The organism is Agrobacterium albertimagni AOL15 (assembly GCF_000300855.1).
Taxonomy (GTDB): domain Bacteria; phylum Pseudomonadota; class Alphaproteobacteria; order Rhizobiales; family Rhizobiaceae; genus Allorhizobium; species Allorhizobium albertimagni.
In genome coordinates this window covers 332,755-389,871 of sequence record NZ_ALJF01000013.1, presented here as the reverse complement: position 1 = coordinate 389,871, position 57,117 = coordinate 332,755, and the positions used below count along the sequence as shown (strand labels likewise).

The 57,117-nt window shown below is 61.3% G+C and carries 51 protein-coding genes (2 of these 51 cut by a window edge); 34 read left to right on the top strand and 17 right to left on the bottom strand.

All coding sequences use genetic code 11. The features are described from left to right. Nucleotides 1-1,295: the 5' portion of a L,D-transpeptidase family protein gene (locus QWE_RS17530; RefSeq protein ID WP_006727507.1), read on the bottom strand. Its footprint begins 34 nt before the window's first position; only the first 1,295 of its 1,329 coding nucleotides appear in the window; it begins with the start codon at nt 1,293-1,295; its stop codon lies beyond the left edge, outside the window. Between the two features lie 326 nt (nt 1,296-1,621). On the opposite strand from QWE_RS17530, the gene QWE_RS17525 reads away from it, so the two are divergent. Beyond that, on the top strand, nt 1,622-2,008 hold the full coding sequence (locus QWE_RS17525; protein ID WP_157790729.1) for a hypothetical protein: 387 nt from the start codon (nt 1,622-1,624) through the stop codon (nt 2,006-2,008). Between the two features lie 76 nt (nt 2,009-2,084). Here the strand turns inward: QWE_RS17525 and ldtR are convergent, their stop codons facing one another. Both ldtR and QWE_RS17515 read right to left on the bottom strand, forming a co-directional pair. Next, a complete protein-coding gene (ldtR, locus tag QWE_RS17520) occupies nt 2,085-2,594 on the bottom strand; it encodes a transcriptional regulator LdtR (RefSeq protein ID WP_006727505.1) in 510 nt (169 codons plus the stop codon). A 132-nt stretch (nt 2,595-2,726) separates the two neighbouring features. Beyond that, the gene (locus QWE_RS17515) at nt 2,727-3,164 is read right to left on the bottom strand and encodes a DUF6163 family protein (RefSeq protein WP_006727504.1); all 438 of its coding nucleotides are present in this window, start codon (nt 3,162-3,164) and stop codon (nt 2,727-2,729) included. A gap of 185 nt (nt 3,165-3,349) precedes the next feature. Here QWE_RS17515 and hemB point away from each other — a divergent pair, with 185 nt between their 5' ends. The 3 genes from hemB to QWE_RS17500 all read left to right on the top strand — a co-directional run bounded on the left by hemB (nt 3,350) and on the right by QWE_RS17500 (nt 5,797). Then, nucleotides 3,350-4,366, top strand: a complete 1,017-nt coding sequence (hemB, locus tag QWE_RS17510; protein WP_006727503.1) for a porphobilinogen synthase — start codon at nt 3,350-3,352, stop codon at nt 4,364-4,366. Nucleotides 4,367-4,454: 88 nt separating this feature from the next. After that, complete coding sequence (locus tag QWE_RS17505) at nt 4,455-4,913, top strand: RDD family protein (RefSeq protein WP_006727502.1); 459 nt, start codon at nt 4,455-4,457, stop codon at nt 4,911-4,913. A gap of 122 nt (nt 4,914-5,035) precedes the next feature. After that, nucleotides 5,036-5,797, top strand: coding sequence for an arginyltransferase (locus QWE_RS17500; RefSeq protein WP_006727501.1), 762 nt, complete (start codon nt 5,036-5,038; stop codon nt 5,795-5,797). 85 nt (nt 5,798-5,882) lie between these two features. Here the strand turns inward: QWE_RS17500 and QWE_RS17495 are convergent, their stop codons facing one another. Next, nucleotides 5,883-6,926, bottom strand: a complete 1,044-nt coding sequence (locus QWE_RS17495) for a class I SAM-dependent methyltransferase (RefSeq protein ID WP_006727500.1) — start codon at nt 6,924-6,926, stop codon at nt 5,883-5,885. Between the two features lie 164 nt (nt 6,927-7,090). Here QWE_RS17495 and QWE_RS17490 point away from each other — a divergent pair, with 164 nt between their 5' ends. Continuing rightward, on the top strand, nt 7,091-9,154 hold the full coding sequence (locus tag QWE_RS17490) for a putative bifunctional diguanylate cyclase/phosphodiesterase (RefSeq protein ID WP_006727499.1): 2,064 nt from the start codon (nt 7,091-7,093) through the stop codon (nt 9,152-9,154). A 102-nt stretch (nt 9,155-9,256) separates the two neighbouring features. Continuing rightward, nucleotides 9,257-10,399 (top strand): CPBP family glutamic-type intramembrane protease, encoded by a 1,143-nt coding sequence (locus QWE_RS17485; RefSeq protein ID WP_006727498.1) that lies wholly within the window; start codon nt 9,257-9,259, stop codon nt 10,397-10,399. A gap of 52 nt (nt 10,400-10,451) precedes the next feature. Here the strand turns inward: QWE_RS17485 and parC are convergent, their stop codons facing one another. Further along, the gene (gene parC, locus QWE_RS17480; protein ID WP_006727497.1) at nt 10,452-12,728 is read right to left on the bottom strand and encodes a DNA topoisomerase IV subunit A; all 2,277 of its coding nucleotides are present in this window, start codon (nt 12,726-12,728) and stop codon (nt 10,452-10,454) included. A 206-nt stretch (nt 12,729-12,934) separates the two neighbouring features. Here parC and QWE_RS17475 point away from each other — a divergent pair, with 206 nt between their 5' ends. Next, nucleotides 12,935-14,131: a hypothetical protein gene (locus QWE_RS17475; protein WP_006727496.1), complete on the top strand. Its 1,197-nt coding sequence runs from the start codon at nt 12,935-12,937 to the stop codon at nt 14,129-14,131. 123 nt (nt 14,132-14,254) lie between these two features. Here QWE_RS17475 and aspS read toward each other — a convergent pair whose 3' ends face one another. From aspS to QWE_RS17460, 3 genes are all read right to left on the bottom strand, one after another. After that, nucleotides 14,255-16,045, bottom strand: a complete 1,791-nt coding sequence (gene aspS, locus QWE_RS17470; protein ID WP_006727495.1) for an aspartate--tRNA ligase — start codon at nt 16,043-16,045, stop codon at nt 14,255-14,257. A 335-nt stretch (nt 16,046-16,380) separates the two neighbouring features. Then, nucleotides 16,381-17,811, bottom strand: coding sequence for a DNA-directed RNA polymerase subunit alpha C-terminal domain-containing protein (locus tag QWE_RS25995; protein WP_157790728.1), 1,431 nt, complete (start codon nt 17,809-17,811; stop codon nt 16,381-16,383). Nucleotides 17,812-18,145: 334 nt separating this feature from the next. Next, nucleotides 18,146-18,754 (bottom strand): TetR/AcrR family transcriptional regulator, encoded by a 609-nt coding sequence (locus tag QWE_RS17460; protein ID WP_006727493.1) that lies wholly within the window; start codon nt 18,752-18,754, stop codon nt 18,146-18,148. A gap of 99 nt (nt 18,755-18,853) precedes the next feature. Here QWE_RS17460 and QWE_RS17455 point away from each other — a divergent pair, with 99 nt between their 5' ends. From QWE_RS17455 to QWE_RS17405, 11 genes are all read left to right on the top strand, one after another. Further along, nucleotides 18,854-19,285 carry an ABA4-like family protein gene (locus tag QWE_RS17455; protein ID WP_006727492.1) on the top strand — a complete coding sequence of 144 codons (432 nt, stop codon included), beginning with the start codon at nt 18,854-18,856 and terminating at the stop codon, nt 19,283-19,285. Nucleotides 19,286-19,288: 3 nt separating this feature from the next. Then, nucleotides 19,289-20,134, top strand: a complete 846-nt coding sequence (locus tag QWE_RS17450; RefSeq protein WP_006727491.1) for a hypothetical protein — start codon at nt 19,289-19,291, stop codon at nt 20,132-20,134. Nucleotides 20,135-20,262: 128 nt separating this feature from the next. Next, nucleotides 20,263-21,501 carry an MFS transporter gene (locus tag QWE_RS17445; RefSeq protein ID WP_006727490.1) on the top strand — a complete coding sequence of 413 codons (1,239 nt, stop codon included), beginning with the start codon at nt 20,263-20,265 and terminating at the stop codon, nt 21,499-21,501. A gap of 140 nt (nt 21,502-21,641) precedes the next feature. Beyond that, a complete protein-coding gene (locus tag QWE_RS17440; RefSeq protein WP_006727489.1) occupies nt 21,642-23,009 on the top strand; it encodes a multicopper oxidase family protein in 1,368 nt (455 codons plus the stop codon). 1 nt (nt 23,010) lies between these two features. Then, a complete protein-coding gene (locus QWE_RS17435) occupies nt 23,011-23,898 on the top strand; it encodes an MBL fold metallo-hydrolase (RefSeq protein ID WP_006727488.1) in 888 nt (295 codons plus the stop codon). A 116-nt stretch (nt 23,899-24,014) separates the two neighbouring features. Further along, a complete protein-coding gene (gene rnd / locus QWE_RS17430; RefSeq protein ID WP_006727487.1) occupies nt 24,015-25,160 on the top strand; it encodes a ribonuclease D in 1,146 nt (381 codons plus the stop codon). A gap of 3 nt (nt 25,161-25,163) precedes the next feature. Continuing rightward, on the top strand, nt 25,164-25,661 hold the full coding sequence (locus QWE_RS17425) for a GNAT family N-acetyltransferase (protein WP_006727486.1): 498 nt from the start codon (nt 25,164-25,166) through the stop codon (nt 25,659-25,661). Nucleotides 25,662-25,670: 9 nt separating this feature from the next. Beyond that, nucleotides 25,671-26,648, top strand: a complete 978-nt coding sequence (locus tag QWE_RS17420) for a small ribosomal subunit Rsm22 family protein (RefSeq protein ID WP_006727485.1) — start codon at nt 25,671-25,673, stop codon at nt 26,646-26,648. After that, on the top strand, nt 26,645-27,652 hold the full coding sequence (locus tag QWE_RS17415; protein WP_006727484.1) for a DUF2891 domain-containing protein: 1,008 nt from the start codon (nt 26,645-26,647) through the stop codon (nt 27,650-27,652). The genes QWE_RS17420 and QWE_RS17415 overlap by 4 nt, the downstream gene beginning before the upstream one ends. Then, nucleotides 27,652-29,337, top strand: a complete 1,686-nt coding sequence (gene lhpI / locus QWE_RS17410; protein WP_006727483.1) for a cis-3-hydroxy-L-proline dehydratase — start codon at nt 27,652-27,654, stop codon at nt 29,335-29,337. The genes QWE_RS17415 and lhpI overlap by 1 nt, the downstream gene beginning before the upstream one ends. A 108-nt stretch (nt 29,338-29,445) precedes the next feature. Next, nucleotides 29,446-30,804, top strand: coding sequence for an esterase-like activity of phytase family protein (locus QWE_RS17405; RefSeq protein WP_006727482.1), 1,359 nt, complete (start codon nt 29,446-29,448; stop codon nt 30,802-30,804). Between the two features lie 68 nt (nt 30,805-30,872). On the opposite strand, the gene ppx is transcribed toward QWE_RS17405, so the two are convergent. From ppx to QWE_RS17385, 4 genes are read right to left on the bottom strand one after another with little or no spacing between them, the layout of a single operon-like run. Then, complete coding sequence (gene ppx, locus QWE_RS17400; protein WP_006727481.1) at nt 30,873-32,393, bottom strand: exopolyphosphatase; 1,521 nt, start codon at nt 32,391-32,393, stop codon at nt 30,873-30,875. A gap of 12 nt (nt 32,394-32,405) precedes the next feature. After that, a complete protein-coding gene (locus tag QWE_RS17395) occupies nt 32,406-34,598 on the bottom strand; it encodes an RNA degradosome polyphosphate kinase (protein WP_006727480.1) in 2,193 nt (730 codons plus the stop codon). 40 nt (nt 34,599-34,638) lie between these two features. Continuing rightward, nucleotides 34,639-35,373: a DnaA regulatory inactivator HdaA gene (hdaA, locus tag QWE_RS17390; RefSeq protein WP_006727479.1), complete on the bottom strand. Its 735-nt coding sequence runs from the start codon at nt 35,371-35,373 to the stop codon at nt 34,639-34,641. After that, nucleotides 35,374-36,528, bottom strand: coding sequence for an AI-2E family transporter (locus tag QWE_RS17385; RefSeq protein ID WP_006727478.1), 1,155 nt, complete (start codon nt 36,526-36,528; stop codon nt 35,374-35,376). Between the two features lie 238 nt (nt 36,529-36,766). Between QWE_RS17385 and purM the strand changes: the two genes are divergently transcribed. The 4 genes from purM (at nt 36,767) to QWE_RS17365 (ending at nt 41,529) form a co-directional block, all read left to right on the top strand. Next, on the top strand, nt 36,767-37,840 hold the full coding sequence (purM, locus tag QWE_RS17380; protein ID WP_006727477.1) for a phosphoribosylformylglycinamidine cyclo-ligase: 1,074 nt from the start codon (nt 36,767-36,769) through the stop codon (nt 37,838-37,840). Continuing rightward, a complete protein-coding gene (purN, locus tag QWE_RS17375) occupies nt 37,837-38,493 on the top strand; it encodes a phosphoribosylglycinamide formyltransferase (protein ID WP_006727476.1) in 657 nt (218 codons plus the stop codon). Before purM ends, purN begins: the two co-directional genes overlap by 4 nt. Before the next feature lie 93 nt (nt 38,494-38,586). Beyond that, nucleotides 38,587-39,528 carry an omptin family outer membrane protease gene (locus tag QWE_RS17370; protein WP_006727475.1) on the top strand — a complete coding sequence of 314 codons (942 nt, stop codon included), beginning with the start codon at nt 38,587-38,589 and terminating at the stop codon, nt 39,526-39,528. A 147-nt stretch (nt 39,529-39,675) separates the two neighbouring features. Further along, the gene (locus QWE_RS17365; protein ID WP_006727474.1) at nt 39,676-41,529 is read left to right on the top strand and encodes an ABC transporter ATP-binding protein; all 1,854 of its coding nucleotides are present in this window, start codon (nt 39,676-39,678) and stop codon (nt 41,527-41,529) included. Here the strand turns inward: QWE_RS17365 and QWE_RS17360 are convergent, their stop codons facing one another. Next, nucleotides 41,530-42,123, bottom strand: coding sequence for an NUDIX domain-containing protein (locus tag QWE_RS17360; protein WP_006727473.1), 594 nt, complete (start codon nt 42,121-42,123; stop codon nt 41,530-41,532). Between the two features lies 1 nt (nt 42,124). After that, nucleotides 42,125-44,281, bottom strand: coding sequence for a molybdopterin-containing oxidoreductase family protein (locus tag QWE_RS17355; RefSeq protein ID WP_100220934.1), 2,157 nt, complete (start codon nt 44,279-44,281; stop codon nt 42,125-42,127). Between the two features lie 33 nt (nt 44,282-44,314). On the opposite strand from QWE_RS17355, the gene QWE_RS17350 reads away from it, so the two are divergent. Genes QWE_RS17350 through QWE_RS17340 form a run of 3 tightly spaced genes read left to right on the top strand, consistent with a single transcriptional unit; the run spans nt 44,315 to nt 46,583 of the window. Further along, nucleotides 44,315-45,178 (top strand): 23S rRNA (adenine(2030)-N(6))-methyltransferase RlmJ, encoded by an 864-nt coding sequence (locus QWE_RS17350; protein WP_006727471.1) that lies wholly within the window; start codon nt 44,315-44,317, stop codon nt 45,176-45,178. 18 nt (nt 45,179-45,196) lie between these two features. After that, complete coding sequence (locus QWE_RS17345; protein WP_006727470.1) at nt 45,197-45,958, top strand: ribonuclease T2 family protein; 762 nt, start codon at nt 45,197-45,199, stop codon at nt 45,956-45,958. A gap of 28 nt (nt 45,959-45,986) precedes the next feature. Next, nucleotides 45,987-46,583 carry a glutathione S-transferase family protein gene (locus QWE_RS17340; RefSeq protein WP_006727469.1) on the top strand — a complete coding sequence of 199 codons (597 nt, stop codon included), beginning with the start codon at nt 45,987-45,989 and terminating at the stop codon, nt 46,581-46,583. A gap of 76 nt (nt 46,584-46,659) precedes the next feature. On the opposite strand, the gene QWE_RS17335 is transcribed toward QWE_RS17340, so the two are convergent. Continuing rightward, nucleotides 46,660-47,322, bottom strand: a complete 663-nt coding sequence (locus QWE_RS17335; protein WP_006727468.1) for an outer membrane protein — start codon at nt 47,320-47,322, stop codon at nt 46,660-46,662. A 364-nt stretch (nt 47,323-47,686) separates the two neighbouring features. Between QWE_RS17335 and QWE_RS17330 the strand changes: the two genes are divergently transcribed. From QWE_RS17330 to QWE_RS17310, 5 genes are all read left to right on the top strand, one after another. After that, nucleotides 47,687-48,445: an SDR family oxidoreductase gene (locus QWE_RS17330; RefSeq protein ID WP_006727467.1), complete on the top strand. Its 759-nt coding sequence runs from the start codon at nt 47,687-47,689 to the stop codon at nt 48,443-48,445. After that, nucleotides 48,442-50,469 (top strand): excinuclease ABC subunit UvrC, encoded by a 2,028-nt coding sequence (gene uvrC / locus QWE_RS17325; protein WP_006727466.1) that lies wholly within the window; start codon nt 48,442-48,444, stop codon nt 50,467-50,469. The genes QWE_RS17330 and uvrC overlap by 4 nt, the downstream gene beginning before the upstream one ends. Before the next feature lie 121 nt (nt 50,470-50,590). Then, nucleotides 50,591-51,172 carry a CDP-diacylglycerol--glycerol-3-phosphate 3-phosphatidyltransferase gene (pgsA, locus tag QWE_RS17320; protein ID WP_006727465.1) on the top strand — a complete coding sequence of 194 codons (582 nt, stop codon included), beginning with the start codon at nt 50,591-50,593 and terminating at the stop codon, nt 51,170-51,172. Nucleotide 51,173: 1 nt separating this feature from the next. Further along, nucleotides 51,174-51,428, top strand: coding sequence for a molybdopterin converting factor subunit 1 (moaD, locus tag QWE_RS17315; RefSeq protein ID WP_006727464.1), 255 nt, complete (start codon nt 51,174-51,176; stop codon nt 51,426-51,428). Between the two features lie 28 nt (nt 51,429-51,456). Beyond that, the gene (locus QWE_RS17310; protein ID WP_006727463.1) at nt 51,457-51,924 is read left to right on the top strand and encodes a molybdenum cofactor biosynthesis protein MoaE; all 468 of its coding nucleotides are present in this window, start codon (nt 51,457-51,459) and stop codon (nt 51,922-51,924) included. 85 nt (nt 51,925-52,009) lie between these two features. On the opposite strand, the gene ndk is transcribed toward QWE_RS17310, so the two are convergent. Then, nucleotides 52,010-52,432, bottom strand: coding sequence for a nucleoside-diphosphate kinase (gene ndk, locus QWE_RS17305; protein WP_006727462.1), 423 nt, complete (start codon nt 52,430-52,432; stop codon nt 52,010-52,012). Nucleotides 52,433-52,550: 118 nt separating this feature from the next. Beyond that, nucleotides 52,551-53,234, bottom strand: a complete 684-nt coding sequence (locus QWE_RS17300; RefSeq protein ID WP_006727461.1) for a glutathione S-transferase family protein — start codon at nt 53,232-53,234, stop codon at nt 52,551-52,553. 135 nt (nt 53,235-53,369) lie between these two features. On the opposite strand from QWE_RS17300, the gene QWE_RS17295 reads away from it, so the two are divergent. From QWE_RS17295 to QWE_RS17280, 4 genes are all read left to right on the top strand, one after another. Further along, nucleotides 53,370-53,876 carry a DinB family protein gene (locus QWE_RS17295; RefSeq protein ID WP_006727460.1) on the top strand — a complete coding sequence of 169 codons (507 nt, stop codon included), beginning with the start codon at nt 53,370-53,372 and terminating at the stop codon, nt 53,874-53,876. 124 nt (nt 53,877-54,000) lie between these two features. Continuing rightward, nucleotides 54,001-55,050, top strand: coding sequence for a GGDEF domain-containing protein (locus tag QWE_RS17290; protein ID WP_040300573.1), 1,050 nt, complete (start codon nt 54,001-54,003; stop codon nt 55,048-55,050). 60 nt (nt 55,051-55,110) lie between these two features. Beyond that, on the top strand, nt 55,111-57,000 hold the full coding sequence (locus tag QWE_RS17285) for an ABC-F family ATP-binding cassette domain-containing protein (RefSeq protein ID WP_006727458.1): 1,890 nt from the start codon (nt 55,111-55,113) through the stop codon (nt 56,998-57,000). A gap of 69 nt (nt 57,001-57,069) precedes the next feature. Next, nucleotides 57,070-57,117, top strand: partial view of a type II toxin-antitoxin system VapB family antitoxin gene (locus QWE_RS17280; protein ID WP_006727457.1) — the beginning only. 198 nt of this gene lie beyond the right edge of the window; the window shows 48 of its 246 coding nt (coding positions 1-48); it begins with the start codon at nt 57,070-57,072; its stop codon lies off the right edge, out of view.

The following is a 57,117-nucleotide window of genomic DNA, read 5'->3' as shown; positions in this document are numbered from 1 at the left end:
CCCGCAAACTGTTCAACGCCGATATTGGCCTGCAGCGCCAGCTGCGCATCGCCGTCCTTCTGATAGATGTCGTCACGGAACTGGACGATGTTGTCACGGGTCGACCAGGCGCTGATATAGACGATGTAAACAGGCACTTCTTCTGCCAGTTTGATCGGGTTGTTCTGGCGGGTCGTGATGACGCGCTCGATCTCCTGGCGTGACCAGCCGGGCGTGTCGCGCAGCAGCCATGTGACGAGGTCACGCACGTTCTGCACGCGGATGCAGCCCGAGGATTCAAACCGCATGAGCTTGTTGAACAGGCCCTGCTGGGGCGTGTCGTGCATGTATTCGTTGTGCGGATTGTGGAAGTCGATCTTGGTCGATGCCATGGCGTTGATCTTGCCGGGATCCTGACGGAACATCAGGTTCGGCGCCTTGGCGGCATTCCAATCGACCGTTTCCGGCGCAACTTCCCGGCCGCTGTTATCGAACAGGCGGATGGCGTTGCGCGTCAGATAGGTCGGATCCTTGCGCATCAACGGCACGATGTCCTTCTCGATGATCGAGCGAGGCGCCGTCCAGTAAGGGTTCAAAATGACCTGATAGATCTTCGAGTTGATCATGTGGGTCGGGCGGTCGATACGGCCGACGACGGCTGTGTTGCGCAGCGCGACGCGATCATTCTCGACGGCTTCGACGGAGGCGCCGGGAACATTGACCGTCACGTAACGACGGCCGAGATCGCCAGACATCGACTGCAGGCGAACGAGATTGGTATTGAGCTGGTTCAGGCGGACATCGGCGCCGACATTCAGCGCCTTGACGGTGAACTCGCCGAGGACACCGTCCTCCGGCAGACCGTGACGAGCCTGGAAGCGCTTGACCGCGCCCTCGACGTAGGAATCGTAGGAGTTGGACATACCGGCTTCACGCGACAGGTCGCCCGAGATCATCAGGCGTTGGCGCAGGCTCTGCACGGCGGGGTCCGTAGCGCCGATGCGCAGCGCCGCCGGTGCGTTAATCGTAGGCCAGCCGCCATTCGAGACGATCATCTGGTGCTGGCCAATCGCCTGCTGCATGTTGACGAGATTGCTCGCGCTCAGCATCGGCGTGTTCGACGTGACGGCAGCAACAGAACGCGATGCCTGGGCGTCAAACTGGTCATCCCAGTTGCCGCGACGCGGTGCATTGATCAAGTCATTGACCGTGTCCTGCGCCATGGCCTGTCCGGTGAATGCCGCAGCACCGGCAGCGGCGGCACCACGCAGCAGGGAGCGGCGCGAGAGAGCAACAATTCCAGACGTCTTGGACATATTTCCTACCGTTTCATCCTGAACCTGTCCCAAACGCATACCGCGCCATGGTTAACAAAGCGCAGCCAGAGAGGCAGGGACATCCATTTCGGGGTCGATCGGAGGCTATCGACGCACCTCCGTTCCTAGTCTCGGCGGTCCCATATCAATATGGCCAATTCGTGTCACCAAGGGTTGCGTCACGGGAGTGTGTAGACCGAATCCGGGGCTATCGGGCTCAGGTAGTCCCGCCCAAAGATCGTCGTCCAGACATGGTTCAGGCTGCTTGCTCGCGCCCGGGTTCGCTGATTCCCTCAGCTGTGAGCGGTGATTTGCGGGGGGCTTTGATGGAAGAGGTCGATGACAGTGTGGTGGTATTCAGCTTTGAGGATGGGTGGCGCATCGTCGAGCTACTGACCAAATTCGACTATCAGCGCGAGGGCGGTTTGATGGGGAATTGCGTCGGAATGTTTTATGACGGGCCTCACACCATCTATTCCCTCCGCAACTCGCTCAATGAACCGAGAGCCAACATTTTGCTTGTCGGCCGTGAGGTGACTGAGGTCGCCGGTCGATACAACACGGCTCCAAAACCCAAATACACAAAACGGGTAAAACGGTTTCTTGCCGAGCGCGGCTACACGGTGGCGCCGACAGCGTTTCTCATTACAGAACTGCGGTCGAGAAACCTGGAACGAAGGCAAAACGAGACAAGGCGCTACGGTGCAGGCTGAACCCGCGACCTAGCGCCTTCTCAATGCGACCGCATGACTGGAGGAAATGCGTGGGTGTCGCGTAGCCTCCGGTGGATCAGAGGCGGTACATGATCGAGTCGTTCCAGAAGCGGTCGAGGCGCTGCAGAAGCTTGTTCATCTGGGTGAACTCGTCGGTGCCGATACCGCCGACCTTCTGGATCGAGCCGATGTGGCGCTCATAGAGCTTGGCAACGGTCTCGGCGATTTCCTGGCCGGCTTCGGTCAGGCTGATGCGGACCGAGCGACGGTCGACGCGCGAGCGCTGATGGTTGATGAAGCCGAGATCGACGAGCTTCTTGACGTTGTAGGAGACGTTCGAGCCCAGGTAGTAACCACGCGAGCGCAGTTCACCGGCGGTCAGTTCCGAATTGCCGATGTTGAAGAGCAGGAGTGCCTGGACGGCGTTGATATCGGAGCGACCCTTGCGGTCGAACTCGTCCTTGATGACGTCGAGAAGGCGGCGGTGAAGACGCTCGACGAGGTGGAGAGATTCGAGGTAGAGCGAACGGATCGCTTCTTCCTGCGGGTCGAGAGTGGACGGCTGCGGCTTGAGCTTGGTGTTCATATCGGTCTGCCTCACTGTTTTGTTTGGCGGTGTTGGTTTTTTCTCCCGCCTTGGTGAGGACCGTATCCAATGCGCATAAAATTCTATTTAAAACGCAGGCTTAACAGAGGCTTACTAAAGCCCAGCCTGCGATCAGGGTAAATCAACCGTTATACGCTCCTGCTTGTGTCTCCCTTCGAGCCACAACGCCAGGCGGAAAAGAACGAAGACGACGAAGACCGCGGAATGCATGGTGACGGCCAGCGTGTTGCGGCCGAAGATCTCCGGCCAGACTGTAAACATCAGCATCTGGCCGCCTGCCGCGAGCAGCCACATGACCGGGCCCCAGGAGCCCGCGACCCAAAGCCCGAGGGCGGCGACCGGAAACACAACCGCAAGCCCTGTGGCCGCCACACGCCAGGGTGTGGACAAGAGGTCGAAGCGGCCAAGCCCGTTCTGGCTGTAGCCGACGAGGAGCGCCCAGTACTGCAGGCCGAACCACAGGCAGGACAGCGCCACCACGCGCAGGAAGAGCACGAAGATGGTCTCGGTGAGACTGCGGATGGGTGTCTGCGACGAATCAGCTTCCATGGATAGGAAGATAGGCTGGGGACAACCCCTCCGCCAGCACGGCCGCCGCCCCCTCCCCTGCTGATCTCATCATCCCTGCCTATCCCTTCTCGATAAGACACAGATCACCCGCCGTCAGGCTTCCGTTTTGCAAGCCTCCATCGGCGTGCTAATCAGCAGCCGAAGACAGACCAAGGATCGCGATCATGACGGACAAGACACATCAGGTAGACGACGTCACCGGCCACCGGCGCATGCGCCGCCTGCGCAAGGCCGACTGGCAGCGCCGCATGGTTCTGGAAAACCGGTTGACCGTCGATGATCTGATCTGGCCGATCTTCGTCGTGCCGGGCTCCGGCATCATGGAGCCGATTGCGGCGATGCCCGGTGTTTTCCGGATGAGCGTCGACAAGGCGGTCGAGGCTGCCAGGGAAGCGGCCGACCTCGGCATCCCGGCACTGGCGACCTTCCCAAATGTGGAAATGGAGCTGCGCGACCAAACTGGCTCGGAAGTGTTGAAGAGCAACAATCTCCTCAATCAGGTGACCGCTGCGATCAAGAAGGCCGTTCCCAATATCGGCGTGATCACCGATGTGGCGCTCGATCCCTTCACCAGCCACGGCCATGACGGCATTCTGCGGGATGGCGAGATCGTCAATGATGAGACGGTCGACCAGCTGGTGCGCGCCGCTATCGCCCAGGCCGATGCCGGGTCCGACATCATCGCGCCCTCCGACATGATGGACGGACGTATCGGCGCGATCCGCCGGGGGCTGGATGCTGCCGGTCATCAGAGCGTCGGCATCATGTCCTACGCCACCAAGTTCGCCTCCTGCTACTACGGCCCTTACCGCGAGGCGATCTCGACCAGCGGCCTCCTGAAGGGTGACAAGAAGACCTATTACATTGATCCGGCCAACGGCACCGAGGCCGTGCGCGATGCAGCGCTCGACGTCGAGGAAGGCGCCGACATGCTGATGGTCAAGCCTGGCCTTCCCTATCTCGACATCTGCTGGCGCCTGAAGGAGAGCTTCGGCCTTCCGGTCTTCGCCTATCAGGTCTCCGGCGAATACAGCCAGATCAAGGCCGCAGCGGCAAATGGCTGGATCGACGGCGAGCGCGCCATGCTCGAAACCTTGCTCTGCTTCAAGCGCGCGGGTTGCGACGGTATCCTCACCTATTTCGCGCCCGAGGTTGCACGCCTTCTGGCGAAACGGGGCTGAGGTTCATCCTGCGCCGATGACCTTCACGGATTATTGTATTCGGGATCGGGCTCCCCATATCTGAGACACAACCTTAAAGGAGCCCGATATGAGCCTCGATAGCAACTCGTCCTATGCGGCCCCCGAAGACTGGCGCGCCTATAGCGGCGTGCTCTCGCGGCGCGTCTTTGCATTCCTCGTCGACTATCTCTTCATCGGCCTCCTCTGGATCCCGGCGGCCGTGGTGGTCTTCTTCCTGGGCATCCTGACGCTTGGCCTCGGCTGGCTTCTCTATCCGATCCTGTTCTTCGTGGTGGCCGGTCTCTATTTCGGCATGTCGCTGGCGGGTCCGTCCCAGTCCACGCCGGGCATGCGGATGATGGGCATTGCCATGGTCCGCCTCGATGGCCGCAAGATCGACTTCGTCACAGCGATCGCGCATCTGGCGCTGTTCTGGATCCTCAACTCCGTCCTGACGCCGCTCGTCCTTCTCGCCGGCCTTTTCATCGAACGCTCGCGTCTGGTGCATGACCTGTTGCTCGGCACGGCTGCAGTCAGGACTTACTGATCTCGCTTGGCACGTCTCTCCAGAACAATGAACTCCGGCGTCTCGCCGGAGTGTTGACCTTTTTCATTCTTGCGCCATCCTACCTGTGACAGGTCACGCCAAAGGATTCTCTTCATCCGCATATGAACACGCAGACCAGCCCCTCCCCGCAATTCTATCTGACGGCGCCTGCGCCGTGCCCGTATCTTTCGGGAGAGATGGAGCGGAAGGTCTTCACCCACCTTGTCGGGCAGCGGGCGACCGAGATGAACGATCTTCTGACGCAAGGGGGCTTTCGTCGCTCGCAGAACATCGCCTATCGGCCGGCCTGCGAATCCTGCCGCGCCTGCGTGTCCGTCCGTGTCCTGGTCAACGAGTTCGAACTGAGCCGCGGCTTCAGACGCGTTGAGGCCACCAATGCGGACCTCGTCTCCACCGTTTTTCCGGCCCAGCCTTCAACAGAGCAGTTCTCTCTCTTCCGCCACTATCTCGATCATCGGCATCAGAACGGTGGCATGTCCGACATGTCGGCGCTCGACTATGCGATCATGGTCGAGGACAGCCATGTGCAGACGCGGGTCATCGAATACCGCCTGCGCGTCCCCGGCGACGGAATTTCGGCCCAGCCGCGCGGCGAACTGATCGCCGTTGCGCTGTCTGACCTGATGAGCGACGGGCTGTCGATGGTCTATTCGTTCTACAATCCGGAGATGGAAAAGCGCTCACTCGGCACGATGATGGTGCTCGACCACATTCGCCGCGCGAAGGCGCTCGGCCTGCCGCATGTCTATCTCGGCTACTGGGTGCAGGGCTCGAAGAAGATGGGCTACAAGACACGCTTCCAGCCGCAGGAACACCTGATGCATCAGGGCTGGACGCGTTTCCCCCTCGAATCCGAGGGCTGAAGCCAGAAAAAGTCGCGGAAGAAAAGTCCCATTTTAGGACAGGCCAGCCCTTCGCAGATCAAACGCTGCGAAGGGCTGTTTCATTTCAGGACAGTTTACGGATGATGCCGTAGACGATGTTCTTGTTCTGGCCGAAGCGGAGCGAGCATTCGACGTCGAGACCTTCTGTCGTCGCGCGCATGATCCGCCACATGTCTTCTTCCGAACGCAGCAACAATGCCCAGTTCATGAAGGTTTCCATGTAGCCGTCATCGGGAACTTCCTGCGAGAAGTTCGCAAACAGGAAAGTGCCGTTCGGCTTCAGCATCTGCAGGCAGCGCTGCGAGAGCTTGATCGCCACTTCGTCGGCGAGATAGTCGTAGAGACCGGCCGCATAGACGAAGTCGAAGGTACCGAGCGTCTGCGCGCGGGTCAGCACGGTGCGTACCGAGCCGTTGACGGCTTCGACCGCGGTTCCCGCAAATTCGCTGGCGACGGCGCCGACGCTCATCGGATCCTGATCGAGCGCAATCCACCGCTTGATTGCCTTGTCCTTCAGGGCCTGCGACATGCTGCCTTCACGCAGATGGCCAGCTGCGATGGTCAGGATTTCAGCCTCGCCACCGCGAGAAGATGCAACGTCGTCGACGAATTGGGCAAGCAGATCACGTCGTTCCCGGACAGCGACGCATGCCGGCGACTGGCTGGTGAAGGCATGGACTTCCTTGCCCATCGGGCTTGCCGCATCCAGCATCGGCTGGACCGACGGATGGCCATAGATGAAATCGAGCAGGCCAGCATCACCCGAATAGCCGCGCGGCTTTTCGAAAGACCAGCGGGTGAATGGATCCTCATGGAAATGGCGGGCGATGGCATGGTTCTGGGCCACCGGGATGAGTTGCTCCCAGACCTTCGGAGAAAATCGGTTGCGGATCTCATGGAGGCCGGTCAGCAGGCGAAGCATGATCTGGCCGACGGCAGTTTTCTGCTCGAACTGCTGCTCCGCAACACGGAGGTGAAGTGCCATTTCGGCACGTGCCAGAGCAAGATCCTTATCTGTGGCATCGACCGAAGTCGAAAAGACCGTCGCCGCAATAGAGTCCGGCGTGATGAGGCTCTGGCCGTCGAATGCAATCTTTACATCACTCACACTTCACTCCTTATTTAGTCAAAACTCACATTAATTCTTTGTAAACCATAATCGCGGACGGCAATAAGTGCACTCCGATTTTAGTCAGACTTTAAAACATAGTTAACACGTGGGCGAGCTAGTGTAGACGAGCGCGTGACGTGCGCGGTGACGATGGAGTCGTGATGGATCGGGTCATCAAGAACCCAGTGCGCGGAAATCGCGACACAAACTCGCACATGCATAGCGGGTCTGCAGCGGACTCCGCATGGAGCGACGGTTCGAATTACAGCCCTCCTGCAATCGATGCTAAGACCATCACCCTCCCTGCCCTGAATGCGCTATACCAGACGCATCGCAGCTTCACGCAGTTGCGCCAGACCCGCCAGGGTCTGTGGCTTGCCGCGCTCGTCTACCTTCTGTTTGGCGTAGCGGATGCCTTCCTGTTGCCGGATGTGGCAGTCCAGACTGTCACGGCACGACTGATCGCGGCGATCCTCGCCATCTCGGTCATGGAGGTCTGCGTGGCGCGGCGGGTCGGCCTCCATTGGGTCGATCTCAGTTGCGCTGCAACTGTCGTCGTCGGATATGTCGCTTGGCTTATTCCTGCCACCTACACCACGGCTGAGGACGCGTTCCGGTATTACATGCTGTTCGGCACCATCTTCATGATGAGTGCGAACCTGTTCTTCAATCTCGTCTTCCGCCTGTCGGTCATGACGTCGGCAACGATCCTCGTTATTTTCCTCTACAGCATGCTGCATGCGCCTGCGCTGTCGCTGGAGCAGACCGTAGTCGTCATCCTGTTCTACGCATCCTGCTTCCTGTTCACGTCCTACGTGAACTGGAAGCTCAACGAGGAGCGCTACAACGTCTTTCTCAATGCGGTGGAAGCGGCCCATCAGCACAGTGAGGCTGAAAAACGTGGGGAAGCTCTCGAGCGTCTCTCCAACACCGACTACCTCACCGGCATGGAGAACCGCCGCGCTGTCGACAAGCGCCTTCGCGACTACTGGAACGACTGGCAGAGCGAAGGAAAGGCCTTTGCGGCGATCCTGGTCGATGTCGACTTCTTTAAGAAATACAACGATTTCTACGGCCATCAGGCCGGTGACCGCTGCCTGATCCTGGTCGCGAGCGTGCTCAACGACACGCTGAAGCCGCTCAACGCTTCGGTCGGCCGCTATGGTGGCGAAGAATTCATCGTGCTGTCGCGCGTCACAGGCCGCGATCAGGTCATGGCGCTCTGCGAGATCATTCGCAGCGCCGTCGAGGGTCTGCATCTCGTCCATGACCAGCGGCGCGATGGCCAGGCGGTGGTGACCGTGAGTGTCGGCGCCTCCTATACACGTCCGCAGAGCGGTCCCAAGCTTGAGCGCATCATCAACGAGGCGGACCGGGCGCTCTATTCGGCCAAGGCGAATGGCAGGAACTGCATCCGACTGTTTAACCCGAACGATCCGCTGACCAGCGACGACAATGAAAATATTGCGGCGACGCTCCGGATGGCGGTCAAGAACGACCTCGTGCATCTGGTCTACCAGCCGATCCAGAACCTGCGCACCGGCCGCGTCGAAGCGGTCGAGTCGCTGATGCGCATGAAGATGGTCGACGGCACGCCGCTGTCGCCGGCCCAGTTCATCCCCGTCGCCGAGCGCACCGGCGCCATTCTCGATCTCGGCCTCTGGGCGATCCGTCGGGCCTGCACGGAGGTGCTCGCGACCGGCATTGCGCCGATGGCGAGCGTCAACGTCTCGGCCATTCAGCTCAAGTCCCGCGGTTTTGCTCTGGCCGTCTCGACGATTCTCGAAGAGACCGGTGTCTCCGGTTCGCAGCTCGCCTTCGAGATCACCGAAGGCATCGACATGGAAGGGCAGTCGGATGTCATCCGCTGCATCACCGATCTGCAGGCGCTCGGGATCCGCATCTGGCTCGACGACTTCGGCACGGGCTTTGCCGGCCTTTCCTGGCTGCGCCTGTTCCCCTTCGACACCGTCAAGATCGACCGCTCCTTCCTGCAGGACGCCCGCCGTCCGGCTGGGCGCGCCATGCTCGAGGACATCATTCGCCTCATCCGCAATCGCGGCCTGAAGATCCTGATCGAAGGTCTGGAGACGGCCGATCATGTGGAACTGATGCATGAACTCGGCATCGAGCTCGGCCAGGGCTATTATCTCGGCCGCCCCGTGCCGATCGACGAAGTCAAGATCAAGTCCTTCCCGCGTCTGGCGAGCGTTTCCGGTCTTTGAGGCGATCGCCGATTGATCCCAGAATTGGACGATCGGCACCTCTGCGTTTCCTGAGCGAAATCAGTAGTATCCGGCCGAATTCCAATCTGGACGGATACATGCATGAGCACGGTCGACGCGACGCAACTGGCCGGACAGCCTGATTTTGCCGAGAAGCTTCTGAAAGACACCTCCATCAGGGTGAGCGACGGCTACCTCGACGCCTTCCACAGCCATGTCGACCCGGTGCATCATGACACCGGCACAATCCTGTTCCGAAAAGGCGACGATAGCCACTTTGCCATCCTGATCGCCGAGGGCGAGATCGAGGTCTATGACGAGGAGAGCGGCAATGTTCTCGCGATCGCCGGCGAAGGGTCCCTGATCGGCGAACTGGGGCTGATCAGCGGAGATCCGCGCAGTGCTTCGGCCAGAACGCTGACACCGCTGCGTGGCTGGACAATCGACCGCGCGCAGTACCGCGAGTTTCTCAGCGATCGGCCTGAACTTGCCACCCTCTTCTTCCGCAAGATCTATGCTCAGCTGTCGGCGAGTTACGGCAAGCTCAGGCTACAGTTCGTGGCGCTCGAGGAAGCCGACCGGCGCTATCACGCGCTCGCCTTCCTCTTCGTCACCATGGTTCTGATGATCAACATCTATGCCCTGGTGAACAGCCTCATCCTGACCAATCTCAAGGTGACCCATCAGTCGCAGGTGATGTTCTGGACCTCACGCGTGATGGAAGTCTGGGGCGCGTTCGTCATCTGGGGACTGACCGTGCGCTGCGGTCTGACGCGGCACGATATGGGCATCCGGATGGGGAATCTCTGGAAATCGGTCGGCATGGGACTTGCCATCAGCGCCGTCGCCCTGGCCGCCATGGCCTATTTCCGCACCATGCTCTATCCGGAGCTTCAGGGAACGCCGGTCATCGACCCGAAGCTGGTCACGATCACCGTCTATACCTACATCATCGTCGCACCACTCCAGGAGTGGATCTGCCGCGGGGTGCTGCTGACGGCGATCGCCGATCTGATGCCGGGCAAGACCCGCCCGATGTCGGCGATCGTGATCACCTCGCTGATCTTCTCCACCCTGCACCTGCATTATTCCCAGTCGCTCGCCGTCGTCGCCCTCGTCTCCGGCATCGTCTGGGGCTGGCTGCACCTGAAGTACCGCAACCTCGCCGGCCCGATCGTCTCGCACTTCATCCTGGGCAATGCCGCGACGCTGATGGGTGTCTGGTCGATCTGGGAGCGCGGCTGACAGAGAAAAGCCGGCCGCAAGGCGACCGGCTTTGACTAACGGGACCTCGAGATCAGCCCGAGAATTTACCGCTGCGCGGGAAGCCCTTCGGGACAAGGCGGCCGGCAGAGGCGCGATCGCCCTGCCATTCGACCAGTTCATCCTTCGTCTTGGTGAAGGTGCGGCCGGCACTGTCGGCCCAGGTCAGACCGTCTGACATCGCGAAGAACTTGACGTCGGAGATGCCGCCATCCTTGTAGCGCTGCAGGCGCACGCCCTTGCCGCGGGTCATTTCCGGGATCTGGGTCAGCGGGAAGACCAGCAGCTTGCGGTTTTCGCCGACGACCGCCAGATGATCGCCGCTGACGGGGACCACCAGCTTTGCCTCGTCGGGCATGCCGACATTCATGATCTGCTTGCCCTTGCGGGTGTTGGCGACGACCTCGCCTTGCGGCACGATGAAGCCGTTGCCGGCCGTCGAGACGAAGATCAGCTTGCGGCTTGCGTCATGGACGAAGGCGGTCAGCACGTCCTGATCGTTTTCCATGTCGACCATGATGCGCAGCGGCTCACCGTGGCCACGGCCACCGGGCAGCTTGTCGCCGCCGAGCGTGTAGACCTTGCCGCCCGTGGTCACCAGCAGGATCTTGTCCGTCGTCTGGGCAGGGAAGGCCACCTTCAACCCGTCGCCTTCCTTGAAGGTCAGCGCAGAGGTGTCGGAGATGTGGCCCTTCAGCGCGCGGATCCAGCCCTTTTCGGAGATGACGACGGTGATCGGTTCCTTTTCGATCATCGCCTGCTGGATCGCTTCGACATCCGCGCTCGGTGCGTCAGAGAAGACAGTGCGGCGGCGGCCGAGCTCGGTCGCCTTGGCGTATTTTTTCTTCACCTCGCCGATTTCCCAGGCGACGGTCTGCCACTGCTTGTCATCGGAGGCAAGCAGGGATTCGATCTCGGCTTTCTCGGCCGAAAGCGCCTCATGCTCCTTGCGGATCTCGAATTCCTCGAGCTTGCGCAGATTGCGCAGCCGCATGTTGAGGATGGCTTCGGCCTGGTTGTCGGTCAGATCCCATTTGGCGATCAGGACAGGCTTCGGCTCGTCTTCCTCGCGGATGATCCGGATTACTTCGTCGAGGTTGAGATAGGCGATCAGCAGGCCGCCGAGGATTTCCAGGCGCCGGTCGATGGCTGCAAGGCGGAACTTTGAACGACGGACGAGCACGTCCTTGCGGTGATCAAGCCATTCGGTCAGCACCTCGTTGAGGGCCATGACCTTCGGGACCTTGCCCTGCGAAAGCACGTTCATGTTGAGCGGAATGCGGCTTTCGAGCTCGGTGAGCTTGAACAGCGATTCCATCAGTAGGGTCGCATCGACCGTGCGGCTCTTCGGCACGAGAACGAGGCGCACGTCTTCGGCACTTTCGTCGCGCACGTCTTCCAGAAGTGGCAGGCGGCGGGCGATCAGCAGTTCGGCGATCTTTTCGATCAGGCGCGACTTCTGCACCTGGAACGGGATCTGGGTGACGATGATCTGGTAGCCGCCGCGGCCGAGATCTTCCGTCTCCCACTTGGCGCGAACGCGGAAGCCGCCGCGGCCGGTGCGATAGGTTTCCAGCATCGAGGCGCGGCTCTCGACGATGACGCCACCGGTCGGGAAGTCGGGACCTTCAATGCCCCCGCGTTCCGGATGGGAGGGATCTGCCAGCAGCTCCTCGACGGGCGCGCCGGGGTTCTTGATCAGATAGAGGGCCGCGTCGCAGAGCTCGTGCGCATTGTGCGGCGGAATGGAGGTCGCCATGCCGACCGCGATGCCCGAAGCGCCGTTGGCCAGCAGGTTCGGGAAGGCACCGGGCAGAACCGTCGGTTCGTCGTCTTCCTCGTTATAGGTCGGGCGGAAATCGACAGCATCCTGATCGATGCCTTCGAGCAGCAGGGCCGCGACGTCGGTCATGCGGGCTTCGGTGTAACGATAGGCAGCAGCACTGTCGCCGTCGATATTGCCGAAGTTGCCCTGCCCATCCACCACCGGATAGCGCTGGGAGAAGTCCTGCGCGAGGCGCACCAGCGCATCATAGACCGACTGGTCGCCATGCGGGTGGAACTTACCGATGACGTCGCCGACGATACGGGCGCATTTCTTGAACGCCGAGTTCGGGCGGATGCCCATCTCGCTCATCGCGTGGATGATGCGGCGATGCACCGGTTTGAGCCCGTCGCGGACGTCCGGCAGCGCGCGATGCATGATCGTCGACAAGGCATACGCGAGATAACGCTCTTCGAGCGCCGCCTTCAGGTCGACTGGAAGAATGTGATCGCCACCCTCGTCGGGCGGAAGCTGATTTGTCCCCATGGGTTTCCCCTAGCGGAGAAGACCCGCAACGGCAAGGAATCCGGGGATTCTGCCTGTGGATTAAGGCGATGTGACCGCCATCACGCCGCAATCTGCGTGCATCAGGCTATGGCGAAAACCGGTGGACGTTTTTTCAATCCCACTTATAAATATCGCCGACCAATTTTGTCCGCACCTCCCGCGGAACCAGAACGAAGGACCTTCTCATGACCCTGTACCGCTCCACCCGAATTCTGCTTGCGAGCGCTGCGCTCACTGCCTTCACGGGTCCCGCCTTTGCGCTGGACGGGCAGGATTTGTTGAAGAAGATCAATGCTGCCTTCGCGACGGGCGGCACAACGATCACAGCCGACGCCATCGAAGTCTCGGGATCCGACGTGCTGCTCAAGGGCGTAAAGTTCGGCGTCGACGGCCAGCCCGCCGAGAAGCCGCTTGCGCTTGAACAGCTGACGCTGGAAGGCGTCAGCGAAGAGGAAGGCGGCGCCTATTTCATCGAACGCGTCGAATTCCCCGAGGTGAACGTCACCGAGGAAAAGTCGAGCTTCAAGGTTCAGGATCTCTATCTTGCCGGCGTTTATGTGCCGGGCGACGCCAATGCCGAGGGCATTGATTCGCTGATGTTCTACGAAGAGGCCCATAGCGGCCCAGTCGAAGTCACTGTTGACGGCAAGCCGGTGTTCTCGATGGCGGAAGCCGTCGGCACGATGGGCCTGTCGGACGACGAGAGCACGATCACCTTCGAAGGCTCTGTGACCGGCGTGAAGGCCGATCTCAGCACCGTCGAAGACCCGCAGGCCAAGGCGCAGATCGAAGCGCTCGGTCTGACCACGCTCGACGGCAACATGAACATGTCCGGCAGCTGGGAGGTCGAAAGCGGCACGATCGACATCGAGGACTACTCGATCGATTTCGCCAATGTCGGCAAGCTCTCCCTCGCCTTCTCAATGTCCGGCTACACGCTAGACCTCGTCAAGCAGATGCAGGAACAGGCCCGCATGATGCAGGCACAGCCGCAGAACGAGCAGGCCCAGCAGGCGGCTGGCCTTGCCATGCTCGGCCTTGTGCAGCAGCTGTCGCTGGTTGACGCCCAGATCCGCTTCGAGGATGCGGGCATCACCAAGCGCGGCCTCGATTATGCCGGCAAGAGCCAGGGTACCGACGGCGCGCAGATGGCGCAGATGGTGAAGGGCATGCTGCCGATCCTGCTTGCCCAGGCGAAGCTCGGCGCGATCCAGAACGAAATCTCGGCCGCGGTGAACACCTATATCGACGACCCGAAGGCGCTCACCATCGCTGCAGCGCCTGCCAACCCGGTCGCCTTCCCGATGATCATGGGCGCTGCCATGGGCGCGCCGGAAACCATTCCGGGCCTGATCGGCCTCAAGGTCACCGCCAACGACTGATCGCTTCGGCGTCCAAGACAAGAGCTCGGCCCGCGAAAGCAGCCGGACTTTTTCGTGTCTTCAAGTCAAAATAAAAGGCCGGGATCTCTCCCGGCCTTCGTCATTTCAGATCCCGATTGCGGATCAGTCCTTCTTCGGCTGCGGAACGACGCGCAGCGACAGATCGCGCAGCTGAGCGGGCGTCGCCGGCGACGGGGCGTTCATCAGCAAGTCCTGAGCCTGCTGGTTCATCGGGAAGAGCGAGATTTCGCGCAGGTTCTTCGCACCGACGAGCAGCATGACCACGCGGTCGATGCCGAAGGCGCAGCCGCCATGCGGAGGGGCGCCGTATTGGAAGGCACGGTACATACCGCCGAAGCGTTCCTCGACGTCATCCTTCGAAAGGCCGACCTTCTCGAAAGCCTTGACCATCAGTTCCGGCGACTGGTTACGGATCGAGCCCGAGGCGATTTCGAAGCCGTTGCAGACGGCGTCATACTGATAGGCCTTGAGCGAGAGCGGATCCTGGCTTTCCAGCGCTTCCAGACCACCCTGCGGCATCGAGAAGGGGTTGTGGGCGAAGTCGATCTTCTTTTCGTCTTCGTTGTATTCGTAGAACGGGAAGTCGACGATCCAGCACATTTCGAAGCGGTCGCGATCGACGAGGTTCAGTTCCTCGCCGGCGCGGGTGCGGGCTTCACCGGCAAACTTGTAGAACTTGGCCGGGTCTCCAGCGACGAAGAAGCAGGCATCGCCCGCTTCGAGACCGAGCTGGGTGCGGATCGCTTCGGTACGCTTTTCGCCGATGTTCTTGGCGAGCGGGCCGGAACCGGCAATCTTGCCGTCCTCTTCCTTCCAGAAGATGTAGCCGAGGCCCGGCTGGCCGGTCGATTGCGCCCAGGCGTTCATGCGGTCGCAGAATGCACGCGAACCACCGGTCTTCGCCGGGATCGCCCAGATCTCGACCTTCGGGTTCGACGCGATCATGCCGGCGAAGACCTTGAAGCCGGAATCGCGGAAATGGTCGGTGACGCCTTCCATCACGATCGGGTTGCGCAGGTCGGGCTTGTCGGAGCCATATTTGCGGATCGCGACATCGTAGGGAATGCGCGGCCATTCCTTAGTGACCGGCTTGCCTTCGGCGAACTGCTCGAAGACTTCCGTCATCATCGGCTCCATCGTCGCCCAGATGTCTTCCTGGGTAACGAAGCTCATCTCGACGTCGAGCTGGTAGAATTCGCCCGGCAGACGGTCGGCGCGCGGGTCTTCGTCGCGGAAGCAGGGCGCGATCTGGAAATAGCGATCGAAACCGGCGACCATCAACAGCTGCTTGTACTGCTGCGGCGCCTGCGGCAGCGCGAAGAACTTGCCTTCGTGGATACGGCTCGGCACGAGGAAGTCGCGCGCGCCTTCCGGCGACGAGGCCGTCAGGATCGGGGTCGAATATTCGGCAAAGCCGGCAGCGGCCATGCCGTTACGCATCGCCGAGATGATCTGGGTGCGCTTGACGATGTTCTTGTGCAGGGTTTCGCGGCGCAGGTCGAGGAAGCGGTACTTGAGGCGCACGTCTTCCGGATAGTCGGGTTCGCCGAAGACCGGCAACGGCAGTTCCTTGGCGGCCGAGAGAACCTCGATTTCCTGAGCGTAAAGCTCGATCTCGCCGGTCGGCATGTTCTTGTTGACGGTATCATCCGTCCGGGCCTTGACCAGGCCGTCGATGCGGATGACCCATTCGCCACGCACGGTTTCAGCTGCCTTGAAGGCCGGGCTGTCCGGATCGGCGACGACCTGGGTGATGCCATAGTGATCGCGCAGATCGATGAAGAGCACGCCGCCATGGTCACGAACGCGATGGACCCAGCCCGAGAGGCGGACGGTCTGCCCGACGTCGGACTTGCGAAGAGCGGCACAGGTGTGGCTGCGGTAACGATGCATGATCAAGTGCTTTCCTGGACTGGTAGACGGCTGGCGGGCATAAGATTTCGGCACACGGCCAGCCGATAGAAAATCGGGCGGAAAAGCGCATGGTGCGCCTGATTTGTCAAGGCTGCGTGGTGTTGGGGGTGACTGGATTAGACTGTGGTGGACGGCGGCGTTTGGCAGCGGCGGACTGTCATCAACCTGACTGCTTTAGAACCAAACAGAGGAAAATGGCCGGTACACTTTGGTTGACCGAATTCGACAACAGCTCCGAAGTAGCCCAGATGGAGGGCTTTTATGCCAACAGACGCGATTGCGGGCTTCTGTCAAAGGTATGATCGATACCGAAATTAGTCGTGTTTTTTTTTGGCAATCGGACGGCGTCCATCTGGCAGAGGTGACGGCACTGTGAAAGGTTTTTGGTTCACCTCTTTGATCAACATGTTGATTGCGAGCTGAATGTCCGAAGGCAGATCTTTGAAAAGCTGAACAATGGGCGCTTCTGCAGAAGCTAGAAACCCTGCCGCACGTTGCGCAAGAACGGACTGAGGGGCCAATTCGGAGCCGACAGCGCCCAGCCATACAGTCGTCGCAGCCGTTGCAGCCGCAATGACCATATTACGTGCTGAAAGCACACCGCGCGTAGAAGCCTTATAGCTAACAGCGCCCGCGCGATCGCTTGATGCCAGGAGGGCACGGACAGTCTCGGCTATGTCTTCAGCGATCAGCGCGCTTCGTAACGCCGTTTCTGTGGCCTCACGCGCATGCGCAACCAAAGTGATCTGTGATAAAAACTCGCCGGTTTCGTTGTCGATTTCTCGAGCAGACGGAAATCGCCGCACCCAAGGCGCTACGGTTTTAACAACATCTTCAAGTAGACGGCGAACCTCTGGTCTTAGGCTTTCAGCGTAGCTGACTTCACCTGATCGTAACTGATTGTCCAACTCGAGGTACGATCCTAGCTCAAGAGCCGAGCTATAAACCAAGCCTATAACCGCCGGTATATCTTCAGTCGGTCGGTCCAGCAGACTGACGAAACGTCGATTAGACGCATCGATGTCCGACCATCCATACTGATTACTAAGGGTTTTTGTTGCTTCGCTGAACGCCTCCAACTTGCGTTTCGATTCTTGGTGCAATTGCTGCGTGATCGACTCCAAAGCAGCGCTCTCGTCGCTCTCGTTGCCATCCACCGCGATCTCAAGCGTCTCTTGACCAGCCCTGAATGTCGTTCCTAGTTTCGCTTGAGGAATACCTCTAACCTTAGCGGCAATTGAGAGCTTCTCTCGAACTTGTTCGATGTTGTCAGGAGGCCAATTCGATAGAACCATTCCGAGCCTCAGCCCGACACTTGCTAGCATTTCCTTGATCTCGTTGAGCGCTCTTCGACCAAAATTTGGCAGTCGAAGCAGCTCAAACTCGGTCAGCTGCACTAAATCGCCGACAAATACCCGGTTGTCAGCGATCAAGACGTTGGCCGTACGAACAGATAACTCGAAATCGTCAATGCGCATCAATAGGACATGGATAATATCTTCGTTAGAAATGTCAGTATTCTGTAAATGGGCATTTTCACCGGCTTCGAAAGCCGCAAACTTTGCTGCGGCGTCACGAGTAGACCTAACTCCTATTTTTTTTCGAGCGGAGTTCAGATGGCTTGCAACGGTTATGTTAGTTATACCTAATGCAGCACCAATATCTTTCGTCCCAAGGCCTCCATGAGCCAGCCTCAGAACTTCCATTTGACGCTTGCTAAGTCCGGTAAAATTGGCACTCGGCAACAGAATCTCCGCCTTATTCCGAATGGTGACGACAAACAGTCTAATTCAACACTAGTACTGAAGCTGCATCGGTTCGTCGAGGGTTATATGGCTAGGCGATTGGTCCTGCACAAAGCCCGGCATGGACTGACCAAATTTCCCATTTGACGCTCTTGCTATGGCATGCGGTGACGCCCCGAGCGCGCTCCAATTGCACGAGAGAGAAGTGACGCCTCGTCGGGAGGCATAATGACTTCCGACGACCGCCGATCACGGCGGCCTCCATAACCGGCTGGAGATCACACGGTTTTGTACAATTATTGCGATGAATCATGGGGACCACCACCGCGCCCCCTCACTCCGGCAACAACACACTCGCCAGATCGAGCGGCGCCGCGAAGGGCTCACAGCCGGTGCCGCCATCGCCTTCCGGCGGCAGCTTGCCGTCGATCATCAGATGGGCGTGGCCGTGGATCTGCGACCAGACGAGTTGCTCGACGGCTGCCCTGCCCTCCGGCGTGTCCAGCTTCATGCGCCTCGCCACCGGCAATGAGATCTCCTCGAGCACGGCATGGGCGGCATTCGCTGGCGGGCCGATGGCCGGGTCGTCCCAGTCGAGGCGGTTGGCGGTGAACATCAGGCGGAAGAGATGCGGACGGGACCTCGCAAAGGCGAGATAGCCGCGGGCGGCAGCCCGTAGCTGCTCTGCCGGATCATCAGGGGCTGCCGCCATAGCCTCCCGCATCGAAGCGGCAAACAGCCTGAAGCCCTCGACGGCAAAGGCGGTCATCAGGTGCCGCAGGGTCGGGAAATGATGTTCGGGTGCCGCATGGGACACGCCGACCCGGGCGGCGAGTTTGCGGAGCGTCAGGCCTTCGAGGCCATGCTCTTCGAGCATGTCGAGCCCCGTGCCGATCAGCGCCTGGCGCAGGTCGCCATGGTGATAGGATTTCTGTCTTGCCATGCCCCTTCATAACCACTCGAAACCACGCAGTCAAAATCAATCTTGACATTGCCAAGTTATGGCGCATGCTTATCTTGTCACCGTCAAGATGAGGCTCCAATGTACCCCGATACCGTGTTTTCGCTCGCCAGCAGCACCGCCATGCTGGGCTGGCTGCTGCTCATTCTTGCACCGCGATGGGAAGCCCTCATCCGCTTCATCCGCTTCGGCCTGATCGGCGCGCTGTCGCTCACCTATGCCGTGCTGATCTTCGTCTATTTCTTCCGCGTCGAGGGCGGCGGCTTTGGCTCGATCGCGGAAGTCAGGGCACTCTTCATGGACGATCCGGTGCTCGTCGCCGGCTGGGTACATTACCTCGCCTTCGATCTCTTCATCGGCACCTGGATCGCCGTCGAGGCCGACAAGCGCGGCTGGAACCAGCTGCTGCAGGCGCCGATCCTCGTCGCTACCTTCATGTTCGGCCCTGTTGGCCTTCTGGTTTTCTACATCACCCGCGCAACGGACGCGTCACTCACCGCCCGAAAGGTCTGACACATGACCATGCTCTTCAATGACAGTGTTGCAATCGCCCCGACGCCGGATCTCGCTGCTGCCGAACAAAGAACCCGACGCCTGCTGATCGTTGGGATCGGACTGCAACTGGCGCTTGCCATCCCCAGCCTGATCACCCTCTTCATCGACGAGCGCCTGCTCAACGACATCAGCGTCTGGAGCAAGCCGCTGAAATTCCAGGCCTCTCTCGCCCTGATGCTCGGCACCCTGCTTCTGCTCTTGCCGCTCATCGAACCGAGGACACGGGCCGGTCGCGGCGTCTGGCTGGCGAGCCTTACTGCCGTCATCACGGCGAGCGGCGAAATTCTCTACATAACCCTGCAAGCCGCGCGTGGTCGGGCCTCACATTTCAACGATGGCACGCCCCTCGAAGCGATGGCCTATAGCGCCATGGGGGCTGGTGCCGCCCTTCTGGTGCTGTCGAGCCTCGTCATCGGCGTTTACATCCTGCTGCGGCCGCGCCCGAATGCACCGATCGCCTTGCGCCTTGGCGGCGGCTGGGGCCTCGTGCTCGGCAGCGTAGCGACACTCTTCACCGCCTTTGCGCTCGGCAGCGGCGAAATCGGCGGGCCGGGCCACTGGGTCGGCGGCGTCAGAACCGACCTCGGCGGGCTGCCGCTGTTCGGCTGGTCGCGCAGCGGCGGCGATCTGCGCGTGCCGCATTTCTTCGCCACTCACATCATGCAGGCGCTGCCGCTTCTCGGCCTCGGTCTCGACAGGCTCGCGCCCAGCCTTGCCAGACCCGGCATACTGGTCGGCGCACTCGTCTCGATCGGGGTCGTCGTCGCCACCTTCGTCCAGGCTGTTCAGGGGCAGCCCTTCCTCTGACGGCAAATTCCGGGCGCGTTGCGACGGGCGATGTTTTTGGCCTGTCGCGACCTGTCAAACAGGTCTAGGAATTTGGACCCGCCGCGGCACCGACTCACCGACCCCTCGCCGTGGCCTGCAGGCCCATCATGCATGATATCCGCCCTCTCATTCCCCTCCTCATCACCGCCGGCATCCTGATCGGCGGCAACGGGCTGCAGGGCACCTTCATCGCGCTGCGCGGCATCGAGGAAGGTTTCAGCACCTCGGTCATCGGTATGGTCGGCACGGGCTATTTCCTCGGCTTCGTGATCGGCTGCGTCTACATCACCAAGGTCATGCGGGCGATCGGCCATATCCGCGCCTTCTCGGCGCTCGCCGCCATCGCATCTGCCGCCTCAATCATGATGGTGCTGGTGATCGACCCGATCTCCTGGTTCCTGATGCGCCTCGTGCAGGGCATCTGCTTTGCCGGCCTGTTTGCCGTCGTCGAAAGCTGGCTCAACGCCCGCGTCACCAATGCCACCCGGGCACGCACGCTCTCCGTCTACCGCTTCGTCGATCTCGGCTCGGTGACGGCAGCGCAGTACATGATCCCGCTCTTCGGGGTCTCCGGCTTCGATCTCTTTGCCATCATCGCCATGGCGCTCTCGCTATCCCTCGTGCCGATCTCGTTTGCCGACAAGTCGAGCCCCGCGCCGCCGAAGGACGTCAAGTTCGACATCAAGGTCTTGTGGTCCGTCTCGCCGCTCGCGACCGTCGGCTGCATCGTCATCGGGCTCACAAATTCGAGCTTCCGCTCGCTCGGGCCGATCTATGCCGATGGCATCGGCATGTCGGTGACGGCGATCGCGACCTTCATGAGCATCGGCATCTTTGCCGGCATCGTGCTGCAATATCCGCTTGGCCATTACTCCGACAAACTGGACCGTCGCGTCATCATTCTTGTCTCGACGATCGGCGCGCTGCTTGCCTCGGTCTTCCTCGCCTTTCTGGCAGGCGATGGGGAGCTTGCGAACTTCATCGGCATTTTCGGCTTCGGGGCCTTTGCCCTGCCGCTTTATTCGCTGTGTTCGGCGCATGCCAATGACCATGCGGCACCGGGTCAGCATGCGCTGGTCTCGGCAGGAACCCTGTTCTTCTGGTCGATCGGCGCAGTCGTCGGCCCGCTGATCGCCTCCTTCCTGATGGAGGTCTTCGGGCCGCATGCGCTGTTTGCCTATGTGATCGTCGTATTGACCTTCTTTGCCGCCTATACACTCGCTCGCATCCGGGCGCGCGATGCCGTGCCGACTGAAAAGCGGCGCATGCGTTTCCGCAGCCTGCTGCGCACCTCGACATTCTTCAGCAAGCTTGCCACGCCGCCAAACGAGAAGGATGGCGGCTGAGACAGGATAGCCTTGCCTGCGACAGCATGGCCGGATGACGCTATTGCTGATCGATCATCTCAACTTTAAAAAACGGGACGACCAGCGAGGGTTTCGACCGTGATCTTTGTTCCCGCCGCACCCTTCTTAAATCTGCCGCCGTGCTCAGCGCCTACGGCACCGGCCTTGCGGTGATGCCGCGTCTTAGCCAGGCGTTGGCCGCCACCGACCCCGTCGAGGTCGAGGCGCTGACGGGCGATGTGCTGCTCGACGGCAAGCAGGCGACGCGTGGGGTGATGCGTTATGCGCTCTCTGGACAGACATCGACAGATCCCTCGCCACCCATCCTGCGCGCCAGACGCGGCGAAGCCTTCAAGGCGCGGCTGATCAACCGGCTCGACGAGCCGACGACTATCCACTGGCACGGCATCCGCCTGCCGAACGACCAGGACGGCGTGCCCTTCGTCACCCAGCCTTACGTCTATACCGGCGACCGCTTCGATTACGCCTTTTCGCCGCCGGATGCCGGCACCTTCTGGTATCACCCGCATTGCAACACGCTGACGCAGATGGGTCGCGGGCTTGCTGGCGTGCTGGTGGTCGAGGATGACAGGGACCCAGTCTTCGATGGCGAGGTGGTGCTGAATCTCCGAGATTTCCGGCTCGGCGGCGACAGCCAGTTCATCGAGCAGTTCAAGCCGCGCGATGCGGCGAAGACCGGGACCTTCGGCACGCTCAGGACCGCCAACTGGCAACCCGAACCGGTTTATGAAGTTCCGGCCGGCGGCCTTATCCGTGTCCGCATTCTCGCGGCGGATGTGACCCGCATCTACAATCTCAAGCTCGCCGGCGCCAAGGCGCAGATCATCGCTATCGACGGACATCCGGTGCCGGAACGTTTGACGCTCGACATGGCCGTCGTCTCGCCCGGCCAGCGACTGGATCTCGCTGTTCGTATCGCCGACAGCGAAGGTGCGGAGATGGTGCTGGAGGACATCAGGCCCTCGACGCCGAAGGTGGTGGCGCGGCTGCGCGCCGTCGGCTCATCGCTGAAACGCAATCTCGGCGATCTCGGGCCGCTTGCTGAAAAAGCGGGCGTGGACGCCGATCTCTCAAACGCGACGGAAATCCCGCTGCTTCTCAGCGCCACGGCCGAAAGTGCGGCCCGCGATTCGATCTGCGGCTCGATCGGCTATTCTTTCTGGGCGATCAACAAGGTGCCCTACCCGGGCGACACGCCCGATCCGACCGCGCCAATTGCGGAACTCAAGCTGGGCCGGACCTATCTGCTCAATGTCGAGAACGTCACGCCGCATGCGCATCCGATCCATCTGCATGGCATGAACTTCAAAGCGATCTCTTCGAACAAGCGAGAAGTCCAGCCGCTCGTCTCGGATACCTACCTTGTGCTGCCGGACGAAAAGGTCCAGCTTGCGCTGGTGGCCGACAATCCGGGTGATTGGGTGTTTCATTGCCACATCATCGAACACCAGAAGACCGGCATGACCGGCTATTTCAAAGTGACATGACATGAGCCTTGCCGAGACGATGCGGATCCACGAGCCTTATCCCGGGCTCTTCGCCTATTATGACGGGCGCATCCTCGGCAAACGTCTGCATTCGGAAAGGCCGAACTGGCTCGATGATGGCGCCTACAGTCTCGGCGTTGCAAGCTATGCGATCGTTTCGGGGAAAGAGGCGCTCGTCTATGACACGCATATCTCCTTCGAGCATGCGCGCGCGATCCGCAGCCATCTTTCCAGCCTTGGCGTCACGAGCATCCGTGTTGTGCTCAGCCACTGGCATACGGATCATGTCGCGGGCAATGCGGGCTTCATCGACTGCCCGATCATCTCGAACAAGCTGACGCGCAACACGCTGATCGAAAAGCGCAAGGTGCTTGCGGAGAAGGATCCGCCGATCAACCCCGTGGTCATGCCGACGGAGACCTTCGAGGGCGAGACGGTGCTTCAGGTCGGCGACATTACCGTAAAGCTGATGCAGTTCAACATTCACAGCGCCGACGGCACCGTTCTTCTCTTGCCGCATCTCGGCGTGCTGCTGGCCGGTGACACGCTGGAAGATACCGTCACCTATATCTCGGAGCCCGATAACACCGCCTTCCACATCGCCGAGCTCGACCGGCTGGCCGGTCTCGAGTTCTCCCGCATTCTGCCCAATCACGGCGACGAGCAGATAATCGCGTCCGGCGGTTATCCGCCGTCGCTGGTGACCGCCACGCGCGACTATCTCGCGCGGCTTCTCTCCCGGCTGGGTGAACCCGATCTCGAAAACCAGAGCCTGAAGGACTTCGTCGCGCCCGAACTCGCCGCCGGTACGCTCACCTACTTTGCGCCCTACGAAGCCGTCCATAGACAGAACATCGCGGCGCTCAGGGGCGCCAAACCCGACGAATAAGGGGGACATCCGCCCGGGATCGCCCTCTGCCGGCTGCTTTCCAAGTCGTTCATATTGACAAGGAAGGCCAGAAGGGAAACTAAGGTTGATCCTGTAGTTTCCATGACCGAGCCGAAATGATCGATACCACTGCTGCGCTCGAAGAGGCTTGCCGCCTCCTCGCCCAATCCGATTTCATCACGATCGACACGGAATTTCTCCGCGAAACGACCTTCTGGCCGGAACTTTGCCTCATCCAGATGGCGAGCCCGGAGCATGAATACATTGTCGATCCCATGGCCAAAGGGCTCGACCTCAAGCCCTTCTTCGAGCTGATGGCCAATTCTGCCGTCGTGAAGGTCTTCCATGCGGCCCGGCAGGACATCGAAATCATCTTCCATCTCGGCGATCTTCTGCCGCATCCGATCTTCGATACGCAGGTTGCGGCCATGGTCTGCGGCTTCGGTGATTCTGTCTCCTACGACCAGCTCGTGCAGAAGGTGAAGAACGTCCATATCGACAAGACCTCGCGCTTCACCGACTGGAGTCGCCGCCCGCTGTCCGAAAAGCAGCTCGATTATGCGCTCGCCGATGTCACCCATCTGCGCGACGTTTATCTGAAGCTGAAGGGTCAGCTGGAAGCGGAAGGTCGGGCGGAATGGCTGACCGAGGAAATGGCGATCCTCGAATCCCGCGAAACCTATGACCTGCCGCCGGAACATGCCTGGCAGCGGCTGAAGATGCGGCTGCGCAAGCCGACCGAACTCGCCGTCATGCAATATGTCGCCGCCTGGCGTGAGCGCGAGGCGCGCGCCCGCAACGTGCCGCGCTCGCGTGTGCTGAAGGACGATGCGATCTATGAGATCGCCCAGCAGCAGCCGAAGGACGTGGAGGCGCTCGGACGCCTTCGTACCATCCCGAAAGGCTGGGAACGCTCGTCTTCAGGCGCCGCCATCATCGAGCAGGTGAATACGGCCCTTGCACTGCCAAAGTCGGAAATGCCGCATCTGCAGCGCCACGCCCATGCGCCCGAAGGCACGCAATCGGCCGTCGAACTTTTGAAGGTTCTGCTGCGCCTCACCTCGGAAAAGCATGGAGTTGCCTCCAAGGTCATCGCCAACAGCGATGATCTGGAAAAAATTGCGGCCGAAGGCGAAAAGGCCGAAGTGGCAGCCCTCCAGGGCTGGCGCAAGGAGCTGTTCGGCGATCTCGCCCTGAAGCTGATCTCCGGCGGTGTCGGCCTGCGCTTCGTCGACAAGCGCGTCGAAGCGGTGGAGTTCTGATCCGTGACGGCGCTTAGGCTGCGCCGTGCGACCGAGGCCGATATCCCGTTCATCATGGAGACCGAGCGCAAGCCGGGCTATGACCAGTTCATCGGGCGCTACAGTCTGGACGAACACAGGGCGCATCTGGCGGACCCGGCATTTGCGTATCTGATCGGCGAGAATGCCGGGGGTTCTGCGCTGGGCTTCGTCATCCAGATGGATCTCAACCGGCGCGACGGCAATGCCTGTGTCAAGCGCATCGCGGTGTCGAGTCCGGAAAAGGGTGTCGGCAGACCGCTACTCGCCGGTGCCGTGGACTTCGCCTTTCTCGAAACCAATGCCCATCGCCTCTGGCTCGACGTGGTGAGCGGCAACTTGAGAGCGCAGACCGTCTATCGCAAAGTCGGCTTCATCCAGGAAGGCGTACTGCGGGAGGCAGCGCTTCTGCCGGATGGCAGCCGCTCAGATTTCCTCCTGATGTCCATCCTCCGCCCCGAATGGGCGGCGCGGCGCGGCTGAGGGCACCCCATGGAACTTCCAGCCCCTCTCCGCTCCGCCGTCGACCAGATGCTCCAGGGCGAACCGCTGGAACGGCTCGCCAAGGCGAGCGCCATTCTCTCGGATCGCTATCGGCGCGAAGTGCGTGACGGGCGGTTTCACATTGATGATGCGCTGGCCGCCAAGGCCTATCTCGCGACCCGCCTGCCCGCCACCTTTGCCGCCGTTCGCGCAGCGCTTGCCATGGTCGAGGATGCGGCACCGGACTTTCAGCCGGAGACGCTGATCGATCTTGGCTGCGGCCCCGGCACAGCACTCTGGGCCGCCGCCGATACCTGGGGCAGTCTGGCATCTGCCGAGATGGTGGAAGCGAGCGGGGCGATCCGCAGCGTCGGCGAAAAACTCGCCGCCTCCGGCAGCGTGAAAAGCCACTGGCAGGCCGGTGATGTGACGGCCAAGATCCCGGCGCTTGGGCCAGCCGACCTCGTGACGCTCGCCTATGTCCTGGACGAGCTGCAGCCGGCAACCATCGGAACCGTCACGGAAAAGCTCTGGGATCTGACCAAAGGCATGCTCGTCGTCATCGAGCCTGGCACGCCGGCCGGCTGGCAGCGCATTCTTGCGGTTCGCGACAGACTGCGATCCCTCGGGGCGCATCTCGTGGCGCCCTGCATGCATTCGGAAAACTGTCCGATCGTGGCACCCGACTGGTGCCACTTCTCCCGTCGTGTGGCGCGCTCGCGGGTGCATCGGCTGGCCAAGGGCGCCGAGGTGCCGTGGGAGGACGAGAAATACATCTTCATCGCCGCCTCACGCGAGCCTGTTGCCCTCGTCGGTGACCGGGTGCTGTCTCCGCCGCGCGTCAATGGTGGTGTCGGGCGGGTCAAGCTCTGTCGCACCGATGGCACGGCTGCCGAGTTGACGCTCAGCAAACGCGATGGCGACGCCTTCAAGGAGGTCCGCCGCGCCGACTGGGGCGACCGGCTGGACTTGGGAGATATAGGATGACGCCGCTGACATCCGAGTTTGCCTCTCGCTTTGCTGCGATCGCGCTCGGGCATGTCACCCGCGAATATCCCAATCATATCCTTCATGGGCTCGAAGGGCCTGAGGATGCGAAGACGCCATCCGAGCTTCATCCGGTCTTTTACGGTAGCTACGACTGGCATTCCTGCGTGCATGGCTACTGGATGCTGGCGCGCCTGCTGCGGCTTCATCCCGACATGCCGGAAGCGCCGGCGATCCGTGATCTCTTTTCAACGATGCTGGTGCCCGACAGGATCGCCGGCGAATGTGCCTATTTCGACCGGCCCATGGCGCGCGGCTACGAGCGGCCCTATGGCTGGGGCTGGTTGCTGAAGCTTGCCGCCGAATTGCACGGCCACGAGGACCCGTCCTGGGGCGCAGCGCTGTCGCCGCTGACGGAGCGTATCGTCCAGCGTTTTCGCGACTTCCTGCCGCTTGCCACCTATCCGGTACGGGTGGGCACGCATTACAACACAGCCTTTGCGCTGAGGCTCGCCGCCGACTATGCCGACACCGTCGGAGACGACATCCTCTTCGAACTGCTGCGCGCCACGGCTCTGCGCTGGTACGGAACTGACACCGCATGCCCCGCCTGGGGCGAGCCTTCGGGCGACGACTTCCTGTCACCAGCGTTGATCGAAGCAGAATGCATGCACCGGCTTATGCCGGCGTCCGAGTTCGCCCGCTGGTTCGATGCCTTCCTGCCTGACATCGCAGCCAGCAAGCCGCGCACGTTGTTTGCGCCTGCCGCCGTTTCCGATCGCTCGGATGGGAAGATTGCCCATCTCGATGGCCTGAGCCTCAGTCGCGCGTGGTGCTGGGCCTGTCTGGCGGGCACCCTGCCGGTCACGGACCCGCGCCGACCTGTGATGATCGAGGCCGCGCATGGGCATCTCGAAGCCGGGATCGCGCATGTGGCTGGCGACTATATGGGCGAACACTGGCTGGCGAGTTTTGCGGTCCTGGCGCTTACGGAGACGGAATGATGAGCAGCCTCCATGACACCGCCGACATTAGGGGCCGCGTGCTGGTTTCGGGCTCGGCCGAGGGCGAGGTCTTGTTCACCGATACGGCGCTCAGCTTCTGGGGCGGTGCGGACGCCGTGACCGGCGAGATCATCGACCGGCATCATCCGTTGAGCGGCGAGCGGCTGACGGGCCGCGTGCTGGTACTGCCCACGAGCCGAGGCTCCTGCACCGGCAGCGGCGTCATCCTCGAACTGATCCTCAACGGACAAGGTCCCGCCGCGATCGTGCTCGAAAATCCCGAGGCGATCATCACGCTCGGCGTCATCGTAGCCGAGGAGGTGTTCGGGCGAACGATTCCGGTGATTGCGGTCGGCAAGCAAGCATTCGCCGCATTAAAGACAGCCAAGCGCATCCGGATCAGCGATGCCGTTGCGGGCATCGGTTCGGACATCGCACTGACGGACCAGGACCAGGCCATTCTCGCCGGCGAGCGGGGCGAAGCGGCTGCCGTTGCCATGCGGATCGTGCTCAGGATGGCGGCGCTCGAGGGCGCGACGGAACTTATCGACATCACCCGCGCCCATATCGACGGCTGCATCTATACCGGCCCTGGCGGACTCGCCTTTGCCGAGAAGCTCCGCGATCTCGGCGGTCGCGTCGTGGTGCCGACGACGCTGAATGCGATTTCGGTCGATCACCGGCGCTGGCAGGCGCAGGGTGTCTCGGAAGATCTCGGGCGCCCGGCCTCCGCAGTGGCCGATGCCTATGTGGCGATGGGGGCTCAGCCGACCTTCACCTGCGCGCCCTATCTGCTCGATGACCGGCCCGCGCGCGACGAGCAGATCGTCTGGGCGGAATCGAATGCCGTCGTCTATGCCAATAGCGTGCTTGGCGCCCGGACGATGAAATACCCCGACTATCTCGACATCGCGATTGCGCTGACGGGACGGGCTCCCAAGGCGGGCTGTCATCTGCCGGAGGAGCGCGCCCCGCAGATGAAGGTCACCGTGCCGCCGCTTGAGGGCGTCGATGACAGCCTCTGGCCACTGCTCGGTTATCTGATCGGGACAATCTCGCCCGATGCTATTCCGCTGGTCGAGGGGGTGTCGGGGCATCGCCCTGACACCGATGCCCTCAAGGCCTTCGGGGCAGCGTTTGCCACCACCTCGGCGGCACCGATGTTTCATATCGCCGGCGTCACGCCGGAAGCACTTGATCCCACGGCCTTTGCAGCCCTCAACCTGCCGACGATTGCACTCACCCAGGACGACCTTCAGCGGGCTTGGCGCGAGCTAAACGGCGCGGATGCGGGTGCAGTGCAACTGGTCTCGCTCGGCAATCCGCATTTCTCAGCCACCGAGCTGGCCGCCCTCGCGGCGCTCTGTCGAGGAAAGACCCGTCACCCGAAGGTGCCTCTCGTCGTCACCTGCGGGCGTTCCGAGATGGCCAAGGCGGAAGCGGCGGGCCATGTGGCTGATCTCATCGCCTTCGGCGTCACCCTCGTCAACGACACCTGCTGGTGCATGGTGACCGAGCCGATCATTCCGGTCGATGCCGAGGTCATCATGACCAATTCCGGCAAGTATGCCCATTACGGCCCGGGCCTCACCGGGCGGACCATGCGCTTCGGCAGTCTGGCCGCCTGTGTGGAGACGGCCGTGATCGGGGAAGACCGGGGCCACCTGCCTGCTTGGCTCGGCTAGCCTGTGGGTAACGGGTGACGTCATGGAAACTTCACCCAACGGCAACAGGTGCGACATGAAGGCTCCTTAAGGACAGCGGCGTTTCCTCCCTTCCAACAAGGTGACGCTATGACCAAAGCCCTTTTGACTTCCGCCGCCCTCTTCGTTCTCTTCGTCTCCCAGGCCTCGGCCGAGGAGAAGGTCTTCCCGGCCAAGCTCGTCAATCACGCCATCCTGCCGGCGAACACGATCATCGCAGCCCCTGCCGACGCACCTGATTATCTCAAGACCTCGGGCAAGTTCACCACCGCAGACCGCAAGCGTGCGGATGCGCTCGGCAGCGTCCCTGGCAAGGACGGCGTGCGACCGACAGGTCTTTCGCTGCCCTTCGATGGCCAGCCACTGCAGGGTTTCTCTGGCATCAAGCGCATGGAAGACGGTACGTTCTGGAGCCTGTCCGACAACGGCTTCGGTTCGAAGAACAATTCGAGCGATGCCATGCTGATGCTGCATCAGCTGACCTTCGATTGGGATGCCGGCGCGGTGAATGTCGAGAAGACGCTCTTCCTTTCTGATCCCGAGAAGAAAGCCCCCTTCCCGATCGCGATGGAAGCCTCGGATAAGCGTTACCTGACCGGCGCCGATTTCGACCTCGAATCGATCCAGCCGGTTGCCGATGGTTTCTGGGTCGGCGAAGAATTCGGCCCCTATATGCTGAAGTTTTCGACCGAGGGCGTGCTGACCGACGTCATCGCCACCAAGGCCGGCGAGATCGAGGTGAAGTCGCCCGACAATCCGACGCTCGTCGTGCCCGCCAATCCGGCCGCGAAGATGCCGGTCTTCAACCTCAGACGCTCCGGCGGCTACGAAGGTCTCGCCATCTCCAAGGATGGCTCGAAACTCTATGCCATGCTGGAAGGACCGCTCTACCTCGAAGACGGCTCGGTGGAAAAGGCCGACGGCCTGACGGCCCTGCGCATCATCGAGCTCGATGCTGCCTCCAAGTCCTGGACGGGGAAGACCTGGCTCTATCCGCTGGCTGAAGGCGGCGAGGCGATCGGCGATTTCAACATGATCGACGACACGACGGCGCTCGTCATCGAACGCGACAATGGTGCGGGCGTGGAGACACAAGCCTGTGCCGATCCAAAAGCACCGGCTGCCGACTGCTTTGCCGTTCCGGCCAAGCACAAGCGGATCTACAAGATCGAGATGACGGAAGAAAACGCCGGCAAGGCGGTGCGCAAGATCGGCTACATCGACCTGATGAAGATCGAAGATCCCGACAACAAGAAGCGCCAGGGTGGCGGCGAAGGCTTCTACGACATGCCCTTCGTCACCATCGAAAATGTCGACATCATCGATGCGACCCACATCGTTGTCGGCAATGACAACAACCTGCCCTTCTCGGCGGGCCGCGCGCTCGACAAGGCCGACGACAACGAATTCGTCCTGCTCGAAGTGGGCGATTTCCTCGCCGCAAAATAAGCGCGGTGCCTGAAATGAGGAGAGCGGGCTTCGGCCCGCTCTTTTTTTGCTCTGCTATTTGCTGCGAATTATTCGTACACAAACGCCAGACGCTTGCCGGTCAGCTTGGAGAGCTGCATCAGGCGCCCGTCCAGCCGTTCGCCTGAAAATTCTTCGTAGGACTTGGGTACGACGAATTCGAGGTCGAGTTCGGGATTGTCGGAACGGCGGAAGGTCAGGTTGTTGACGACGCCCGGCATCGAGGCCGAGAAGAGATAGACGACGCGCAGCATGCCGCCGACGAGCTTTGCCCGGTCGAGCAGGCGCTCGGTGGCGATGGCCGCGAGCGGTCCCGTCTGACCGTCGTCATGCAGGCCTTCGAAGCGATAGTAGTTGGTGAGCGCAATGAAGGCGCGGCCCGGATGGGTGATGCCGACGAAGGAGGAGTGGGCAATCACGTTCAGCGCCTGCAGCCCGCGGTAATCGGGATGGGCACGCCAGCTGATATCGGCGAGCAGGCACGCGGCCTGGCGATAGCGGCTTTCCTCTTCAGTCTCTTCGATGTCGAAGAAGGGCATCATTCGGCCCGTCCAGTCGGCCAGTTCGCGCGCATGTTCCGGAGAGCGGGCACGCAGGATCGCCAGTTCGTCGGCGGCCTCGATCAGCGGATCGAGCAACTGTTCTTCATCGAGAAGCAGCGAAAAGAGGTAGCCCTCACGCACACCTTGTGCCGAGAAGCAGACGCTTTTCGGCTGCATGATCTCGATCACTTCGCGCATGGCGACGGCGCCGAAGGGGATCAGGTTACGGCGGCTCTTGGAGATGGTCGACCAGGCCGGATCGCGGCTGTTGGCGCCGGAGATGATCTCCTCCAGGAAGAAGGTAATCTCGTCGCATGGCAGTTCGTAGCCCTGCATCATGTGCAGCGGGTATTTGCGGATTTCCATGTGCAGTTTGGCGATGTTGCGCCAGGTGCCGCCCACGGCATAAAAGGTGCGTCCCTGCCCTTTCTTGAGAAGGGAAACGTCACCCACCAGCTTCCTGGCGAGCGCACGGGCCTTGGGCAAGGAGCCGTCAACGCTTTCCGACAGGCGCAGACCGCCGAGCGGCAGCGTGACACCCTTGCCGAAGCCTTTACCCTTGATATCGATAAGTTCCAGAGATCCGCCGCCAAGGTCGCCGGCTATGCCGTCGGCATCGTGAAAGCCGCTGACAACACCGAGTGCGGAGTATTTTGCCTCTTCCTCGCCGGTCAGCACCTGGATTTCGTGGCCAAGGATTTCTTCGGCACGGCGGATGAAGTCCGGTCCGTTGGAGGCTTCGCGGGCGGCAGCCGTCGCCAGCACATACATGCGCGTCGCCTGAGCCTGATTGGACAGCGCCCGGAAGCGGCGCAGGGCTACGAGCGCCCGTTCGACGCCGTCCTCATCCATCCGGCCGGTCGTGGCGACACCCTTGCCGAGGCCGCAGAGAACCTTTTCGTTGAAGAGCACCGTCGGCGCGCGCGACAGCCCCTCATAGATCACCAGGCGGATCGAGTTGGAGCCGATGTCGACAACGGAGACAGGGGCGATACCGGGAAGGCGCCCCTGCGCTTCAGATCTTGTCATGAGGTACCAGTTTTATCGTTTCCTGCCGGAAATCAGGCCGGCGATCAGTTTCGGTGCGCTTGATTTCAATGCTTCTCCGCGCCCCGAAAGGCTCGGATTGGTCATGAAATAGTGCTGGGCGTTGAAAGGTTCCTCACCCTGTCGCACCTCGATGCGGCGTGACGTTCCATCGGCCAATATCTCGTAGCTCTGTTGATTGTCAATCAGGTTGCCCAGCATGATCTGGGACAGGACCTGCTCATGCACAGTCGGGTTGATGAGCGGCACCAGGGTCTCGACGCGGCGATCGAGATTGCGCGGCATCATGTCGGCGGAGCCGATATAGACCAGCGCCTTTTCCGACGGCAGTCGATGACCATTGCCGAAACAGAAGATCCGGCTGTGCTCGAGGAAGCGACCGACGATCGATTTGACCCGGATGTTGTCCGAGAGACCCGGCACGCGCGGCCGCAGGCAGCAGATGCCCCGGATGACCAGATCGATCTCGACGCCAGCGCCGCTTGCCGCATAAAGCGCATCGATGATCTCGGGGTCGACGAGCGAGTTCATCTTCATCCAGATCTGCGCCGGGCGACCGGCCTTGGCATGCGCGATTTCCTCGTGGATGTGCTTGAGAATGCGCGGACGCAACGTGTAGGGCGAGACGGCAAGCTTCATGCCCTCTTCAGGCTCGCCATAGCCGGTGATGAAGTTGAAGACATTCGCCATGTCGTGGGCAATCTTCGGATTGCAGGTGAAGAAGGAAAGGTCCGTATAGATCTTCGCTGTCACCGGGTGATAGTTGCCCGTGCCCAGATGGCAGTAGGTCCGGAGCTTGCCGTCTTCGCGCCGCACGACCATGGACATCTTGGCGTGGGTCTTCAACTCGATGAAGCCAAAGACGACCTGGACGCCGGCGCGCTCGAGGTCGCGGGCCCAGCGGATATTCGCTTCCTCGTCGAAGCGCGCCTTGAGTTCGACAAGCGCCGTCACCGACTTGCCGGCGTCCGCCGCATCGATCAGGGCGCGGACGATCGGGCTGTCGTTCGAGGTGCGGTAGAGGGTCTGCTTGATCGCGAGAACATCGGGGTCGCGCGCAGCCTGCAGCAGGAACTGCACGACGACATCGAAGCTCTCATAGGGATGATGGACGATCATGTCCTTTTCGCGGATCGCGGCGAGGCAGTCGCCCGCATGTTCGCGGACCCGCTCGGGGAACCGGGCATTATACTGCTCGAAGCGCAGATCGTCGCGGGGTGCCTTGGTGATTTCCGAGATCGTATTCAGCGCAAGCAGGCCGGGGAGAACGGCGACGCGATTGTCAGCGACACCGAGTTCGTGAACGACGAACTGGCGCAGAGCAACCGGCATCTCCGAGTCGACCTCGATGCGGATGACCGAGCCACGGCGGCGGCGCTTGAGCGCAGTCTCGAAGAAGCGAACGAGATCCTCGGCTTCTTCTTCGACTTCGATATCGCTATCTCTGATAATGCGGAAGGTGCCGAAACCTTTCACCTCATAGCCCGGGTAAAGCCGGTTGATGAAGAGGCCGACCACGTCTTCGAGCGTAATGTAACGGATCGTGACACCTTCGTCTGGCAGGCGGATGAAGCGGTCGAGCGTCGGCGGCAAACGCAGCAATGCCGTCATCGGCTCGCCGGTGCGGCTCGAGCAGAGCTGAAGCCCCATCGAGAAGCCGAGGTTCGGGATAAACGGGAATGGATGCGCCGGATCGATCGAAAGCGGGGTGAGAACCGGGAAGATCGCTTCCTCGAAAGTCGTTTCGAGCCAGCCCCTGTCAGCCTCGGATAGCGCCGCCGGGCGGACGATGAGGATTTCCTCCTGAGCGAGATACTGCTGCAGGACTGCCAACGAAGCCTGCTGCTCCATCTGCAGGTTGTCGATTTCCTTCAGGATGTCGTCGAGCTGCTCGGCCGGCGTCTTACCGTCGGGACTCTTGACGACGATGCCCTGCCGCACCTGCCCTTCGAGACCGGCGACGCGGACCATGAAGAACTCGTCCAGGTTCGCCGCAGAGATCGACAGGAAGCGAATACGCTCCAGCAGCGGATGGGCGGTATTGAGGGTTTCCTCGAGGACGCGCCGGTTGAACTGCAGCCAGGAGAATTCGCGATTGATGAAGCGCAGCGGGCTGGTCAGCAGGTCCTCGGCCGGCGCCACCTCCAGACCGGTTTCGCCATCTGTGCCGTGTACTGCGCTGTCCATGATTCGCCCCTTGGTTATCGTTGGTGCCGATTATAACAGTTTAACGACAGATCTGTGACGACTCCTCCTGGGCGTCTGCCGCCTCCAGCGTTTCCAGAACCTCCGCAGCCAGGCTGCGGCTGATCTTGGCTCGGCGTGCCAGTGCCAGCTTGTCCATGCGATCGACGACCACCTGGGCGGCCGAGAAGGAACGCTCCATGCGGCTGACGATATAGCCGACAATCTTGTCATCGATGTAAAGCTGCCGGTCGGCGAAGAGCTTGGTGATCAGCTGGCCGAGCAGCTCTTCATCCGGCGCTCCGATTTCCACGACCGTGGCCGCCTTTAGACGCGAATTGAGATCCGGAAGTGCGACATTCCAGGACGGCGGAAAGCTGCGGGAGGTGATCAGCAGCGTCGTGCCGTGCTGGCGGACCGCATTGATGACATGGAAGAGCTCGACCTCGTCAAAGCCCCTTCGATCGGCATCCTCGAAGAGCACCGGGCCGACGGCGGCGGCTTGCGAGGCGCCCTCACCGTTTTGCAGCACGATATCGGTCGCGCCGCTGGTGTCGCGAAAGATCTGGGCAAGGTGGGATTTGCCAGAGCCTTCCGGCCCGGTCAAGATCACCACCGGCGACGGCCAGTCGGGCCACGCATCGACAATAGAAACCGCCGCGGCCATGCGTTCGGAAACCAGGAGATCGTCACGGCCGCTTGCAGCACCATGCTCGAAGGCGAGCGGCAATTGTTCGGCGGCTCCCCGTTTTTCGGGAGCCATCTTGGCGTCAGTCATTCATGCCTCGGGCACGTCTCTGGAGCTGGGGGATGCGATCTCGCCAACGGGCTGGGAAGGCGGCGTGATGACGACCGTGGTTCCGTAATAGAGATCGCTGTCAAGATAACGCGAGATCGCGAAGCGAACAAGCACGCCGACGGCCGCGGCCGCGGGCACCGCCACGAGGACACCGACGAAGCCAAAGAGAGCACCGAAGGCAAAAAGCGCGAACATCAGCCAGACCGGATGCAGGCCGACGCTTTTGCCGACAAGTTTCGGCTGCAGGATGTTGCCCTCGATGAACTGCCCGAGGAAGAAGATGCCGGCAATCACCCCGATCCAGATGAAATCCGGCCAGAACTGCACAAGTGCCACGCCGAGCGACAGGAGCAGGCCGACGGTCGACCCGACATAGGGGATGAAACTGATCATGCCGGTAAAGAAGCCGATCAGCAGGCCGAAATTCAGCCCGGCGGCCGAGAGCGCAATCGCGTAGAAAATACCGAGGATCAGGCAGAGAGAGCCCTGACCGCGCACGAAGCCCGCAATCGTGTTGTCGAGTTCGGTGGCGAGCTGGCGCACTGTACCAAGCTGGTTGCGAGGCACCCAGCTGTCCACCTTCTCGATCATGCGGTCCCAGTCGAGCAGCAGGTAAAAGGCAACAACCGGTGTCACCACCAGCAGCGAGGCGATGTCGAGCAGCGCCTTGCCGGAATTCCAGATCTGCTCAACGAGCGTGCCGAGGAAGCCGACGCCTTCGCTCAAATAACGGGAGAAGTTCTCCTGGATCGTGCCCATCTGGCCATCGACCCAATCCGGCAACCAAGAGGCATTCGAGGTCGCGATGAAGGTCTGCAACTGCGTGATATAGCTCGGCACGCGCTGGATGAATTCATTGAGCTGGCTGGCGAGCACAGGAATGATGATCATCAGGGAGAGCACGAAGACAACGACGAAGGAGACGAGGATGACAACCGTCGCCATCAGTCGGCTCAAGCCGATACGCTCCAGCCGGTCGGCAACGGGATCGAGGAAATAGGCGAGCGCCATGCCGGCAATGAAGGGCAGCAAGACGGACGAGAACAGCATCAGGAAGCCGACGAAAATCGCCAGCGTCACCAGCCAGAACAGAACCTGGCGGCGCAGGCCGATTGCACTGATATAGCGAGCCATGTCCGTCTCCGTTGGAAGTTCGAGCCCTGCGCTGGCCCGCAAACCATGCTGCGGCGCCACAGTAGGAGATAGGTTACCGCAGAAGCCTTGGTCAAGAACTCCCACCCGATCCTGGAGCACAAGTGTCGATGGAGGCCGAGAATGCCCGGGAAATCGTGCACTTCCACGGCTCTCTGCTTGCATCCGAGGGCTCTTCATGCCATGGCCAGCCCAAATTCTCGCAGGATCGGAGGCAGGCATGAGCCAGGCTGGCAAGAACGGGTTGACCTATAGCGATGCGGGCGTCGACATCGACGCGGGCAACCTGATGGTCGAGAAGATCAAGCCGGCCGTGAAGTCGACACGCCGCCCCGGTGCGGACGGCGAGATCGGCGGCTTCGGCGGCCTGTTCGACCTCAAGGCTGCAGGCTTCAAGGATCCGATCCTCGTTGCGGCAAACGACGGCGTCGGGACCAAGCTGAAGATCGCGATCGACGCCGATATCCATGACACCGTCGGCATCGACCTGGTGGCCATGTGCGTCAACGATCTCGTGGTCCAGGGCGCCGAACCCCTGCTCTTTCTCGACTACTTCGCCACCGGCAAGCTGGACCCGGATCAGGGTGCAGCGATCGTCCAAGGCATCGCTGCCGGTTGCCGCGAGGCTGGCTGTGCGCTGATCGGCGGCGAGACCGCCGAAATGCCCGGCATGTATTCCAAGGGCGACTATGACCTCGCTGGCTTTGCCGTGGGTGCCGCCGAGCGCGGCGAACTCTTGCCGGCAGGCGACATTGCCGAAGGTGACGTAATCCTCGGCCTTTCCTCCTCGGGCGTGCATTCCAACGGCTTTTCGCTGGTGCGCAAGATCGTTGAAGTCTCGGGCCTTGCCTGGGATGCCCCCGCCCCCTTCGCTGAGGGACAGTCGCTCGGTGCAGCCCTGCTGACCCCAACCCGTATCTATGTGAAGCCGCTCCTGAAGGCGATCAAGGAAACCAAGTCGCTGAAGGCGCTTGCCCATATCACCGGCGGCGGCTTCCCGGAGAACATCCCGCGCGTGCTGCCGCAGCATCTGGCCGCCGAGATCGATCTCTCCTCCTTCCAGGTTCCGGCTGTCTTCTCCTGGCTCGCCAAGACCGGTGGTGTTGCCCAGAACGAGATGCTGCGCACCTTCAACTGCGGCATCGGCATGATCGTCGTCGTTTCCGCCGACAAGGTCGACGAGGTCACCAAGGCCCTCGAAGCCGAAGGTGAAACCGTCGCCCGTCTCGGCCGCATGATCGCCCGCGAAGAAGGTGCGCATGGCGTCACCTACAAGGGTACGCTCGCCCTATGAGCATCGGCCGCAAACGCGTCGTCGCCTTCATTTCCGGCGGCGGGTCGAACATGCTGGCGCTTGCGAAAGCATGCGAAGCGGCCGACTATCCGGCCGAGATCGTCGCCGTCTTCTCCGACAAGCCGGAGGCCGGCGGCATTGCCAAGGCGCAAGCTCTCGGCATTCCGACACACGTCTTCCCGCGCAAGGCCTATGGTTCGAAGGCGGAACACGAGGCGGCGATCCTCGCCGCACTTGCCGAGATCGGCCCCGACCTGATCTGCCTTGCCGGTTACATGCGCCTGCTCTCGGGCGACTTCATTCGCCCGCATGAAGGCCGGATCCTCAACATCCACCCTTCCCTTCTGCCGCTCTTCCCGGGCCTGCACACCCATCAGCGGGCGATCGAGGCCGGCATGAAGGTCGCGGGCTGCACCGTGCATTTCGTCACCGAAGGCATGGATGAAGGCCCTGTTATCGCGCAATCGGTCGTGCCGATCCTGATCGACGACACTGCCGAGACGCTCGCCGCACGCGTGCTGACGGTCGAGCACCAGACCTATGCGGCGGCACTGAAGCTGGTTGCTTCCGGCAGCGTCTCCATGCGCGCCAATGGCAGCGTCGAAAGGCTCGCGTCCAAGACAGATCCAGCGGCAAGGCTGATCAGCGCCTGACACCCGCTGAGGGTTCAGAAGCCGGCGCAAGGTAGCAATCCCTTAACCATAACCATGCAACCGTGACGATTATTCAATCGATACGGTCAGCTCATGTTCAAGTCCCAGATCAATCCCGTTCTCTTTGTCGGCGGCGCGCTTTTGCTCGCCTCACAGGCCTCCGGCCAGGATGCCTATGGCGGCTCGACCGCCGGCTCAGTGCGCTACTATGCCGGCGTCGGGATGGCCAACATCAAGGCCGGCGAATATGTCTATAGCGGCGACCGCAAAATCAGCCAGCTCGACTGGGAGAGCAAGGGCGTCGTGACCGGCACGCTCGGTGGCGACGTCGATATCGGCTATGCCTGGAAGCTCAAGGGCCGGTTTGACGTGGGCCTCGGCGGCGACGGCTACATGGAAGACCGCGACTGGCTGAGCACCTCCTATTCCGGCTGGACCCACCAGTCCCTGCATCCGGATACCGCGCTCGACCGCTACATCAATGTGCTCCTCGAAGCCGAAAGAGCGCTCGTCGATACGGGTGCCACCCGCCTCGGCCTCGGCGGCGGCATCGGCTACACCAATGTCAAATGGACGGCCCGCGGCGGCAGCTACATCTATAGCGATACGACACTGCATGACACGGTCGGCAATTTCGCCGACGGGTTGAAGGGCATTTCCTACGAGCAGCGCATTCCAACCGTGTTCCTCAGCGCCAATGCCGAGCAGAAAATCGGCGCCTTCACCTTGTCGGGCACGCTGCGCGGTGGCGCTGCCATCGCTTACAAGGGCGTGGACGACCACTGGCTCCGCTACCTTCGCTTCACGGACGAAATGGATGTCGCGCCGATGATTGGTGCAACGGTGACGGCCGATTATCAGCTGCTGCCATCGACAGCCGTTTATCTCGGTGGCGATTTCCAGAAAATCTTCGAGACACGCGGCGACGCCCATGTGCGCAGCACCGTGAACGGCGCAAGCGCGAGCTTCGACGATGGCGGCGCGGCCGACTACCAGTCGATCACGGTGACGGCCGGCTTGAAAGGGACGTTCTAGGTCGGGAGACCCTTTCACCGAATGGTGGCTTCCGAACACTGCGGCCGGAAGCGACAGGATCTAACAACTTTTTGATGCCACAGACTCGTGGTTTACTGCCTGCGATTGCTTTTTCGGCCTATTGATCCTCGCAGCGCAGTGTTTCAGATGTCACTTTCCGACCGCCTTTTTCGCCCGTTCGAAAGTCTTTTGCGGCCTCTCGACGTTTCCTTCCAGCCGATACCCGATGGCGGTCCCTTTCGCCTGCTCTATCATTTCGGCAGGTATGCGCCGTGGTCGCTGATTTCGATTCTGGTCCTCAGTGCCGCCATCGAGCTTTCCAACCTCGCCGTCATCTGGGGCGTCTCCCATCTGGTTGATGGCGTGTCGACCGGCGGCGCCGCAGCGTATCTGCGCGAGCACCAGACGGCACTGGTGATCTTCCTCGTCCTGTTCTTTCCGATCTCGCCGTTGATGACCTTTCTCTGCAACGCGCTGGGTTCGCATGTGGTGAGCGTCGCCCTGCCCTCTCTCATCCAATGGCATGGGCACAAGGCGGTCGAGCGCCAGGACCTCGCATTCTTTCACGATCTCTTTGCCGGTCAGGTGGCGACCCGGATCGCCCAGGTCGCCTCATCGGTCAAACAGCAACTCGCCGTGGCGATCTGGATCTTCCCGCATTTTCTGGTGCAACTCATCGGAAGTTTCGCGCTGATGATCACGCTGTCCTGGCCACTGGCAATCCCGGTCGCCATCTGGATCGCGGGCAATGTTCTCGTGGCGTGGCAGGCGATCCCGAAATTTTCCGAAACCGGCCGGAAGGCGGCGAAGACCCGGAGCCGGCTGGTCGGCTCGATGACCGATCTCTACAGCAACATCCAGACGGTCAAGCTTTTTGCCGCCGAAGACAGTGAAGCTGGCGCATTGCGCGAGGCAATCGGCAAGTCGATGCGGGCTCAGTACGACGAGCGCCGGGTTGGCATCCTCTCTGACATGGGCGTCATCACGCTGAATGTCCTGTTATTTCTCGCTGTCTTCGGCATCAGCGTATGGGGCATGGTCGAGAACTTCGTATCGATCGGGGAGTTCGTCGCTGCAATCACGCTCACTCAGCGTCTGTCGGCCAATTCGCGCGGCTTCCTCAACATGGGCCAGCAAGTCTTCGAGGCGGTCGGCACGATCCGCGATGCGATGCCGGTGATGACCAACGCACCCAAGGTCGTCGACGCACCCCATGCCCGGCCCCTTGCCGTCAGCGATGGTGAGATCCGCTTCGAGAAGGTGCGCTTCGGATACCGGGATGGATCACCCGTCCTGCAGGATCTTTCCCTCGATATCAGGCCACATGAGAAGGTTGGGCTTGTCGGCCTGTCCGGCGCTGGCAAGACGACACTGGCAAGCCTTCTCTTGCGCCTGTTCGACGTCGATGGCGGCCGTATCCTGATCGATGGCCAGGATGTCGCCCAGGTGACGCAATCGAGCCTACGACAGAGCATCGGCTTCATCACGCAAGACGTCTCGCTTCTGCACCGCTCCATTGGTGATAATATCCTGTACGGACGTCCCGAGGCCTCCGAAGCGGAGGTGATCGCAGCCATCGAGGCCGCAAGCGCCGCCGAATTCATTGCGGACCTGAAGGACGGCGATGGCCGGACCGGACGGGAGGCCTTTGTGGGTGACAGAGGTGTGCGATTGTCGGGCGGGCAAAGGCAGAGGGTCGCGATTGCCAGAGCGCTTCTGAAAGATGCGCCCATTCTGGTGCTCGACGAAGCAACCTCGGCGCTCGACAGCGAGGCCGAAGCGACCATTCAGGAGAAGCTTGACCTGCTGATGCAGGGCAAGACGGTGATTGCCATTGCTCATCGCCTCTCAACGATTGCCCGTATGGACCGCATCATCGTTTTGGACAAGGGCCAGATCGTCGAGCAAGGGCGACCGGACGACCTGTTGCAATCAGATGGCCTCTACAGTCGATTATGGGCAAGACAGACCGGTGGCTACATCGCCTCGCTTGCGGATTGATCAGGATCCGACGCGTCGCAACGCCGCCCATTGCAGGAGCATGATCGTCTTGGCGTCGATGATCTCACCGGCTTCGACCATATCCAGGGCCTCGGCGAAGGGAAGCTCGATCACTTCGAGGTCCTCCTGTTCGTCCTCGAGCCCGCCGCCCGTCGCAATGCGATCCGCATCCGTCACGGGACTGTAGAAGCCGTGGAGCTTTTCGGTGACGGAGCCCGGGGACATGAAAGCGGCGAAGGCCGGTGTCGCCTTTGCGATTTCATAACCGGTCTCTTCCAGCGCTTCGCGCAGGGCCGCCTGCATCGCCGTTTCGCCATCGTCGATGAAACCCGCGGGGACCTCGAGCAGATAGGGATATTCACCGCTCAAGTGAGCTGCGATGCGCAGCTGGCGAACCAGCGTGACGGTGTCACGCTCGATGTTGTGCAGAAGGATCGCAGCGGCATGGCGGCGATCGAAGACCTCCCAGGAGAGCCGATGCGGCGCCCTGCCCTCGCGGAAGAAATCGAAGGTGATGCCACGCAGATGGCTCCAGCCCTTCCACAGCGTCTTGTCTTCCAGGATCGCGATCCGGGCCTTGTCGAATATGCTCATGTCAGGCTTTTCTCATCCAGACCTTGTTGTCGTGGAAGGCGGCGCCGCCATGCGGGGCTGCCGGATCGGCACCGGTCAGGACATTGATGCCCTCGCCATCGAGATGGGACTTGTTGGGCCACAGCCCTTCGGCCACCAGAACGCCCGGCTTCACGGCGTCGGTGATCTTCGCATGGATGCGCAGTTCGCCCCTGACATTGCCAAGTTGGACAACATCACCATCCATCAGATCGAGGCTCAGGGCATCCGACGGATTGACCATGACCTCGGGGCGGCCTTCCTTGTCGCGCGAAGTCTTGGTCTCGGCGAAGGTGGAGTTCAGGAAGTTGCGCGCAGGCGAAGTCGCGAGCCGGAAGGGATGCTCGGCATCGGCCACCTCGATCAGGTCGACCTGATCGGGATAGACCGGCAGGGATTTGACCGGGCCGAGCGAGCCGAGCTTTGCCGGCGGCTTGTTCGGGGCTGGCGTTCCTTCCCAATCCGGCTTGAAGCGGAACTTGCCGTCCGGATGGGCAAAGCCGTTCAGGTAATGCGCGTCGTCGAAGGCCGGCTGGCAGTCGAGCCACTTGTCCTCGATCAGCGTATCGAAATCCGGCTTGCCGCTGACATAGAGCATGCGCTCGATATGCTCGCGCTCGGTCTTGCCGAAGCCGGGACGGTCGGCGACGCCGAGGCGTTTCGCCAGTTCCTCGATGACGAAGAGATTGGTGCGCACCAAGGGCGGCGCATCGACGAGCTTCGGCCCGAGCAGGATATGGCTCTGGCCGCCGCCGCGATAGATGTCGTCGTGTTCGACGAACATGGTGGCAGGCAGGACGATGTCGGCGATATCAGCCGTCTCGGTCATGAACTGCTCATGCACGGCAACGAAAAGGTCGTTGCGCAGGAAGCCTTGTTTCACCAGCCGCTGTTCGGGCGCGACATTCACCGGATTCGTGTTCTGGATGAGGAGCGCATCGACGGGGCCGCGATGGCGCAGTGCCTCGGCATCACCGGTCAAAACGCGACCGATCTGCGACTGGTCGAGCATGCGGATCTCAGGGTCGACCATGGCCGTGCCCATCAGTTCGGCCTTATTGAGCTGGAAGATGTCGCTGTTCGAATGGAAGGCTCCGCCGCCCTCGTATTGCCATGAGCCGAGCACGGTCGCGAGCGACAGGGCCGCATGCATCGAGACGGCACCATTGCGGCTGCGGGTGAAGCCGTAGCCAAGGCGGAAATAGGTCTTTTTCGTCTCGCCGACATGGCGGGCGAAGGCCTCGATCTCTTCGACGGAGAGGCCGGTGATGCCAGCGGCCCATTCCGGCGTCTTGTCTTTCAAATGCGCTTCCAGTCCTGCAGGATCATCAGCGAATTTTGCCATGTAGTCTCGGTCGGCATAGCCGTCACGGAAAGCGACATGCATGGTGGCGCAGGCAAGGGCCGCATCCGTACCCGGCTTCAGGATCAAGGCCATGTCGGCCTGCTTCATTGTCGGATTGTCATAGATATCAACGACGACGATCTTCGCGCCACGATCTTTCCGAGCCTTGATCGCATGGGTCATGACGTTGACCTGGGTCGCCACCGCATTGGTGCCCCAGATCACCACACAATCGGAGATGGCCATCTCGCGCGGGTCCGGGCCGCGCAGCGTGCCGGTTCCCATGACATAGCCGGTCCAGGCCATGTTGGTGCAGATCGTGCCGAAGAAGCCGGAATATTTCTTCGCGTGGCGCAGGCGCTCGATCGAATCGCGCTGAACGAGGCCCATGGTGCCGGCGTAGAAATAGGGCCAGACCGCTTCCGAGCCATGGCGCTGCTCGGCCTTGACGAAGGCGTCGGCGATCTCGTCGAGGGCGGCTTCCCAGGTGACATCCTGCCACTGACCCGCACCCTTGGCCCCTGCCCTGCGCACCGGCTTCATCAGGCGGTCGGGATGGTAAAGCCGCTCGGCATAACGCGCGACCTTGGCGCAGATGACGCCAGCAGTATAGCTGTTCTCCGTTGCCCCGCGCATCCGACCGATGCGGCCGTCCTCGGTCAGTTCGACGTCAAGCGCGCAGGTGGATGGACAGTCATGCGGACAGGCCGTATGACCAAGCGACCGGTTTCGGATGGGGCTCTGGATGTTCATGGGGCCGTTATAGGCCATGGCCGGGACGCTCAAAAGCCCCATTCAAATAAATCATCACTGCCATCGGAAGCCTTCATGAATTATCGCCACATCTATCACGCGGGCAATTTTGCCGATGTCCTGAAGCATCTCGTGCTCTCGCGACTGATCGTCTACCTGCAGCAGAAGGACAAGGCGTTTCGCGTGCTCGACACCCATGCCGGCATCGGGCTTTACGACCTCTCCTCCGAGGAGGCGCAGAAGACAGGCGAATGGCTTGAAGGCATCGGCAAGGTGATCGATGCCGAGCTGCCGGAAAAGGTGGCCGAGATCATGGCGCCCTATCTCGATGCGGTGAAGGCGCTCAACCCGGATCGCCAGGCCGGCGGACTGCTGACACGCTATCCCGGATCGCCGAAACTCTCGCGCGACCTGTTCCGCCCGCAGGACAGGCTGTCTGCGATGGAACTGCATCCCGAGGACGCTCGGGCGCTCGCCCGGCAGTTCGAGGGTGACTTCCAGGTGCGCGTGACAGAGCTCGACGGCTGGCTGACGCTGAATGCGCATCTGCCGCCGAAGGAAAAGCGCGGCATCGTGCTGGTCGATCCGCCCTTCGAGATCGAGGGCGAATATGAGCGGCTGGTGGACGGGCTCGCCAAGGCGCATCGCCGCTTTGCCAACGGCGTCTACTGCCTCTGGTATCCGATCAAGAAGGGCGCGCCGATCAAGGAATTCCACGAGGCACTGCAGGCGCTCGGGATCCCCAAAATGCTCTGCGCCGAGCTTCACGTAAAGAGTGACCGCGAACAGACCGGCCTTTCCGGCACCGGTCTCGTCATCGTCAATCCACCCTTCACGCTGAAGGACGAGATGCATCTGGTGCTGCCGGAACTGAAGCGGCTGATGGCGCAGGATCGTTACGCATCGCATCGCTGCTTCTGGCTGCGCGGCGAAGACTGAGCGGGAGCCGAGCAGCGCATGGGACGCTATACCGGCTTCATCGCCCTCGGCCTCATGATCGCGGCGGCAGCCGTTTACAGCTTCCTGCCGTCCGATGCACCGGTCGAGCGGGCTTCGCCACCAGCCTCTCCGCAGGCAGAGATGCCTTCGACTTCCCAGGACAACGCAAAGCCGTCGGATCCATCTGCCGTGAGCGAGGTCCCGCAAGGCAGTGGCTTTGATTTCTACGTGCTCTCCCTTTCCTGGTCGCCGACCTTCTGTGACAGCGAAGCTGCCGGCCGCAACCGCGAGCAATGCGGCGGGGCCAAAGACTTCGGTTGGGTGGTGCACGGGCTTTGGCCGCAGAACGAAAAGGGCTGGCCGGAGAATTGCCCCACACCTGAGGGCAGCCGCGTGCCCGAGCGGATCGGGCGAACCGTTATCGACATCATGCCGAGTATGGGGCTAATCGGCCATCAGTGGCGCAAACATGGCTCCTGTTCGGGGCTTGGCATGCAGGACTATTTCAAGCTGGTTCGCGAGGCCCATGAGCGCATTCGCATTCCGCCGGAACTCGCCACAGTCTCCAGGGAAAGCCGGACATCACCGCAGGCCGTCGAAGCCGCTTTCATCCGCAGCAATCCGGGGCTCACCCGCTCGGCAGTCGCCGTGACCTGTGATAGGGAGAGAGTCGACGAAGTCAGGATCTGCCTCGACCGGTCGCTTGGCTTCCGCGCCTGTCCTGAGGTCGACAGTCGATCCTGCCGCCGGTCCGAGATCACGATCTCGCCTACGCGTTAACTCGCCACGAGAGCCACAGGAAACCATCATGAAGCTGCTCTTCGCGCCCGCCTCTCCCTATTCGTCCAAGGTCCGCATGGCCGCCCGCCATCTCGGTATCGAGCTGGAAGAGGTCAGGGTCAACACGGCGGAAAACCCGCCGGAACTCGTCGATGCCAATCCGCTCGGCAAGATACCGACGCTGATCACCGACGATGGCACGGCCATCTTCGACAGCCGGGCGATCATGCAATATCTGCACCGCCTGTCCGACAAGCGTCTCTACCCGAAGAAGGACGAGAAGCGGACTGAAGCGGATGTGCTCGAAGCCCTGGCAGACGGCATCGCCGACTGCCTGCTCGCCATCGTCTACGAGAAGCGCTTCCGGCCGCCGGAACTCGTCAGCCAGGATGTGATCGACAGGCAATGGGCGAAGATCAATCGCAGCCTCGATCACCTCGACAAACACCTGCCGAAGATAGGCAAAAAGCTGCATGGCGGTCATTTCGCGCTGGCATCCACTCTCGGCTACCTGATGCTGCGCTTCCCGGGCGAATGGGAAAACGGACGTGCAGCGCTCACCGAATGGCCGGCAAAATTCGCCAAGCATTTCGAGCCCTACCCGGCCCTCAGGCCGAAAGCCTGACCTGCTACCGCTTTCCAGCAGAATCAGAAAAGCCGGGGCGATGCCCCGGCTTTTCTTTCATTCTCGATCGCTTGGATCAGAACTTCACGCCCATGCCGACCTTGACCGAGTGGTCGTCGAAGCCACGGGAAATGGTCGAACCACCGAGGTTGAAGTCGCGCTTCTGATAGTCGCTGTAGCGATATTCGACGCGAGCCGTGATGTTGTCGGTGACGAAGGTTTCGACACCGGCGCCAACCGTGTAACCGGCTGCCAGCTTCTCGTCGTTGGTGCCGCCGCCTTCCAGTTCGTGGTTGGCAACAGCCAGACCAGCCGTACCGTAGACCATGAAGGGGTTCAGGTCGTAACCGACGCGACCACGGACCGAGCCGTTGACGCCCTGGGTGCCCTTGAGAGTGCCAGCGACGCCCGGTGCTGTACCGGCCGAACCGTCTTCACCGGCGTAGCTGATGTCAGCTTCAGCACCGTAAACGATCGAGCCGTTCTGCATGTTGTAACCACCGTAGAGGGTGCCGCCGAGGTCCTTGGCGTCACGGCCGTTGTCCGAACCGGTGAACTTGCCGAAGTCGTAGGTCAGACCACCACCGACATAGGCACCCGACCAGTTGCCGGCCGGTGCAGAGTAGGATTCGGTCGCCATCGGGGCTTCCGGTGCCTGGTAGATGGCGTCGGCTGCCTGGGCGGCGAAAGCTGCGACGGAAGTGGCGGATGCCAGAAGCATGATCTTGAGGGTACGCATGTTAGTCTCCTTTCGGTTCCCGGCCGCTCTTCACTAAGAACCAACGGCGGCCTGAACGTTAGTGGGTAATCTGTCCGTTCCGACTGTCTAGATGAATAGAAATTGAGGAAATGAAAGAGCGGAAATGTGAATTCTTTGTGGCGCAGCCATGACCAAATCGGGACGTTGCTTAAAAGACACAAACGATTCGTTAACCATAACAAATGGTTTACGATATTTACTGAAGATTTCATAAAATTATACTTACGCTATACGCAGACGCCACCAAGCAAAGACCGCAGGAAGTTTCAGATATGCCCCGTTTAAATATCGCGCTGGCGCCATATATGCAGCGCAACATCATTGACAGAACAAGGTAAGACAGATGCAAAACGGCATCCCGAAGGTGGCTTTGGTCACCGGATCCGCAAAACGACTTGGCCGCGCCATCGCCGAAGACTTGGCCGCCCATGGTTTTGCCGTGGCATTGCATGCGAACGGTTCGCTGGATGCGGCAGAGGCGGTGGCCCGCGACTTGCGATCCGAGGGAAAACGCGCCATTGCGCTGAAGGCGGACCTTGGTAACATTTTCGAGACCGGATCTCTGATTTCGCAGGCCGAGGCCGAATTCGGACCTGTCGGGCTGCTCGTCAACAATGCCTCGATCTTCGAAGACGACTCTGCCGTCGATTTCGATCCGGAAATCTTCGACCGCCACTTCAATCTGCATGTCCGGGCTCCGGCCATATTGAGCGGCGCGCTCATCAAGGCGCTGCCTGAGGATCGCTCTGGCCTGATCGTCAACATCATCGACCAGCGCGTGCTGGCGCTGAAGCCAACTTTCTTTTCCTATACGCTTTCCAAGGCCACGCTCTGGACAGCCACCCAGACACTCGCCCAGGCCTTCTCGCCGCGGGTGCGGGTGAATGCGATCGGCCCCGGCCCCACCTTGATTTCGGAGCGACAGCGACCGGAAGATTTCCAGGCGCAGGTGGACAGCCTTCCGCTGAAACGCGGCCCGTCGCTCGACGAATTCGGGCGTACGATCCGCTTTCTTTTTGACACGCCGTCGATCACCGGCCAAATGATCGCCTTGGATGGGGGCCAGCATCTGATTTGGCACGGCACGGAGATCAATGAATGAATGGAGGAAAGCTGCCCGACGGCGGCATTCTCTATGATGGCACGGAAGACGATGACGACGAAGTTGCGGTCGAGGTGGGAGCCTCCCGCCCCGGCGTAGAGATCGACTGGCATGTCGACGGCCTCGACGAAACGGGTCTGACGGGCGCCGAACTGATCGGCGAATTCGTCAAGCGGCTGCCGAATGCGCCCGGCGTCTACCGGATGCTGAACAAGGACCGCGAGGTCATGTATGTCGGCAAGGCGCGCAGCCTGAAGAAGCGCGTGAGCAACTACGCCCAGGGCCGCGTGCATTCGAACCGCCTTTCGCGCATGGTGCGGGACACCGTGCACATGGAATTCGTCACGACCCGGACCGAGGTCGAGGCGCTGCTGCTCGAAGCCAACCTCATCAAACGGTTGCGTCCGCGCTTCAACGTGCTTTTGCGCGACGACAAGAGCTTTCCTTACATCCTAATCACCGGAGACACCCGGTCGCCTGCCATCTACAAGCATCGCGGGGCGCGTGCCCGCAAGGGCGACTATTTCGGGCCCTTTGCTTCGGCGAGTGCGGTCGGCCGTACGATCAACTCCCTGCAGCGCGCCTTCCTTCTACGCACCTGCACCGACAGTGTCTTCGAAAGCCGGACCCGACCCTGCCTGCTCTATCAAATCAAGCGCTGTTCGGGCCCATGCACGCATGAGATCAGCGACCCGGATTATGCCGGCCTGGTGCGCGAGGCGAAGGACTTCCTGTCGGGCAAGAGCCAGAACGTCAAGGAAGCCATGGCGCGTGCGATGAACGAGGCCGCCGAGGATCTCGACTTCGAGCGCGCCGCCGTTTTTCGCGACCGGCTTGCGGGCCTCAGCCATGTCCAGAGCCATCAGGGCATCAACCCTGCCGGCGTGGATGAGGCTGATGTCTTCGCCATCCACCATGAAGGCGGGCTGTCCTGTATTCAGGTGTTCTTTTTCCGCGCCAGTCAGAATTGGGGCAATCAGGCCTATTTCCCGAAAGCCGATCCGCAGCTCAGCGCGGCCGAAGTGCTCAACTCCTTCCTCGCGCAGTTCTATGACGACAAGCCGGTGCCCCGTCTGATCCTGCTTTCCGAAGAGGTCGAGGAACAGGACCTGCTGGCGACTGCGCTTTCCGAAAAGGCCGCCCACAAGGTGGCGATCAGCGTGCCGCAGCGGGGCGAAAAGAGGGATCTCGTCGATCATGTGAATTCGAATGCGCGCGAAGCCCATGGGCGGAAGCTGGCGGAGACCGCCTCGCAGTCACGGCTGCTCGCAGGTCTCGCCGAGACGTTCCAGCTGCCTTACGTGCCGCGCCGGATCGAGATCTATGACAACTCGCACATCATGGGTACCAATGCCGTCGGCGGCATGGTCGTCGCCGGGCCGGAAGGCTTCGTGAAGGGGCAGTACCGCAAGTTCAACATCAAATCGACCGACATCACGCCGGGCGACGACTTCGGCATGATGCGCGAAGTGATGACCCGCCGCTTCTCGCGCCTGCTGAAGGAAGAGGGCAAGCCGGACCGCAGTGTGTCGCCTGAGGACAGTGCGGACACCCCCTTCCCTGCCTGGCCGGATGTGATCCTGATCGACGGTGGCCAGGGCCAGATGTCGGCAGTCCGCAAGATCCTTGCCGATCTCGACATCACCGACAGCGTGATCGCCATCGGCGTTGCCAAGGGCGTCGACCGCGATGCGGGCCGCGAGCGCTTCTTCGTCGAGGGCAAGCCGGACTTCACGCTCCCGCCGCGCGACCCGGTCCTCTACTTCATCCAGCGCATGCGCGACGAGGCGCATCGGTTTGCGATCGGCTCGCACCGGGCGCGGCGCAAGAAGGAAATGGTCAAGAACCCGCTCGACGAAATCTCCGGCATCGGCCCGACGCGCAAGCGGGCGCTGCTGCAGCACTTCGGCACTGCCAAGGCCGTGTCCCGGGCGGCGGTCAGCGACCTGATGGCGGTCGAGGGCATTTCGGAAGCCGCGGCGCGGCTGATCTACAACCATTTTCACGAAAGCAGCGGTGACTGACACGGAAACGACGCATCCGGGGTCGAGATGATGATACAGACGGTTCAGAATTCTTGAGTTGACGGCCCCGACGGAAACCCATCACATCACTTAGAGCACCAGACTTCAAAGACAGGGCATCATGGCTTCGCGCGCATACAACATCCCCAATCTCCTCACCTACGCCCGCATCCTGGCCGTGCCGCTGATCGTCGTCTGCTTCTTCCTGGAAGGTCGCCTGCAGAGCTCCGACTTTGCCCGCTGGTCGGCATTGACGATCTTTGTCGTTGCCTCGATCACCGACTATCTCGACGGCTATCTGGCCCGCATCTGGAACCAGACATCGAATATCGGCAAGATGCTGGATCCGATCGCCGACAAGCTGCTGATCGCCTCCGTGCTGCTCTTGATGGCAGCGGATGGCACGATCGCGGGCTGGTCGCTCTGGGCTGCCATCACCATTCTGTGCCGCGAGATCCTGGTCTCCGGGCTGCGTGAATATCTGGCGGCGCTGAAAGTGTCCGTGCCGGTGACCCAGATCGCCAAGTGGAAGACGACGGCACAGATGTTCGCGCTCGCCTTCCTGCTCGCCGGTCCCGCGGGCGACAAGGTGCTGCCCTATACGACGGAGGCCGGCATCACGCTGCTCTGGATCGCCGCCATCCTGACCATCTATACCGGCTACGACTATTTCCGCGCCGGCGCCAAGCACATGGTGGATTGAGATGGTGAAGCTCGTCTACTTCGCCTGGGTTCGCGAACGGATCGGCAAGGGTGAGGAAGAACTGGAAATCCCGGCGGAAGTGAAGACGGCCGGCGATCTGGTTTCCTGGCTTGCAACGCTCGGAGAGGGCTATGAGGAAGTACTGCGCTTCCCCAAGGCCATCCGTGTAGCGATCAATCAGGAGCATGTAGAGCATAACGAACTGATTGCTGGCGCCCGTGAGATCGGGATCTTTCCGCCGATGACCGGTGGCTGAGAGGCATCCCGCTGGAGGACAAGCCGTGATGGCCAGGCCCACCCCCACCATCCGCGTGCAGCGGGACGATTTCGATGCCGCTGCAGAATCGCGCGGCTTGACAGCCGACCGCAAGGATATCGGCGCCATCGTCTCCTTCGTCGGTCTCTGCCGCGACGAGGCGGGCACACTTTCGGCGCTGGAACTCGAGCATTATCCCGGGATGGCGGAAACAGAGATGACCCGGATCGCGGAACTTGCGATCGATCGCTTCTCGCTGCTGGGGCTCACCGCCATCCACCGCTTCGGGCGGATCGAGGCGGGAGAACAGATCGTCCTCGTCATTGCCGCCGCCCCCCATCGTCAGGCGGCCTTCGACGGCGCCAATTTCGTCATGGATTTCCTGAAGACCTCAGCACCATTCTGGAAGAAGGAACACAGCCAGGATGGGTCGAGCGGCGACTGGGTCGCGGCCAAGGATGCCGACGATACGGCACGGGATCGCTGGAGCCGGTAGCCGACCCGCATCAAAAAACCGGAGCCTTTCGGCCCCGGTTCTTCAATTCTTCCAGTGTCTTAAGACCTTCGCCTCAGGACCTGATTCAGCCGACGATTTCGGTGTCGGCGAACCAGTACTTGATTTCCTGGGCAGCGGTTTCCGGAGCGTCCGAACCGTGAACCGAGTTTTCGCCGATCGAGAGGGCGAACATCTTGCGGATGGTGCCTTCGTCAGCATTGGCCGGGTTGGTCGCGCCCATGATTTCGCGGTTCTTCAGGATGGCGTTTTCGCCTTCGAGAACCTGAACGACGGTCGGGCCCGAGGTCATGCCTTCAACCAGTTCGCCGAAGAAAGGGCGTTCCTTGTGAACGGCGTAAAAGCCTTCGGCTTCGCGCTGGCTCATCCATACGCGCTTGGAAGCGACGACGCGCAGGCCGTTGTCTTCGAAGACCTTGGTGATGGCGCCGGTCAGGTTGCGCTTGGTGGCGTCGGGCTTGATCATCGAGAAGGTGCGTTCAATCGCCATCTGTCTCATCCTTTTGTCTGTCAGGGAAAGTGGGCGGTATCTACCCGCCCCGAATCACGAAGACAAGAGGGGTTCGACAATTTCACGACGACGTCACAATCGGCCGGTTTTTGCCCTGTCAGGCAACCGCACGGGCGACGCCGTCATGGAGTTCGAGGCAGCGCTCGAACCAGCGGCTCACGGGATCATCCGCCGGCAGGTGGATGGCACCGGTGGTGATCCTCAGCCATTGCAGCGCACCGAAGAGGATGTAGTCGCCGAAGAGCGGGGTTGCGCCACCGACAAAAGGATGGAAAGCCAGCATGTGGCGGAGTGGCTGGAGCGCTGCCGGCAAGGCGGCAATCGCGGCGTCGCGACCGGCGGCCATCTCCTCGAAGCTGCGTCCGAGCCGCTCTTCCCGGCTCTTGCGAAAATAGGCCTGGTCGGTGGGCGCGAGCATGTCGTGGATGTCGACGAGGGCGATCTTCGTGATCGCGCCGTGGACCACATGCTGCGAATAGCCCTCCACCAAGCGCGCCGCGGCGACACCGCCCTGCCCGCCGAACAGGCTCGGCTGTTCGGGATAGGCCTCCTCCAGATAGAGCGCGATCCGAAAGCTGTCGGAGATCAGTTCCTGGCCGTCCCGAAAAATCGGGACCGTTTTGGAGAACCCGCCCTCGACAGTCGGGATCGCCGTGAAGGCGAGCGGCCGCTCTTCGAAGTCCAGTCCCTTGTGGTGGAGGGCCATCACGACCTTCCAGCAATGGGGCGAGAAAGGACGCGCGGCATCGGCGCCGCACAGCGAGTAAAGGGTCATCGTCATCGGGTTCTCCTGATTTTGCGCCAGACAAGCCGATCCCGGGGCTGGATGCAAATCAGCATTTTTCATGGAACCCATCACCCCCATTTCGGTCGAAGCCCGCTAGACTGCGGGCCGGACCATAATCAGGAGTGCACCATGCAGAACTATCAGATGCTCGCGGACTACAATGCCTGGGCCAACAGGCTCGTCTACGCCGCTGCAGCAGAATTGTCGGCGGAAGAGCTTCACCGCGATACCGGGGCCTTCTTCGGATCGATCTTTGGGACCCTCAGCCATATCCTGACTGCCGACCGGGTCTGGCTGAACCGCTTTACCGGCGAAGGCCCGAAGCCCGTGGCCCTCGACGAGAGGCCCTATGACGACTTCAAGGATCTGATGGCGGCACGGGCGGACGACGATGTGCGGATCGTCCGCTACATCGAAGGCCTGACGGCGGAGCAGTTGGACCGCGACTTCACCTACACACCTGTCACCTCGCCGGAGCGCGTGAGCCACAAGCTCTGGCCGGCGCTCACGCATTTCTTCAATCACCAGACCCATCATCGCGGCCAAGTGCATGCGGGCTTGACCACACTGGGCAAGCCGAGCCTCAGCCTCGACCTGATCTATTTCGTCCGCAGTGAGGGGAAGGCTTACCTTTGATCGCGAGGAGCTGCGTATTCAGATCCGGCTAACCAAGTCTCGCTCACAGCCAAAGGGCTTAACCGAATCTGCAAGTATTGAGATGGAGAGTGCGCGCACACAGGGCGGCAAGCGGGATCGAACGATGCACGGGGCACAGAACAGGGGAACAGCGCAGGGCGCGAGCGAGGAGCTGCAGAAGATCTCGGTTTTCATGCTGAAGCACCAGATCGCCGGGCTCCCCCGCAATTACGAGCTAGTCCATGCAGCCTTCACCGGTGGCAATTCTGATCTTGCGCGCGAGCTTGCAACCCTGGGGCCGCGGCCTGCGCAATCCGCTCTCGACCAGCTTGGCCTCAAACATCGCCTGCCCGGGCATTGTGGCGTTTCCACCGAGCGACTTCAGGAAGAAACGCTGAAGACGCTCAGCATGCTAAGCGATCATCTGTCGCTCGGCCTGACACAGAAGCGGGCTTTCACCCATTCGGTGGAAAGCGTCATTCGTTCGATTCGGGAAGACGTGTCCGTCGGCATCGATCAGTTACTCGGAGAGCTCGAACTGCTGGCTTCGATCGCGGGCGACATGGTCAAGGCGGAAACGGCGCTGTCGTCACAGGTCTCCCACGGACTGGAAAGTCTTGAGAGCGCAGATCGCGCCATGCGTGCAGCTCAGGCGGCCATGAAGCGCGACCAGTTGACGGGGCTTGCCAACCGGATCAGCCTCTTTCAGACCCTCGACGAGGTGCATGCAGATGCTTCACCGGCCAAGCCGAGCGCACTTGTTCTGATCGAAATCGTCGATCTTGCCGGCCTGCAGCACCAATACGGCGACGAGGCGGTGAGCAAGCTGATCCGTGGGCTCGCGACGATCTTCCGCAAGGCGATCAAGAAGCACGACTTCATTGCCCGCATCGAGGCGGATACTTTTGCCTTCGTCTTCCAGGGCATCAATGCTGACGAGGCGCATATCATCGCCGAACGTCTGTTCACAACGGCGGAGAACAATCTCGTCTTCGCATCCGAGACATCGCACGATGTCGGCGGCCTGCCACTCGCCATCGGTCATGCCATGGCGCATGAAGCTGCCGATTCCGCTGCATGGCTCGCGATCGCAAAGACAGCGACCATGCTGGCCCGGCAAAATCCGCGCCAGCCGATCATCGGTTACAAACCGGGACCCCGCCAGGTCGCGTAACGCGCAGCGCCCTGCCCGCCCGCTTGCCTTTGGCCGTGACATCGGCCAAAAGCCAGAGCCATGATCACGATCTCCGATATCTCCGCCCGCATCGCCGGACGCCTGCTCATCGACCATGCCAGCGTTTCCCTGCCGGCCGGCACCAAGGCCGGGCTCGTGGGCAAGAACGGCGCGGGCAAGTCGACGCTGTTTCGCATTATCACCGGCGATCTCGCGTCGGAAAGCGGCTCGATCTCGATCCCGAAGAATGCCCGCATCGGCCAGGTGGCGCAGGAAGCGTCGGGAACGGAAGACTCGCTGATCTCCATCGTGCTTGCCGCCGACAAGGAGCGATCGGCCCTGCTCGCCGAAGCCGAGACGGCGACGGATCCGCATCGCATCGCCGAGATCCAGACACGGCTTGCCGATATCGGCGCGCATTCGGCGGAAGCGCGGGCAGCGACCATCCTCTCGGGCCTCGGCTTCGACCACGAGGCGCAGTTGCGCCCGGCCTCGTCATTTTCCGGCGGCTGGCGCATGCGCGTGGCGCTCGCCTCGGTGCTGTTTGCCGAGCCCGATCTGCTGCTGCTCGACGAGCCGACCAACTATCTCGATCTCGAAGGCACGCTCTGGCTCGAGGATTATGTGCGGCGCTATCCGCATACCGTCATCATCATCAGCCACGACCGGGATCTCCTGAATACGGCGGTCAATTCGATTGTCCATCTCGACCAGAAAAAGCTGACCTTCTATCGCGGCGGCTATGACAGCTTCGAGCGGCAAAAGGCCGAGAATGACGAATTGCAGATGAAGGCCAAGGCGAAGAACGACGCCGCCCGCAAACATCTGCAGAGCTTCATCGACCGCTTCCGCGCCAAGGCAACCAAGGCCAAGCAGGCCCAGAGCCGCATCAAGGCGCTGGAGCGCATGGGAACGGTTGCGGCCGTGATCGAGGACCATGTTCATCCGATCACCTTCCCGAAGCCCGAGAAGCAGCCGGCCTCCCCGATCGTCGCGATCTCGGGCGGCGTAGTCGGTTACGAACCCGGCAAGCCGATCCTGAAAAACCTCAATCTCAGGATCGACAACGATGACCGCATCGCCCTGCTCGGTTCGAACGGCAACGGCAAGTCGACCTTCGCCAAGTTCATTTCCGGCCGACTGGAAGCGCAGGGTGGCCAGCTGAAGACGGCCGCGAGCCTGAAGATCGGCTTCTTCGCGCAGCATCAGCTGGACGACCTCATCCCGAACGAGAGCCCGGTCGATCATGTTCGCCGGCTGATGAGCCAGGAGCCGGAGGCCAAGGTCCGCGCCCGTGTTGCGCAGATGGGGCTTGCGACAGAAAAGATGGACACGGCCGCCAAGGATCTCTCGGGTGGCGAGAAAGCCCGCCTTCTGATGGGGCTTGCCGCCTTTCATGCGCCAAACCTGCTCATCCTCGACGAACCGACCAACCACCTCGACATCGATAGCCGCAAGGCGCTGATCGAGGCGCTCAACGACTATGAGGGCGCCGTCATCCTGATTTCCCATGATCGCCATTTGATCGAGGCGACCGTGGACCGGCTCTGGCTTGTCAACAATGGCACCGTCACCAGTTTCGACGGCGACATGGAAGAGTATCGCTCGCTGATCATTGCGTCGGGCAAGAAGCCGGTGGAGAAGGACAAGGGCGACAGCGGCGCTGATACCGTCAACAAGGCAGAGCAGCGCAAGGCGGCGGCCGACAGGCGCGCGAGCCTCGCGCCGCTGAAGAAAAAGATCAATGAAGTCGAGGCCTTGACGAAGAAGCTGGAGACTTTGATTCAGTCGCTCGACAAGGAACTTGCCGATCCGGCTCTCTATGAGAAGGCACCAGCCAAGGCGGCCGAGAAGGCCAAGCAGCGCGGAGAAGCGGCGGCGAAGCTTTCGGCAGCGGAAGAGCAATGGCTTGAGCTTTCCGCCGAATACGAAGAGGGCATGGCCGGCTGAAGCTCGGCCTTCCTTGTTGAACCTTTGAATATACACTATCTTTAGAGCGTATATTCACGAGGTGAAGCCATGCCACTCTATGTGCGTGATGAAAGAGTGAACCAGCTCGCCGAACAG

What these genes read in the sequence shown, in the direction of transcription:
- QWE_RS17455 (WP_006727492.1), top strand. Translation starts at nt 18,854, where the DNA reads ATGTACCCCGATACCGTGTTTTCGCTCGCCAGCAGCACCGCCATGCTG.
- QWE_RS17395 (WP_006727480.1), bottom strand. Translation starts at nt 34,598, where the DNA reads ATGGACAGCGCAGTACACGGCACAGATGGCGAAACCGGTCTGGAGGTG.
- QWE_RS17345 (WP_006727470.1), top strand. Translation starts at nt 45,197, where the DNA reads ATGGGACGCTATACCGGCTTCATCGCCCTCGGCCTCATGATCGCGGCG.
- hemB (WP_006727503.1), top strand. Translation starts at nt 3,350, where the DNA reads ATGACGGACAAGACACATCAGGTAGACGACGTCACCGGCCACCGGCGC.
- QWE_RS17370 (WP_006727475.1), top strand. Translation starts at nt 38,587, where the DNA reads ATGTTCAAGTCCCAGATCAATCCCGTTCTCTTTGTCGGCGGCGCGCTT.
- QWE_RS17475 (WP_006727496.1), top strand. Translation starts at nt 12,935, where the DNA reads ATGACCCTGTACCGCTCCACCCGAATTCTGCTTGCGAGCGCTGCGCTC.
- pgsA (WP_006727465.1), top strand. Translation starts at nt 50,591, where the DNA reads ATGGCTTCGCGCGCATACAACATCCCCAATCTCCTCACCTACGCCCGC.
- QWE_RS17360 (WP_006727473.1), bottom strand. Translation starts at nt 42,123, where the DNA reads ATGAGCATATTCGACAAGGCCCGGATCGCGATCCTGGAAGACAAGACG.
- QWE_RS17445 (WP_006727490.1), top strand. Translation starts at nt 20,263, where the DNA reads ATGCATGATATCCGCCCTCTCATTCCCCTCCTCATCACCGCCGGCATC.
- QWE_RS17335 (WP_006727468.1), bottom strand. Translation starts at nt 47,322, where the DNA reads ATGCGTACCCTCAAGATCATGCTTCTGGCATCCGCCACTTCCGTCGCA.
- parC (WP_006727497.1), bottom strand. Translation starts at nt 12,728, where the DNA reads ATGGGGACAAATCAGCTTCCGCCCGACGAGGGTGGCGATCACATTCTT.
- uvrC (WP_006727466.1), top strand. Translation starts at nt 48,442, where the DNA reads ATGAATGGAGGAAAGCTGCCCGACGGCGGCATTCTCTATGATGGCACG.
- QWE_RS17310 (WP_006727463.1), top strand. Translation starts at nt 51,457, where the DNA reads ATGGCCAGGCCCACCCCCACCATCCGCGTGCAGCGGGACGATTTCGAT.
- QWE_RS17350 (WP_006727471.1), top strand. Translation starts at nt 44,315, where the DNA reads ATGAATTATCGCCACATCTATCACGCGGGCAATTTTGCCGATGTCCTG.
- ppx (WP_006727481.1), bottom strand. Translation starts at nt 32,393, where the DNA reads ATGACAAGATCTGAAGCGCAGGGGCGCCTTCCCGGTATCGCCCCTGTC.
- QWE_RS17405 (WP_006727482.1), top strand. Translation starts at nt 29,446, where the DNA reads ATGACCAAAGCCCTTTTGACTTCCGCCGCCCTCTTCGTTCTCTTCGTC.
- QWE_RS17300 (WP_006727461.1), bottom strand. Translation starts at nt 53,234, where the DNA reads ATGACGATGACCCTTTACTCGCTGTGCGGCGCCGATGCCGCGCGTCCT.
- ldtR (WP_006727505.1), bottom strand. Translation starts at nt 2,594, where the DNA reads ATGAACACCAAGCTCAAGCCGCAGCCGTCCACTCTCGACCCGCAGGAA.
- rnd (WP_006727487.1), top strand. Translation starts at nt 24,015, where the DNA reads ATGATCGATACCACTGCTGCGCTCGAAGAGGCTTGCCGCCTCCTCGCC.
- purN (WP_006727476.1), top strand. Translation starts at nt 37,837, where the DNA reads ATGAGCATCGGCCGCAAACGCGTCGTCGCCTTCATTTCCGGCGGCGGG.
- aspS (WP_006727495.1), bottom strand. Translation starts at nt 16,045, where the DNA reads ATGCATCGTTACCGCAGCCACACCTGTGCCGCTCTTCGCAAGTCCGAC.
- ndk (WP_006727462.1), bottom strand. Translation starts at nt 52,432, where the DNA reads ATGGCGATTGAACGCACCTTCTCGATGATCAAGCCCGACGCCACCAAG.
- QWE_RS17435 (WP_006727488.1), top strand. Translation starts at nt 23,011, where the DNA reads ATGAGCCTTGCCGAGACGATGCGGATCCACGAGCCTTATCCCGGGCTC.
- QWE_RS17490 (WP_006727499.1), top strand. Translation starts at nt 7,091, where the DNA reads ATGGATCGGGTCATCAAGAACCCAGTGCGCGGAAATCGCGACACAAAC.
- QWE_RS17385 (WP_006727478.1), bottom strand. Translation starts at nt 36,528, where the DNA reads ATGGCTCGCTATATCAGTGCAATCGGCCTGCGCCGCCAGGTTCTGTTC.
- lhpI (WP_006727483.1), top strand. Translation starts at nt 27,652, where the DNA reads ATGAGCAGCCTCCATGACACCGCCGACATTAGGGGCCGCGTGCTGGTT.
- QWE_RS17365 (WP_006727474.1), top strand. Translation starts at nt 39,676, where the DNA reads ATGTCACTTTCCGACCGCCTTTTTCGCCCGTTCGAAAGTCTTTTGCGG.
- QWE_RS17290 (WP_040300573.1), top strand. Translation starts at nt 54,001, where the DNA reads ATGCACGGGGCACAGAACAGGGGAACAGCGCAGGGCGCGAGCGAGGAG.
- QWE_RS17355 (WP_100220934.1), bottom strand. Translation starts at nt 44,281, where the DNA reads ATGGGGCTTTTGAGCGTCCCGGCCATGGCCTATAACGGCCCCATGAAC.
- QWE_RS17525 (WP_157790729.1), top strand. Translation starts at nt 1,622, where the DNA reads ATGGAAGAGGTCGATGACAGTGTGGTGGTATTCAGCTTTGAGGATGGG.
- QWE_RS17415 (WP_006727484.1), top strand. Translation starts at nt 26,645, where the DNA reads ATGACGCCGCTGACATCCGAGTTTGCCTCTCGCTTTGCTGCGATCGCG.
- QWE_RS17505 (WP_006727502.1), top strand. Translation starts at nt 4,455, where the DNA reads ATGAGCCTCGATAGCAACTCGTCCTATGCGGCCCCCGAAGACTGGCGC.
- purM (WP_006727477.1), top strand. Translation starts at nt 36,767, where the DNA reads ATGAGCCAGGCTGGCAAGAACGGGTTGACCTATAGCGATGCGGGCGTC.
- QWE_RS17285 (WP_006727458.1), top strand. Translation starts at nt 55,111, where the DNA reads ATGATCACGATCTCCGATATCTCCGCCCGCATCGCCGGACGCCTGCTC.
- QWE_RS17420 (WP_006727485.1), top strand. Translation starts at nt 25,671, where the DNA reads ATGGAACTTCCAGCCCCTCTCCGCTCCGCCGTCGACCAGATGCTCCAG.
- moaD (WP_006727464.1), top strand. Translation starts at nt 51,174, where the DNA reads ATGGTGAAGCTCGTCTACTTCGCCTGGGTTCGCGAACGGATCGGCAAG.
- QWE_RS17515 (WP_006727504.1), bottom strand. Translation starts at nt 3,164, where the DNA reads ATGGAAGCTGATTCGTCGCAGACACCCATCCGCAGTCTCACCGAGACC.
- QWE_RS17460 (WP_006727493.1), bottom strand. Translation starts at nt 18,754, where the DNA reads ATGGCAAGACAGAAATCCTATCACCATGGCGACCTGCGCCAGGCGCTG.
- hdaA (WP_006727479.1), bottom strand. Translation starts at nt 35,373, where the DNA reads ATGACTGACGCCAAGATGGCTCCCGAAAAACGGGGAGCCGCCGAACAA.
- QWE_RS17500 (WP_006727501.1), top strand. Translation starts at nt 5,036, where the DNA reads ATGAACACGCAGACCAGCCCCTCCCCGCAATTCTATCTGACGGCGCCT.
- QWE_RS17450 (WP_006727491.1), top strand. Translation starts at nt 19,289, where the DNA reads ATGACCATGCTCTTCAATGACAGTGTTGCAATCGCCCCGACGCCGGAT.
- QWE_RS17340 (WP_006727469.1), top strand. Translation starts at nt 45,987, where the DNA reads ATGAAGCTGCTCTTCGCGCCCGCCTCTCCCTATTCGTCCAAGGTCCGC.
- QWE_RS17485 (WP_006727498.1), top strand. Translation starts at nt 9,257, where the DNA reads ATGAGCACGGTCGACGCGACGCAACTGGCCGGACAGCCTGATTTTGCC.
- QWE_RS17330 (WP_006727467.1), top strand. Translation starts at nt 47,687, where the DNA reads ATGCAAAACGGCATCCCGAAGGTGGCTTTGGTCACCGGATCCGCAAAA.
- QWE_RS17295 (WP_006727460.1), top strand. Translation starts at nt 53,370, where the DNA reads ATGCAGAACTATCAGATGCTCGCGGACTACAATGCCTGGGCCAACAGG.